The 50,530-nt window shown below is 59.8% G+C and carries 39 protein-coding genes, 1 tRNA gene and 3 pseudogenes; 24 read left to right on the plus strand and 19 right to left on the minus strand.

The window, feature by feature from the left end; all coding sequences use genetic code 11:
• The 4 genes from GWG67_RS35955 to GWG67_RS35970 all read left to right on the plus strand — a co-directional run.
• Window positions 1-241: ATP-binding protein (locus tag GWG67_RS35955; RefSeq protein WP_275174423.1), on the plus strand; the 241-nt coding region annotated here is incomplete at its 5' end.
• A gap of 495 nt (window positions 242-736) precedes the next feature.
• Entirely contained in the window at window positions 737-1,984 is a 1,248-nt protein-coding gene (locus tag GWG67_RS35960) for a right-handed parallel beta-helix repeat-containing protein (protein ID WP_275174424.1), read from the plus strand.
• A gap of 428 nt (window positions 1,985-2,412) precedes the next feature.
• Entirely contained in the window at window positions 2,413-3,342 is a 930-nt protein-coding gene (locus tag GWG67_RS35965; RefSeq protein ID WP_275174454.1) for a TauD/TfdA family dioxygenase, read from the plus strand.
• Between the two features lie 439 nt (window positions 3,343-3,781).
• On the plus strand, window positions 3,782-4,021 hold the full coding sequence (locus GWG67_RS35970; RefSeq protein WP_275174425.1) for a hypothetical protein: 240 nt from the start codon (window positions 3,782-3,784) through the stop codon (window positions 4,019-4,021).
• Window positions 4,022-6,176: 2,155 nt separating this feature from the next.
• Here the strand turns inward: GWG67_RS35970 and GWG67_RS35975 are convergent.
• Complete coding sequence (locus GWG67_RS35975; protein ID WP_275174426.1) at window positions 6,177-6,497, minus strand: transposase domain-containing protein; 321 nt, start codon at window positions 6,495-6,497, stop codon at window positions 6,177-6,179.
• Window positions 6,498-6,933: 436 nt separating this feature from the next.
• Here GWG67_RS35975 and GWG67_RS35980 point away from each other — a divergent pair, with 436 nt between their 5' ends.
• The 6 genes and pseudogenes from GWG67_RS35980 to GWG67_RS36005 all read left to right on the plus strand — a co-directional run bounded on the left by GWG67_RS35980 (window position 6,934) and on the right by GWG67_RS36005 (window position 11,798).
• Entirely contained in the window at window positions 6,934-8,172 is a 1,239-nt protein-coding gene (locus tag GWG67_RS35980) for a cytochrome P450 (protein WP_275174427.1), read from the plus strand.
• 234 nt (window positions 8,173-8,406) lie between these two features.
• Window positions 8,407-8,670, plus strand: a pseudogene (locus GWG67_RS35985) (type 2 isopentenyl-diphosphate Delta-isomerase); the annotation flags it as partial.
• 113 nt (window positions 8,671-8,783) lie between these two features.
• A complete protein-coding gene (locus GWG67_RS35990) occupies window positions 8,784-9,038 on the plus strand; it encodes a hypothetical protein (protein WP_275174458.1) in 255 nt (84 codons plus the stop codon).
• A gap of 1,360 nt (window positions 9,039-10,398) precedes the next feature.
• Entirely contained in the window at window positions 10,399-10,599 is a 201-nt protein-coding gene (locus GWG67_RS35995) for a hypothetical protein (RefSeq protein ID WP_275174428.1), read from the plus strand.
• A gap of 76 nt (window positions 10,600-10,675) precedes the next feature.
• A complete protein-coding gene (locus tag GWG67_RS36000; protein ID WP_275174429.1) occupies window positions 10,676-11,053 on the plus strand; it encodes a hypothetical protein in 378 nt (125 codons plus the stop codon).
• Complete coding sequence (locus GWG67_RS36005; protein ID WP_275174430.1) at window positions 11,046-11,798, plus strand: 4Fe4S-binding leucine-rich repeat protein; 753 nt, start codon at window positions 11,046-11,048, stop codon at window positions 11,796-11,798. The genes GWG67_RS36000 and GWG67_RS36005 overlap by 8 nt, the downstream gene beginning before the upstream one ends.
• A gap of 53 nt (window positions 11,799-11,851) precedes the next feature.
• Here the strand turns inward: GWG67_RS36005 and tnpB are convergent, their stop codons facing one another.
• Both tnpB and hemN read right to left on the minus strand, forming a co-directional pair.
• Window positions 11,852-12,118, minus strand: coding sequence for an IS66 family insertion sequence element accessory protein TnpB (tnpB, locus tag GWG67_RS36010; protein WP_275174431.1), 267 nt, complete (start codon window positions 12,116-12,118; stop codon window positions 11,852-11,854).
• 535 nt (window positions 12,119-12,653) lie between these two features.
• Window positions 12,654-14,008 (minus strand): annotated as a pseudogene (hemN, locus tag GWG67_RS36015) (oxygen-independent coproporphyrinogen III oxidase).
• A 387-nt stretch (window positions 14,009-14,395) separates the two neighbouring features.
• Here hemN and GWG67_RS36020 point away from each other — a divergent pair.
• Window positions 14,396-14,548 carry a hypothetical protein gene (locus GWG67_RS36020; RefSeq protein WP_275174432.1) on the plus strand — a complete coding sequence of 51 codons (153 nt, stop codon included), beginning with the start codon at window positions 14,396-14,398 and terminating at the stop codon, window positions 14,546-14,548.
• Window positions 14,549-14,748: 200 nt separating this feature from the next.
• Here GWG67_RS36020 and GWG67_RS36025 read toward each other — a convergent pair whose 3' ends face one another.
• Together GWG67_RS36025 and GWG67_RS36030 are read right to left on the minus strand one after the other, a co-directional pair.
• Window positions 14,749-16,074, minus strand: a complete 1,326-nt coding sequence (locus GWG67_RS36025; protein ID WP_275174433.1) for a DUF3422 family protein — start codon at window positions 16,072-16,074, stop codon at window positions 14,749-14,751.
• A 1,854-nt stretch (window positions 16,075-17,928) separates the two neighbouring features.
• Window positions 17,929-18,138 carry a response regulator transcription factor gene (locus GWG67_RS36030; protein ID WP_275174434.1) on the minus strand — a complete coding sequence of 70 codons (210 nt, stop codon included), beginning with the start codon at window positions 18,136-18,138 and terminating at the stop codon, window positions 17,929-17,931.
• A gap of 2,308 nt (window positions 18,139-20,446) precedes the next feature.
• On the opposite strand from GWG67_RS36030, the gene GWG67_RS36035 reads away from it, so the two are divergent.
• Window positions 20,447-21,220 carry a polysaccharide deacetylase family protein gene (locus tag GWG67_RS36035; protein ID WP_275174455.1) on the plus strand — a complete coding sequence of 258 codons (774 nt, stop codon included), beginning with the start codon at window positions 20,447-20,449 and terminating at the stop codon, window positions 21,218-21,220.
• A gap of 1,226 nt (window positions 21,221-22,446) precedes the next feature.
• Complete coding sequence (locus GWG67_RS36040; protein ID WP_275174435.1) at window positions 22,447-23,019, plus strand: GNAT family N-acetyltransferase; 573 nt, start codon at window positions 22,447-22,449, stop codon at window positions 23,017-23,019.
• Window positions 23,020-23,269: 250 nt separating this feature from the next.
• Here GWG67_RS36040 and GWG67_RS36045 read toward each other — a convergent pair whose 3' ends face one another.
• From GWG67_RS36045 to GWG67_RS36065, 6 genes and pseudogenes are all read right to left on the minus strand, one after another.
• A complete protein-coding gene (locus tag GWG67_RS36045) occupies window positions 23,270-24,505 on the minus strand; it encodes a diaminopropionate ammonia-lyase (RefSeq protein ID WP_275174436.1) in 1,236 nt (411 codons plus the stop codon).
• Window positions 24,506-24,713: 208 nt separating this feature from the next.
• Window positions 24,714-25,464 (minus strand): annotated as a pseudogene (locus GWG67_RS36050) (aldehyde dehydrogenase family protein); the annotation flags it as partial.
• Window positions 25,465-25,712: 248 nt separating this feature from the next.
• Window positions 25,713-25,976 carry a DUF3551 domain-containing protein gene (locus tag GWG67_RS36055; protein WP_275174456.1) on the minus strand — a complete coding sequence of 88 codons (264 nt, stop codon included), beginning with the start codon at window positions 25,974-25,976 and terminating at the stop codon, window positions 25,713-25,715.
• Between the two features lie 352 nt (window positions 25,977-26,328).
• A complete protein-coding gene (locus tag GWG67_RS36060; RefSeq protein WP_275174437.1) occupies window positions 26,329-26,799 on the minus strand; it encodes a MarR family winged helix-turn-helix transcriptional regulator in 471 nt (156 codons plus the stop codon).
• Between the two features lie 292 nt (window positions 26,800-27,091).
• Window positions 27,092-27,562 carry a DUF1045 domain-containing protein gene (locus tag GWG67_RS39170; protein WP_369335510.1) on the minus strand — a complete coding sequence of 157 codons (471 nt, stop codon included), beginning with the start codon at window positions 27,560-27,562 and terminating at the stop codon, window positions 27,092-27,094.
• Between the two features lie 290 nt (window positions 27,563-27,852).
• Entirely contained in the window at window positions 27,853-29,196 is a 1,344-nt protein-coding gene (locus tag GWG67_RS36065) for an LLM class flavin-dependent oxidoreductase (RefSeq protein WP_275174438.1), read from the minus strand.
• 565 nt (window positions 29,197-29,761) lie between these two features.
• Here GWG67_RS36065 and GWG67_RS36070 point away from each other — a divergent pair.
• From GWG67_RS36070 to GWG67_RS36105, 8 genes are all read left to right on the plus strand, one after another.
• Window positions 29,762-30,691, plus strand: a complete 930-nt coding sequence (locus tag GWG67_RS36070; protein ID WP_275174439.1) for a TauD/TfdA family dioxygenase — start codon at window positions 29,762-29,764, stop codon at window positions 30,689-30,691.
• Window positions 30,692-30,717: 26 nt separating this feature from the next.
• Complete coding sequence (locus GWG67_RS36075; protein ID WP_275174440.1) at window positions 30,718-31,788, plus strand: ABC transporter substrate-binding protein; 1,071 nt, start codon at window positions 30,718-30,720, stop codon at window positions 31,786-31,788.
• The gene (locus tag GWG67_RS36080) at window positions 31,785-32,651 is read left to right on the plus strand and encodes an ABC transporter ATP-binding protein (protein WP_275174441.1); all 867 of its coding nucleotides are present in this window, start codon (window positions 31,785-31,787) and stop codon (window positions 32,649-32,651) included. The genes GWG67_RS36075 and GWG67_RS36080 overlap by 4 nt, the downstream gene beginning before the upstream one ends.
• A 136-nt stretch (window positions 32,652-32,787) precedes the next feature.
• Window positions 32,788-33,519, plus strand: a complete 732-nt coding sequence (locus GWG67_RS36085) for an ABC transporter permease (RefSeq protein WP_275174442.1) — start codon at window positions 32,788-32,790, stop codon at window positions 33,517-33,519.
• A gap of 1,409 nt (window positions 33,520-34,928) precedes the next feature.
• Window positions 34,929-35,225: a PilZ domain-containing protein gene (locus GWG67_RS36090; protein WP_275174457.1), complete on the plus strand. Its 297-nt coding sequence runs from the start codon at window positions 34,929-34,931 to the stop codon at window positions 35,223-35,225.
• 741 nt (window positions 35,226-35,966) lie between these two features.
• Entirely contained in the window at window positions 35,967-36,254 is a 288-nt protein-coding gene (locus GWG67_RS36095; RefSeq protein WP_275174443.1) for a helix-turn-helix domain-containing protein, read from the plus strand.
• Window positions 36,251-37,534, plus strand: coding sequence for a type II toxin-antitoxin system HipA family toxin (locus tag GWG67_RS36100; protein ID WP_275174444.1), 1,284 nt, complete (start codon window positions 36,251-36,253; stop codon window positions 37,532-37,534). The genes GWG67_RS36095 and GWG67_RS36100 overlap by 4 nt, the downstream gene beginning before the upstream one ends.
• Window positions 37,535-37,558: 24 nt before the next feature.
• The gene (locus GWG67_RS36105; RefSeq protein WP_275174445.1) at window positions 37,559-37,717 is read left to right on the plus strand and encodes a hypothetical protein; all 159 of its coding nucleotides are present in this window, start codon (window positions 37,559-37,561) and stop codon (window positions 37,715-37,717) included.
• 457 nt (window positions 37,718-38,174) lie between these two features.
• On the opposite strand, the gene GWG67_RS36110 is transcribed toward GWG67_RS36105, so the two are convergent.
• The 7 genes from GWG67_RS36110 to GWG67_RS36140 form a co-directional block, all read right to left on the minus strand.
• A complete protein-coding gene (locus tag GWG67_RS36110) occupies window positions 38,175-38,810 on the minus strand; it encodes a hypothetical protein (RefSeq protein ID WP_275174446.1) in 636 nt (211 codons plus the stop codon).
• A 23-nt stretch (window positions 38,811-38,833) separates the two neighbouring features.
• A complete protein-coding gene (locus GWG67_RS36115) occupies window positions 38,834-39,316 on the minus strand; it encodes a hypothetical protein (protein WP_275174447.1) in 483 nt (160 codons plus the stop codon).
• A 343-nt stretch (window positions 39,317-39,659) separates the two neighbouring features.
• Complete coding sequence (locus GWG67_RS36120; protein WP_275174448.1) at window positions 39,660-40,169, minus strand: Mov34/MPN/PAD-1 family protein; 510 nt, start codon at window positions 40,167-40,169, stop codon at window positions 39,660-39,662.
• 2 nt (window positions 40,170-40,171) lie between these two features.
• Complete coding sequence (locus GWG67_RS36125; protein ID WP_275174449.1) at window positions 40,172-41,953, minus strand: ThiF family adenylyltransferase; 1,782 nt, start codon at window positions 41,951-41,953, stop codon at window positions 40,172-40,174.
• Window positions 41,954-44,975: 3,022 nt separating this feature from the next.
• Window positions 44,976-45,050 (minus strand) — tRNA-Val (locus tag GWG67_RS36130).
• Between the two features lie 156 nt (window positions 45,051-45,206).
• The gene (locus tag GWG67_RS36135) at window positions 45,207-46,505 is read right to left on the minus strand and encodes a hypothetical protein (RefSeq protein ID WP_275174450.1); all 1,299 of its coding nucleotides are present in this window, start codon (window positions 46,503-46,505) and stop codon (window positions 45,207-45,209) included.
• 119 nt (window positions 46,506-46,624) lie between these two features.
• On the minus strand, window positions 46,625-47,230 hold the full coding sequence (locus GWG67_RS36140; RefSeq protein ID WP_007606270.1) for a DUF1134 domain-containing protein: 606 nt from the start codon (window positions 47,228-47,230) through the stop codon (window positions 46,625-46,627).
• Window positions 47,231-47,369: 139 nt separating this feature from the next.
• On the opposite strand from GWG67_RS36140, the gene GWG67_RS36145 reads away from it, so the two are divergent.
• On the plus strand, window positions 47,370-47,855 hold the full coding sequence (locus GWG67_RS36145; RefSeq protein ID WP_275174451.1) for a YHS domain-containing (seleno)protein: 486 nt from the start codon (window positions 47,370-47,372) through the stop codon (window positions 47,853-47,855).
• 5 nt (window positions 47,856-47,860) lie between these two features.
• On the opposite strand, the gene GWG67_RS36150 is transcribed toward GWG67_RS36145, so the two are convergent.
• On the minus strand, window positions 47,861-48,697 hold the full coding sequence (locus GWG67_RS36150) for a 3'(2'),5'-bisphosphate nucleotidase CysQ (protein ID WP_275174452.1): 837 nt from the start codon (window positions 48,695-48,697) through the stop codon (window positions 47,861-47,863).
• A gap of 170 nt (window positions 48,698-48,867) precedes the next feature.
• Between GWG67_RS36150 and chpT the strand changes: the two genes are divergently transcribed.
• Together chpT and GWG67_RS36160 are read left to right on the plus strand one after the other, a co-directional pair.
• Window positions 48,868-49,521 (plus strand): histidine phosphotransferase ChpT, encoded by a 654-nt coding sequence (chpT, locus tag GWG67_RS36155; RefSeq protein ID WP_018458347.1) that lies wholly within the window; start codon window positions 48,868-48,870, stop codon window positions 49,519-49,521.
• A gap of 195 nt (window positions 49,522-49,716) precedes the next feature.
• Window positions 49,717-50,530, plus strand: an 814-nt coding sequence (locus GWG67_RS36160) for an Hpt domain-containing protein (protein WP_275174453.1), incomplete at its 3' end; no start/stop codon positions are given.

Genomic DNA, 50,530 nt, shown 5'->3' on the forward strand with positions numbered 1-50,530 from the left:
TACCGGCGAGCAGCGTCGCGATCTCCTCGAAGTCGTCGACGATCGACACCAGCGCGGATCGACCATCATCACCAGCCAGGTGCCGATCGAAAATTGGCATGAGGTCATCGCCGACCCGACCATCGCCGACGCCGTCCTGGATCGGCTCGTCCACAATGCTCACCGCCTCACACTCAAGGGAGACAGCATGCGAAAGATCACTGCGCAGCGCGCCAATCTTGACGCAGCCAAGAAAACCTGACCCAACTCCTCATGCCGGCAACGACACTCCGGCCGCCTTCGTCGGAACAGGTGGCCGCCTTCGATCGGAATGCATGGTCGCGTTCAATCGGAATCCCTGGCCGCAATCCCCGGAATCCGCAGATCAGTCGAGGAAGTCGAGAAGATCCACGTCACCGGGTCGTTTACGATGAGCCGTTCGGGTTCGTCATCCTTTCGGATTGAGGTGAGCCGCGCGATGCTCTTGGTCACCGTCGCTGTTGGATAAGCCCTCGATGACGTCGGCGCGATCGGCCGCATTGCGCTTCTGGCTCATCTCCGCGTGCCACTGCGGCTGCACACTTCGGCTGTTGTTTAGCAGCGTTCCAATATCCCGTTCCTGCCTTATTGAGGCCGATGTGATGGCGTTAACGCCGCATGCTGATGGCCCCTTCCAGTTTGGCATTTCAGTTCGAAAGTCCAGTTTCTCGTGCGGATTTCCGCGTAGCAGAGAGAGCATATGTCTAGGAAAGACACGATGGGGCACATCAAGCGTTCGGTGCGCGTGCTCGGCGGATTTGCTGTCGTTCTCGGCATCTCTTCCGTGCTCGGATCGAACAATGTGCGATCGGAAGCCCTCAAAGGCTTTGGCTCTGCAGCGACGGGCGGCCTGGGAGGCGAGATAGTTCAGGTGAGATCAACCGAAGCTCTGAATCATGAGTTATGTCGTTCGTACAGCTTCGGGCACTGCAATGACAATAGTCCGCGCGAGATCCAGGTAATCGGAACCATAGACTTTACAGGTACGGAAGGGCGAGGTGAGGGGCAGGGATGCCAATACGGCCGCGCTTGTTCGGCACCCTACAAGCGTGAGTCCCTTCTCCTTATGGATGGCAACGACGCGCATTGCGATGGCAAGGAGAAGACGTTGGTCGGCTTCGACCGGGCCGGCAGGCGCCCGCTGGAAATTGGCTCAAACAAAACAGTGATCGGCGTTGGTCCGAGCGCTACAATCAAAGGGAAGGGGCTGCGCCTGAATGGGGTCAGCAACGTCGTTATTCGCAATCTGACCATCAGTGATGTCAATCAAGGCGTGATATTTGCCGGCGATGCTATTGCAATTGCACGAGCCGACCTGGTTTGGATCGATCACAACCGATTTCATAATATTGGGCGACAGATGATTGCCGGCGGCTTTGGCCCCACGACGAATATTACGATTTCCTGGAACGACTTCGATGGCAGCGATACCTATTCCTCCTATTGTAACGGGGAGCACTATTGGAATCTCCTGTTTCTCGGCGCCCCGCAGACGATTACCATCGCAAATAATTATTTCCATGAGATCTCGGGGCGGGCGCCGCACATTGACGGTGCGCACGCCGTTATTCATCTCGTCAACAATTATTTCCACAACACGAATGCGCAACAAAGCGGCGGATTCTTCCATGCCGTGGATGCTGGATCATCTGTGCAAGCACTGGTCGAGGGTAATTACTTCGACAACATTGAAACACCTATAAAGACTGGGAGTGGACATATCTTTGGTTTGTTAGGCAAAGCCAGCGGGACCACGCAGAACATCTGCCTCACCGTGCTCGGACGCCCGTGCATCGAGAACATCGCCATCCCCGTGCCGCGGTTCAATGGCTTTCGCCTGGATGAAACCGTAGTTCAATCGTTTGGAGCTCTTCCAAGTTCGTCTATTCCTCTTCCATTTCCAGTGGATGATGTTCCGGCAGTGATTGCGGCCAGGGCAGGTCCCGGACACCTTGAGAGCCGGTGATGGCTCGTTCGCAGACGCGGCTCGGCATTTGGCCGATTGCCGCAAACAGTTGAGAAGACGCCATACTGGACGTCAACGGCACGCTCGGCTGGCGACCCGAAGTTGCACGAGGACCGTATGCCACCTTTCTGTTCCGGTGCCGAGCGGTACATTGTCTATAATGGCCCTATGCCTTTCACCCCGACCGGGCGCTCGGCTGAGAGCGTTTACCTCTGATGCTATTGCGGTTGCGGATTGCAAGAGGATCGGAGGTGCCAGCTAGTTCCTGGCAAACTGTTCGAATCATCATCGGTCGTTCAAAGCTCCGTTTCCGACTGGCATGGTGTTTGCTACGAGAGTACCCATAGGGCGATGTGGGGCGCCTTCGAAACCGAGTGGGATGCGCCCTCATCCGCTTGAAGAATCCGCAAAGTGTGGAAGAATTCGCGATGAAAGAATCGGCTTCGACCGAGCGTGTTATGCCACTGACCGACGTCCTCAAGAGGGCCGCGCGCATCGGTGTTGAAATCCGAAACATTAATCTCTCGGGTGATTTGCCGAGCCCAACCATCGCTGCGATCAACAACCTGTTGCTCGAGCACAAGGTGATCTTCTTCCGCAATCAGGGGCATCTTGATGACGCGGAGCAGGAGCGCTTTGCTGCTTGTTTGGGAAAGCTGGTGCCGCATCCGACACTCGGTGCGATCAATGAAACGACCTCGATCATCGAGCTTGATTCCGCGCGCGGAGGTAGCCGGGCTGATGTTTGGCATGCCGATGGAACCTTTCTCGCGGCCTATCCCAAACTTGCGGTGCTGCGAGCTGTTGTGGTCCCATCGTCCGGTGGCGATACGATTTGGTCGAACGCTGTGTCCGCCTATCTGGATCTGCCGCGCCCCCTCCAACGGCTTGCCGAAGAACTCTGGACCGTTCACAGCAACGCCTTCGATTACGCCGGGACCTGCCGTGTTCGCGAAATCGACCAGAAACATTTTGATGAGGTCTTTACTAAAACGATCTATGAGACCGAGCATCCTGTGGTCCGTGTACATCCCGAGACCGGCGAGCGCGCGCTGGTGCTCGGCGATCTGGTGCAAAGATTTATCGAAATCCCAAAACGCGACGGTCAGAAGCTGTTTGATTTATTTCAGTCCCATATCACGGCGCCCGAAAATACCGTACGCTGGAGCTGGAAAGAAGGCGATGTCGCGATTTGGGATAACCGCGCAACGCAGCATTATGCGGTCAACGATTACGGTGACCAGCATCGCGTCGTCCATCGTGCCACAATCGATGGTGACGCGCCCGTCAGCGTCGACGGTCGGTGCAGTGTAACACGTGTCAAGAGGACAAAGCTCCCGTCGACGAAGGTTGCCTAGCAGAGTGCGGCAAATTCACACGACGCACCGGTCCTATCGCATGTTCGCACGAATAGATGTTTCCGAAGAGCAGTTAAATTGAGCACAACGCCACGCGCAAATAGATGGGAGGGGCTCACGCGCCGCAGAGGCGGGAGGCGACTGCTTGCTGAAAGGTGCTAAAGTGCATCCCGGCCGGCTGAACATGATTCAGGCATCAAGTGGCGTAAGTCATCCGTCCGCGTCCGGCTGAGCGGAAGGGGGGACGTTCGCGGGTCGGACTACAGAGTGTTCCTTAGACCCTGCCCTTGGCCGACGGAAAAAGTCTGACAGCGCTGCGCGCAGGATTGCGTGCGAGCCACATTCTTCCTGGTCGGCAAGTCGTGGCCCAATTCCCGAGCTCGCGCGGCGGCTGGCCGCGCACGGAGACACTATCGCGCACGACGGATGGTCGCATTAGATGGCCTCGAAGATCAGCTCCGAGAAGGCGAAAGAGGACATCGATCGCGGGATTGCGGCTGACGAAATGGCGCTCGATGGCATGTCGACAATTGAGCCCTCGACGCCGTTCCTCCGCTTCCGCAATTGCGACTCGACCCCTAATACGCTCGATCTGCTTCAGGATCTGGGCATTGTCGTGTTGTTGGAACGGACCTGTGGGCGATCGACTGGGGGGAAACGACCTCAGACCAGCAGCTGAAGCTCATCATCAGCCGATTCAACGCTGAGGGGAAGCGCATCATTGTGTTTCACGATGCAAAGGCACATACCGCCGCGATGATGCCCGCCTTCCTACGGTAGCCGCACGACAACGGCCATCACGTCGTTCACATCATCCCGACGCGCTGCCGCAGAGGAATGCTGATACGGATTGATAGCGAGATGTTACGGGGGCGCAGAATGGGGTAACCCCAAATCAACTAAGCTTTCGTTCATGCTACCCGGCGGAATGATGGAGGCGAACCGCGGCTCGGCCGTTTCGGGCCCGCTCTGTCACAGGAAGGCTACGAACCGCAAAGCGACGTAGTCGGTTACTTCAGACGTCTGCCTCATTGTTTGCCGTTTGCGCGCTGGCAGGAGTGCTAAGCGCGCATAGCCCGCATCTCTATCGTGCCGCACTACGGGTTGTGGAACGGGCAGTAGCCCACCGCGTCATCGGTAACTAAGCTTTCTTCTGCTGAAATGTCGCAACGGTCTTACGCTGTATCCGTATCCGCAAACATTAGAACAGTGTTTCAACGAGCAGATTCGAAGGCAACGATAGAGTCGATCTCGAACGATACGGCCTGACGGTACTCTCAGATGGCATTGAACCGCAATGTGATGGTTCGCCGTGAACTCGCTTCATCAGGGCGAATGGGCTATTCAAAGAACACCAGAGAAGCTGGCCTCAATCGCGAGCTCAACGACCAAATTGCACCCGTCATCGGACGTCCGCGATGTTCTATGTTGCGCGGCAACAAATGGCGCGTCCGATGGGAAATTAAAGAAAACTAATTGTCTGAACACAAGAAAAATAGTGTGTCTGGACTCGCGCCTTCGACAAGTTTCTGAGAGCGTTGATCTCGGGCAACGCTGCTGGTCAGCGACGCTCATGATGCTCGCGCGCAGCCGTCGCAATGGGGCCGCTGAACGTCATTGCTCGGAATTGGATCCGGAAAATCGCTGGTCGGCCTACCACTCGAGCTGCTGTAAGATGGGGAAAGTAGATCCAAATCCGTGTTCGCAAGCGGTCAGCCGCACTCCTGGAACGTCTGAGTATGAACATTATGTGGGGCGATACGCAGGTCCAAAGAAGAAGAGAGCGCTCCTTGCGACCATTACGATGTTCGACAAGTTATCTTTCGAATTTCTGAGATATTTGTGGCAGGGAGCGACACGAAGACGCTATCACCTCAGTGCGACCTAAGGCGTCATCTGACCGTCAACCGTGCGGCATATCTTTCTGAACCGGGTGCTCTGGCAGCCCCTCCCCCGATGCGCCGCCGGACGAGGTTGTATGTTGGTTAAACCTGAAAGAGGTGATGACATGGTGACCACGCGTGAAGTTGCTAACGATGACGCCACAACGGTGACCCACATGGTTACTGCCCTACTTGCAGAACTTGAGGGCGGACAAAAGTAGGGCGGACTAGATACCCAGCTTTGTCGATCTACCCGCGTGAAAGAGCGTGTCTATGGGTTTCTGCCTTTCACTGAGGTTCGCCCGGTCGGCCTCATTATGTTGTCGGAAAGCGCCACCCTTTTCGCGGGGAACCTACGGCATTGGCACCGAACCCTACGTGGTGCCGGAACAGCGCTCGTCTGGGGTCGCGATGCGTCTATTGAGGCTGCGGTGGGCCTGGGCACGCTAAAGGGCTGGGGCCAGCTTGAAGTGGGGGCGCCAACCCATATGGACCCGTAGCCCGTCAGCATTGTACTTGAAGGCCGGTTTTGCAGAGATCGACCCACGCCTCAAGTTGCCGTTACGCGGCTTAGCTAGTCATCGTGCGAAACGTATTGCTGTGGGGAGATCGCGGTTAGATTCTCGGCGGCAACGCGCGCCAAGCCGCTGTATCCCGGATTCGTCTTCGACATTTGCGTGAGCGTCGATGTGCCGGCACCCGGTTGACGCGCGATGGAGTTGGTAATGCCGGATTTGAGTCCGGCCGACAAATCGGAGAGCACCGGCGCATCTGAATCCCTCATTCTGAGTGAGCTGATCCGGGTGCCCAGCTCGAAGGGACATGAACCCCTGCGATACGCAGGCGCCAGCCTCTGCGCGGCGATGAGCCATCTGTAAGGCCCGAACGTGGCCAGTCTCCCAGGACGTAGGGATCGGACGGCTTACGAAAGGCTCACGAGCTCGAGCGGGCTCATGACATCGGTCCAGCCACGATCGCGGCGAGGTGACCGTCGAGCATGGGAAGATTTGTGGCGGCAGGATGCTGATCGGCGTGAGCCCGGAGCCATCGTTCGAGCAACGCAATCGGCATCGCGGCGGCGGTCATCGACGATGCTTTATGGTGACGTGGGCTCACGCAGCGGTCTGCGCAGCGCGCTGGCGGGCCGCCTTCCAGTTCCAGGCGAGCAGCTCGTGCAGCTGATGGTTCTTGGTTCCCCCGGAGGCGATTGGACTCCAGCACGTCAGTCAGGTAGACGTGCGGGTCGAGCTCATGGAGCTTTGCTGTGTTCACGATCGACTCCAGGGTCGCCCAGCGCTCGGCGCCACCTCTGCTGCAAAGGGCGTCCCTGCCCGAGAGAATGAGGATGAGCGGCTGCGTGCCATAGCTGCGAGGCTGCGAGGCTGCGAGGCTGCGAGGCTGCGAGTGCTTGCGTCCTGATATTGACTGCCACAAAAACACGCGTTCGTACACCTCCCAAGCCTGATAGGGGAGCTTCGCTCGCTTTGCCATTATTCTTCGTCGACAGAAGCCGAACCAAGGTCGACCCAACGTCGCCCTAACATGATTTCAGATTTCAGAGCTCTCGCGAACCCGAGCCATGGACATGCGACATACATTGTTAGTGCACCGCCCAAGCTCGTTGGTTTCGATCGAGCTTCCCAGCGAACTCTAGGGAACGCACTCAGCTGAGCAAGCAAAATTGCAGGCCAATGTCCGCGAGACAACCATGATAGCATTATCGGCAGAGGACGCTTGCGAGAGGGCTGATATCCCGCTGAGCCGCCTTGATGTAAGCGAGCCCAAGCGCTTTAAGGATGATACCGTTTGGCCTTGTTTCGAGCGGCTGCGAAGGGAAGATCCCGTCCACTATTGCGAAGACAGCCCATACGGACCATATTGGTCGATAACAAAATACCGCGACATCATAGCCGTGGACTCAAATCACACAATATTCTCATCAGAGCGAAGCGTCACAATTGTCGACCCGCCGGAGGAGTATTGGACCCCCAGTTTCATCAAAATGAGTCCTCCTCTCCATGCTCAGCAGCGTAAGACTATCAGTCCCATAGCGGCATCGGAGAGCCTGGCGAATCTTGAAGGCTTGATCCGCTCGCGGGTTCAGAAGATCTTGGACGGTTTGCCGCGCAATGATACCTTCAACTGGGTCGACAGGGTCTCGATCGAGTTGACGACCCAAATGCTGGCCACGCTGTTCGATTTTCCATTTCAGGATCGACGGTTGCTGACCTACTGGTCGGACGTAGCTGCCTTGACGCCACAAATGGGCGACCAGATCGACAGCTGGGAAAAGCGAAAGGTGGTGCTGTCGGAGTGCCTGGACTATTTCACACGGCTTTGGAGCGAGCGGGTCAATCGCGAGCCGCGCGCTGACCTGATCTCGATGATGGCGCATTCGCCGGCGACGCGAAACATGGAGCCGCGCGAGTTCTTGGGCAACCTCATTCTGCTGATTGTTGGAGGCAACGATACTACGCGCAACTCAATCAGCGGTGGCGTCTTGTTCATGAGCCAAAATCCGTCCGAACTGCGAAAACTCCGAGATGATGCTTCACTACTGCCCGGGGCGGTATCCGAGATTATACGATACCAAACGCCTATCGCACACATGCGCCGGACGGCTCTGGACGATTTGGCGATAGGCCACAAGCAAATCAGGCGAGGCGATAAAGTTGTGATGTGGTATATCTCTGGCAACCGAGACGACGAAGTCATTGCGAACCCCAACAGCTTCATCATTGATCGAGAAAATGTACGACAACATCTCTCATTTGGATTTGGGATTCATCGTTGCGTGGGTAGGCATCTCGCAGAGCTGCAGCTGAAAATCCTGTGGGAGGAGATGCTGAACCGGTCTCTGGAGGTAAAGGTGGTCGGCGAACCGGAGCGAGTTGAATCTAATTTTGTGCACGGTTATTCGGCACTGCCGGTGCAGATTCCAGGTTAGTCTCGGTTGCGGGCGACATTCCACACTGCTGGTGCAGAACCGGCGGTCAGGATCACGGCCTGGTGGAGACCAGTTGTCTGGGTAAGTTCACCGGCGTTGCGTTACGGGCTTGTGGTGTTTTCGAAGGGTGCGGACAAGGCCAAGCGTCATTATCCGGTCGAAGACCCTGGTCCGCCGTTTCCGATACGTCAGGCCGCCGCTTGTCGCATCGTTGTTACTGGAGAGCGGGTAAGTCGGGCGCTGCCAACGGTGAAGCTGATCGCGGCGGGCGGGATCCGCGACGGCGTCGACCTGGCCAAGGCCATCCGCCTGGCCGCGGACATCGCCGGGCAGGCGGCCGGCGTGCTGCGCGGCGACGGTGTCCACCGAGGCGGTTGTCGCGCATTTCGAGATCGTCATCGGCCACTTGGCTGTCGCTGCTTCTGCACCGCCTCGGCTGATCCGGCGGCGTTGCGTCAGGCGCGGTTGTTGCCCTTGGCGCATCTGCCCGCCGGTTGATGCCGACGTCGCCCGCACGTGGCGGCAGGCGCAGGCTGCTGAAATATCAACGCCAAAGATAGACTGCTAATCCACCTTGGCGAAACGGTTCGATGCGCGGGAGCGACGTGTTCATGGAGCAGCTGTTCACGATGAAGCGGTTGGAGGAGTTCGTTCCAGCCCATCATCCACCACTGCGCCGGATGTTCGGCTGTCAAGATCCGGGGCCGCTCTTCGAAGATGTTTTCGGCAAAGCGCTCGCACTGGCCTTGCAGATCCAAATGCCGCGAAAAACGGATCCCATATCTCAGATCACCTTCGCCTTGGCGCTTCATCTTGACCAATCTAGCCAGTTGCTGGTTGCCAATAGCTGGATAGTCATTGAGTGAGCAAGGGATCGGGGTCGATACAGTGCAGAAATGTACAAATCGGCAGCGTAAGAAGTTCGCGCCATTCGACGGTACGTCCAATTTCAGGAAGGAAAACCTGTGCTTCGGTGAGCAGTGCCGCGGAGCGTGATAGCAATGCAGCCGGTTGCATGGCGGTGTCTATGGAGAATTAGTCTGTTGCAGGGTGGACGGAAAGCTATTGCCTAGGTGAAGAGGATGAACATAGCGCTTACGCATGGGCAAGTTCGTCGTACCGAAACAGTGCGAAGACCTCGTCTGGCGTGTGACTCAATTCTCCTCAATGATGAGGAGACCGCAGATCTGACACATCGCCGCTGTTGCAGCGCGCCAGGTGTGGCTCTCCCCAGACCACTGTGGAAGGTCAGTCAACGATCGGAGCTGCTGCCGAGAACAGAGTCTGGTTGATGTCGCATGCCGAATACCTGCAAATGACGTTTCAACTATCTCGGCTTGATCGGCTCATCGATCATCAGTCTCATCTTTCCGTCATCTCGATCAATTACCAGCGTTGGTAGTTGACCGGAGCACAGCCATTTTGCATTCCCACACTAGGAGTGAGGACAGACGTCCCGGACAAGGCCTAACAATCAAAAGACCGTCAGCTCAAAGCAGGCAGCTCAACGGCAAAAACCTGCGGAGGATCAAATTGTGGACGCCGGTCCCCGCTCACGCCCAGATCGGCTCCACGGCCGATTCCCGTGTTGTGAGCTCGTTCCGGTGATATTCGCCGACAGAAATATCGCGGCGGCGTAGACACTATAGCTGTTGACCGCCTGGTTCCACATCAGTTTCAGCCTCGGAGAGAAATTCTCGTACGAGGTCGCGCTCTTCCAGAAATGCGCGTGCCACGAGCGCCGCGCCATGGCGATTAGGGGTCCCGCGATGCTGGCTGAAATTCCTGCCGTAGATGCTGGCGAGGGCCGCGACAACTCGCCGCCCAATACCGGCGTCACAAACGTTTAGGTCCATGCGATCAAAATCAGATCAGCACGGCACAACATGCCGAGGGCGGTAGAAGGACTGGCGGCCGCAGCTCGTGCTTAGAACGGATAATTCATTCCAGCGCGCAATGTCTTCAGACGATCTGTGTAGGCGCATCTGTTCAACGTAAGTCCGGTTTCTTATTTGATGCTGATCGAGATCAAGAAGTCCATACGACAACAACTGTAAGGTTGATGAGTTGCAAGCTAGCGTCTGGCCGGTCTTGACGGTTTGCTGTGTGGCGACAAGGAACACTCGATTGTAAGGCAGTCTTCGATGCGATCTAGGAGCTCTTTTGTGGGGACCATAACAATTTCGCTCCTCCCAAGCGGTGCAGTCCATTCGGCAGGAGACAGTCTTGTCTTTCCTGGCTGGTGGGACGCTGGTTCTCTTCGTCGCATTCTTCAACCCTTTTCACGGCGCGCGCGGTCAATCCGGCTGCGCAGGCCGAGGCCGTCCTCGATGCGGCCGGGTATCTGCTGGAATCATCGTTCTCTCCGGTTTTGTTGTTGTCCTCGATGCCATCGTCGACCGCGCCGAAGAGCGGCTCGTGGTCTGACGGCCCGCGCCTGCCCACGAATCCTGGTAACGCTCTCGCACCAGCCACGGAGGTTCGCATGCACGTTTTGACACGAATGATGCTGGTCGTGGCGCTAACCGCTTGCTCGGTCATTTGGGCGCAAGCCGCCGAGCCCCAGACGGCAAAATTGAAGATCGCCGTGGGGGCACAGATCCTCAACTATATGCCTCTCCAGCTTGGCGTAAAGCTTGGGTCGGCTCGGGGTGATGGCCTTGACGTTACCGTCGAGAACTTCCAGGCCGTTGGCCCAAAGACTCTGCAGGTCCTGGTCGGCAGCTCGATGGACGGGACGATCGGCTTCTACGAGCACGCCATTCAGATGCAGGCGCAGGGCCGGCGCTCGGAAAACCTCTGGAGCTCGCTACCTCCGACAAAATTTGGACCCAAGTCGTCGCTGCGCGTGCCTGACCTATGTGGGCAGGACAATGGTTGATGACATCGACAAGACTCTTGACTGGGAGGGCAACCGGCTTGACTGCGCATCGTGCGAGCATCTCGCACTGAGCGGAATCGGCGGATGCCGCCTCAAGCACGCCTGCGTCAACGACCGTTGTCCCCGCGGTATCGAGAGGTTCTTCGAGTGCAATCCGGATCTCGCCGACGGCTATCTCAGCCATCCGCATTGTGAGGTAAGGGCAATCGCGGCGAAGTTTGCCAGTGTCTTTCTGCTGCGGTCGCTGATCGATGATCCCAATGAAAAAGTGCAATGGAATGCGATGCTTCGCCTGCCTACAAACTACGTGTTGCAATTACGGAAGCATCCGAATCCCGAGCTGAGGAAGCGCGTGGCGAGCCTGCTCGACGGTGAAGAATTGCTGCCCATGGCCTCAGACGAATATTACTATGTTCGGCTTGTCGTCGCGAGCCGGATCGTGCCTATGCTGCTCGGCCGAATGGTGGACGACGAGGAAGCCCATGTCCGCCGTGTTGTGGCACAGCGCATTCCAAACGAATGGTTGCTCCGCATGATCGACGATCGTGATGCGTCGGTAAGACTGGAGATAGCCCGACGAGTATCTGTGCAGCTCGTGTCGCTGCTGCTGCATGATCCTGACTGGCGCATCCGCCTCGAGGTCGCAAGCCGTGCGCCAGCGGCTCGGATCCATAGCCTCGTCAATGACCCGTATAGTCTCGTGCGCGAAGTCGCGAGCTCGCGGATTGCAGGAGACCGCCGCTGAGCTCGATACCGTGCCGGCTGACGCCGACGGCCGATCAACCTGCCGCGATATGCCTATTGCATCATGCCGAGGATCTTGACCAGATCGCCGCGTCGTTCTCGGAAGATGTAGAGATCGCCAGCGTGCGGATCGCGCTTCAGAGTCTCCTGAACTGTAAGAGCCAGGCTTCGTGTGGCGGGACGCATGTCGGTGTGGCCAGCGGCGATCAAACCCTGACGCCGCTCGGAATCTGGATCATCGTCGCCGCAGCAGCTCAGGAACTCACTGCAGCGCCTCAACGCCCCTGTCACGGCCAACTCGAACGCGACAGCCGCCGCCAAGCTCGATCTCCATGACTCCAGCCCTTGCACGCTAGCGCAGGTGGGGAAGAGGACGATTGTGGCGCGTCGGTTGAGATCGGACGTGATCTCGACGGGAACGAGAGCTAGCACGGAATCGCCGCAAGCCGACCGTGGCGCGCTTGTCGAATTCAAGTGAACAGCAGGCTGTGAGCCAGCCCGTGCCGGCGCGCGCGACGCCGCAGACCTTGCGACTTCGACAAGGTGGAACTGCGAAAGGGGACATGACGCCCGACTCGAGGGCGAGATCGTGGTTATTGCGGGTATCGAGCCGCAAATTCGCCTGCTCGTTCTTGTTTCTTGAACAAGCCTACGCTGCCTACGCGGCTCCATTAGAGGTCATGCAACGGAAAGCATCCGCCACGCTCAGTGGTCGTTCCGAGACGGTCAAGAAGCTGGACCGGTTAGTCGAGGCCGACGCGTAGCTGATCGACTTCGCCAGCTCACTCAACAACCGCCGTACCTGCGGCAATCTAGCCTAATCTCATCACGCTTTGATGTGGCATCTCCAGGAGCCTCATACTGTGGGGCTGTGAGCCGCCACTGACCGCGCCAGATGAGCATCGAATGCGGACGCTACGGTCCTGACGAGAAACTCGGCGCCTTTCCTGACGAACAGTCGCTCGTCGCCGTCCATGGTCACTGCGCCGTCAGCAATGAGGCTATTGAGCCGCGAGCGATCGACGACGGCCGACTTCGGATCTCGGCCATGCGATCGAGCGATCTTCGACAGGTCGATGGCCATGTCGCACATCAGTCGCTCGATCAGATCGGCTCGGAAGCGATCGTCACCCGTGGAGGCATACCCCTTGAGGGTGGCACGCCGGCCCTCGCCGATGCGCGCCAGGTAATCACGGGTTACCACGACATTCTGTGCAAATCCTTGCGGCATCCTCCCGATGGCGCTTGCCCCTAGGCCGATGAGCGTTTCGGGGGTGTCGTCGGTGTAACCCTGGAAGTTCCGACGCAGCCGCCCCTCGCGCTTCGCCGCGGCAAGATGGTCGCGGGGTATGGCGAAGTGGTCGAAACCAATGCGCACGTAGCCCGCGTCGACCAGGGCTTCTGCAATCAATTCCGACTCAAGATGGCGCTCGACTGTTTGGAGGAGGGCGTGTTCGTCGATGTTACGCTGATGCTTCTTGAACGAGGGCATATGCACGTAACCGAACACCCACAAGCGATCGGGCCGGAGTTCGATGCATTCGGCAACCGTGTCTAGGCCCGATTGCATGGTCTTAAGCGGCAGGCCGCAGATAAGATTAAAGTTGAGCCGGCCGACGCCCGCTCGCCGCAGGCGCTCAACGCACGTGGCGGTCTGCTCGGATGTCTGCACGCGGTTGATGGCGCGCTGCACAACAGGATCGAAGCTCTGTACCCGCAGGCTCGCGCGATTGACTCCGCTCTAGCCTAAACCCGCCGCGATCGGCTCGGTCAGGGTACGCGGCTCGATCTCCACGGCGATTTCGGCGTCGGGCAACACGAAATACGAGAAGCGGAGCGTGCCGACGAGACCGGCGAACGTCTCGGGCGTCATGATCGTCGGCGTGCCGCCGCCGAAATTGATGTGCGAGATAGGAAGGCGGTGGCCGATAGTTTCGGCGATTAGGTGCGCCTCAGTTCGCAACCCCATGTATAGACTGCGATGGGGTTGTCTTTCTTCATGACCGAGGTGTGGCAACCGCAGTACCAGCACATAGACCGGCAGAACGGAACGTGCACATAGATCGAGGCCGGCGGGCGGGGCGGCAGGGATCCGAGCCACATCCGGTAATCAGGTTCGCCGATCGCTGGCGAAAAGTGCGGCGCGGTCGGACAGCTTGTGTAGCGGGGAAGCCTGTCGTGACCGTACGATTGCGTCAGATCCGATCTCATCTCTTTCTCCTTCAACTGCCAAATTGTCGAACGACTTCGCTGAGGAGGCACGTTGCGCTGGCGCAATCCTTTGGTCGTTTCGAGCCTCAATTCCACCCGCAGCAGCTGGCACCACGTTTTGGCCGCTCTGATCCTCTTAAGCGGAAACGCGGCCCGTGGCTTGATTGCGAAAAAAAGGCCGGCCGAAATACGCTCGACAGGCCAGGTCGCGGAGAAGAAACGTCGGCCGGGTTGAAAGGATAAGACTTGTTGCCTTACCTCGTCGGATGGCGCGGGCACTTGGCGTTCTGGCGGACTGCTGGCGTGCTAACAAACCTCGAAGCCTGGATTCGCTGAAGACAGCGAATGTATCTCTGGCGACAATGGCAGAACCGGCACAAGGGATTCATGGAGCTTCGCCGCCTCGGCATCGCGAAGTTCGCCGCATCGATTGCCGCCGGTTCGCCGGCGGCGCTCTGGCGAATGTCCGGGCACCGGCGATCCAGCACGCCCTGCGCGACCACTTCTTCGCTCGCGGCCTCTCGCGAATACTGGTTCTGAGCCAGCATAACTCAGTCGAACCGCCGCGGTACGGACCCGTGTATGCCAACTGGTGTGGGAAGGGTGGCGTCGCGAGACGTCCACCTATCCCGATCAATTAAAGCACAATTACCGGCTAACCCGTCGGGGCTCCGGTGGCAGTGTCGCACCACGACTATGCGAGCTTCGTAGGACGGACGCACTGATTCCCACAGGGAGCATTAGTCACGCGCCGCCGAGGGCGCGTCGTCGTGCTTGAGGTGTCGCTTTCGAATCTTGTAACTCACCAGCCAGATCACGCCGACCGCGATCGGTACGAAAACTGCGGTTAGGAACGAGGGCTCTACTGGCAATCCGGCATCGTGCGCGCCCTCGGCAAGATAGTTAAAAAGACTGACCACGTAATATCCAATCGCCCCGACCGACAAGCCTTCGACCGTGCACTGCAGCCGAAGTTGCTGCCTCGTGCGTTCGTTTATGGCCTGCAACAGGTCATGATTCTGTTGTTCGATTTCGACGTCGACACGGGTTCGCAACAGATCGGCGGCACGCGCGAGCTTGACCGAAAGCGACCCCTGACGATTTTCCACGGTCGCGCAGGTTCGCATCGCCGGCGCCATGCGGCGCGCCAGAAACGACGACCAGGTCGGATAGCCCGAGACATCATTGCCTTCAATGATGGACAGTCGCGATTGGACCAGCTCGTTATAGGCCCTGCTCGCGCCGAAGCGAAACAGGCTACCGGTCGCGCCTCTTTCGAAGGAGGCGGCCAACGCCGTCAGTTCGGCAAGCAGATGGCTGTTGAATTGCAGCCCCTCACCGCTCTGCATTTTTTCGAGAGCCTCAACAAGACGGCGGTCAATGCGATCAACAGACGGTGCAAGCTCAAGGGCCGCCGACAGGCCAAGCAGCGCCAATGGACGGTAGGTCTCGATTTCCAGGAGCCGCTGCACCAGCGCTCCGAGATCGTGCGACGTCAATCCGAGGTCGCAGACGAGGATTTTCGTGAAGCCGTTTTCGTCCACGTGGAAGTCTGAGGCGGCAACGCCTGCACCGCTCTTTGTGGCAACCATGGCCAGACTATTCTTGTCAAAAATCTGTTCGGCGCGCTTGGTCGGCGAGGCGCCGTGCTCCACTTCTAACCTGATCGCGACGAGCAATTGACCCGTCTGCCGCAACGCGCGGATCAGCGATCGGACGGTATCATCAACTTTCTCGAACGTCTGATCAGCAGGACCATTTGCGTTAGTCCAGATCCAGGTGAATGTTGTAAATTCCGAATGCTGCTCCCAGCGTAGCATAGCGGGACCGATGACAATCTGATGATGTTTCGCCGATTGCTCGGGCGGCGAAACATTGCGCTCCAGGCAGAAATCGATAAAACGGCAGCGATCGCTTGCGGCCGCCTCGCCTTGCGCAAGAACAGCGAAGTGGATCACGCTGAATGGCGAAACAAGCTGCGTGAAAGGGCGCGCGTGCACTTCGCCGAGCACGGCGGCGCGCTGCGGATGCAGCTTGAAGGTTCGCAGATCCAGTTCATCGATCATCTATTGACGCCTCGCTTCAGAGTGAGCAAGCAACCGTCAGCCTTCACTCGAGAGGCATTGGCGGTGCTGGAAAACGGGTGCGGGCGTCAAGGCGCCGATCAAGTCATGTCGACGATCGATACCGAGGCCGCCTTCCGATTGGAAAAGAGGTCTTGCGGGAGCAGGATCAGGCCGAGCAGATTGAGGCGGAACAGCCTCGTCCAGGCTTCGACTAACGCCGTCAACGACGTCTGTGGGGTACGATCCGGTGTCTATGGCGAAATTCCGGCATTGTAGATCAATCCGCGTAGCGGTGCGCCAGCAAACCGTTCCGCGACCTCGGCAGTGGTGTGCGGCACCGTCCGACGAATGCCTAGATCGACGTGGACATGGTTGTCTGTCTCCGAATCCGACGAACATCGCACGCCACCAAAGTGGTGCCCCCCCCAAACAAGGATGCGCCGGCCGTCTTCTGAAAACAGGTTTTCGATGACATGACCGATGCCGCGCGAGGTGGTGGCAAGCGGCGGCGCTTCCGTTCTCCCAGCTGGGTGCAGACAGTGCGGCAACCCCATTGTCGATTGACAGATCGAGGCCCAAACACGACTCCCATCCTGTTGCCGCCCCCAAACTTCCTGGCGCGGAGAGCCGCTGCAGGATTTGGGCCAGCGCTGTAGAAGGGGCGCGCTCGCGTCTTTCTTCGCGCAATGTAACTTTCGGTCAGAGTCGGAGGCGGGTTTCAGACATGAAGCGCGCTTGTATTCTGACAAAATGCGTACGTGGCGCAGGCCACAGGAAAATTGCCTGTTTCGGCAAGATGATCGCTTGCCCGGCCGCTGCCATTCTCTGAGCAGCCACGCTGTAGCCGGATTTGTCGATGCAGAGCCGGGAGAGTGACCGCGCCCGGACCCGCGGGGGAAGGCTTGCCGATGGCTGATAACGTCACATCGAGTGAGGATGACTAGATCACGGGCCCAGAGCGCTCGCCGTCCTCTCTTTGACCCCGATACTCAGAGTAGTGCAAGCGTCGCGGCTTGACCGATTATTCCAGGGAGGCCCTTCCATTGAAGAGGCCGTTCGGTGCGCTCGATCCGAACAGAGCTGACGTCAATGAAATCGCGGCGATAGACCGAGAAGCCGGCCCAACGCATTCACTGGTGATTGGCTCTTTGTGCTGACAGGCGCAGATTTCCGCTAGCGATCACTGCCTCGGCCACACGCTCCCCTCACGAGAGTCGCCGGCCGCAGCTGTGGTCTGCCGTTATTTGTCGATCACTCACAACGATCGCCACATATCTGGCCGTTCATGAAAAGCGATTGCGGGCTTTCATGACCGGGCTCGGGGACGATGTCACGGGAGACCGCGGTTTTGAGCTCGTGCCGCCACCAGATTGTCCGACCAAGGGAGCGGCGTTGCGCGATCGGCTGAGCCTAGGCCGGCGCGCAGATCCTGACTATCGGCGCGCCTTCATAAGATGAGCCGCTGGTGCTGCCATCAATACGACATCCCAGCGCGTCGTGTTCAGCATTCCGCGGCGACAATGACGAGGCATAGCAGCGGGCGGAGCGTTTCGTCTCGCAGGAGCTCCGCGACCGGCTGCTTGAAGACAGATCGCAGCAATAGGCGCCGCGCGTCTGCAAGTGGTCAAAGGACTTGTACGGGGCGATTGGTGTCAAGGCTTTTCGTTGTGCGCCATCTCCTTCTTCGGCCGGGCTGCGACTTCTCTTCGTCCCGATCTGCGTTTCGCTGGCTGCTGCGCGCCGCGGCTGTCAAGGGTGGCCGAAGGCCATCGCGGAGCGACTTGCCGGAGGGGTGACGGGCGACATCGCCACGCGCCGTAGCCGTACAAGATGACAGCAGCAGCACTCCACGGTTCAAAGAAGCCCGAGGCGGCGCGCCTTGATAGCACACTGGATTCGGGTGGTCACTTCCAGCTTTCGCATAGCGTTCTTGATGTGAAAATCGACAGTGTTCTGGCTGATTCTCAATATCCGCCCTATTTCCCAGGATGATTTGCCCTCCTCTACCCACCGCAAGCACTCCTTTTCTCGTGCCGACAGCACAACGGCTTGCCCATCGATCATGTGTTTCTCCTGGAGCCGATACGACTGGAACGCGATCAGCAATTGCCGTACCAGCGACGGCGATCGCAAGCTCTCCTGCCAACACCAGCCTTGGAGCACCAATCAGCTGCCGATCCAACTGCGGCACCATCGGCTGTCGAAGCGATTGCGACATACGTCGTAAACGCGACAGCAGTGGTTGCAACAACGGCACACTTGACGTCCGCGACCTAACTAGGCCTGGGAGGTCTCCTCATAGCTGGTAGGCGCCAGCGTTATGTCCTGGGCTTGCTCCAGCGCGGCTTTCTGCGTGACCCCATGGAAGGGGCGGAGCGGACCCAGCTACATTCGTTGCGGCTCCAAGCCAGAGGTTGTGGGCATGGCCGGTAATGGCGTGGAGGACTGGTTCTGTTCGCGTAAATCGCTCGACGGCTCATTGACACTGGATGAGTTGATAACGGACATCGAACAAAACCAAAGTCATTAACGCTATGCGGACCACGGTGCTGGGCGACACTATTGACTCTAATGTCGCCGCGTGATGCTTGATTCATCTCGTGATCCGCACCGATCGCTTGCGTCGCGTGATGTCGGAGGGCGTCAGAAAGGGGTGCGATCCGTCTTATTTGTAGACCACAGCTATCCAGCGGCCATACCTGCGCTCTATGTTTGTTTCTTGCCGGCGAAGCCTACACTCATAGCCTCATACCGACTATCGTTCGGGGCGGAGGCATGAGCGGCAAGGGCGAAAAGACTCCGATCGAGGCATTAGGGCCGCCGAGTAATCGGATAATTCCGCGTACCACGAAGCCCCGTCGCAAGAACCGTGGCATGCCGCCGCCCGCGACGTTGGATATCGATACGCTGCCGGGCAGCTCAAATTTGACGGCATTAGAGGCCGCGACGGTTATCCGGCGCACGCCCGACGCGCTGGAGCAGTGCCGGCGGGATCCAAAACGACGCGCTGAAATGGCGTTACGTCGACGGCCGCCCACTCTATCCTGTCGATGCGGTGCGCGATTACAGAAGACGGTCGACGAGGACAATCGGTCAGGTTGTTTGCTCACCGGCTTGGCAACCGAAGGGATTCGATGCAGGCGCTGATATCTGCCGAACTGCTACCCGAGGAAAGCTCTCGGCTGAAGCACGAACTAGACAGCTACCTGGGCAGGGTTCAAGCGGCTTAAATCGGCGTGTCAACGTCGCAAACTCTCCACGCCTGAAAGTTGACCTTTCTTCCGCAGCCAAGTTGCCCCATCTGCTCTCGGATCGGCCTGTAAATGCTGGGCGTTCTATCAGACCGGGTCTCTTAGAGCTGCAAACGCGGAAGCGCTGAGCACTCCTGCGGTCCCATGCAGGGTTTCTTTATCTCCGCCGCAAGACGGCGGAGCGAGCCGTAACCACGCTGGAAAAATGCTTTCCCTTCCTAACCACAGCAGGAATAGTGCGCCGAATTTGAATATTAATTTGTGTGCTGACCGGTCAACGGCGCAACGCAGCCATTGCTGCTCTCTCTTCTGCGGTGCAATCGAGGGTATTTCCATGCGCAATCATGACCTTGTTTCCGGTAGCTTCCTGGCACTGACCGCGGCTGGCCTCGCGCTGCTCTGCTCGAGCCTGCTCGTCTTTGCCTTCGCTTAGCGGCTGCATCCGAAGACGAGGAACCGATCGATATCGAGCATATGGAATTTTGAGCCGATGGTCCTGCTGCGGTGAAGACGCTAAGCGTCGGCATCCAGTAGGCGTTCTGCAGCATTGGCGGCTCCGCGGCAAAGCCGCCGTTTCTAAGCGGATTGAATAGATATCATGTCCTCTGGAAGGAAGATCGTCGCCTTATGAAGGTGACGGTATCGCCGGTCAGTCGCCGCGATTGCCGATCGCTGGAGCGCCGTCGGCACAAGCCGACAGTCATTGGTGAAATCCGGCGAAAAACGGCATCAGACGCGGAATTCAGGCGTCAGCGCCGCGCCATTGCATTAATCAATATCGCCATATGGCTACTGTGCAAGGGCGAACGTGACCGTTGCACGAGCCGACGTTTGTGGAGACCGGCAAAGTACAATGGCGGCGGCAAACCAATTCCAATTGGACGAAGCAGCAAATGATCTGGCTGCAGACAATCTGATGCGCTCGGGAACGAAGTCGTCCGATCGGCGCGCCGGTCCATTGCGATGGGTCAGCTAGTCCGGAATGGAAAACGAGGCGGCTGAAGCCATCGGCATGCTGATGTAACTCCAGCCAGGACGGCAGGACTAACTTGTTCAAGTCCGCAACCAGACACCTGTTCGGGTACGACCCCGATGGCAGATCTCGGCACGAATGGATCCTGCTGCTTGTGAGCGCCGCGACGGCGGTGCTTGCCGGCATCACGGCTGCGGAGGCGGCCGACTGTCCGCGTAAGGACGCGCTCGGGACCTCGCGCGTGCTCGCCGTTGACGCCAAGAGTCATCCACGGGTCGGACTGAAGAGCTTTCCCCAGACGCTGCCCTTGGCCGACCACGAGGTTGTGCTGACCTTCGACGACGGGCCCCAGCCGCCGTATACAGAAGAGGTGCTGGCGGCGCTCGCGCAGGAGTGCGTCCGAGCCACGTTCTTCCTGGTCGGCAAGTCGTCAGCCCAATATCCCGAGCTCGTGCGGCGCGCGGCCGCGCAAGGCCACACCATCGCGCACCACACTTGGTCGCATTCGATGGCGTCGAAGATCAGCTTCGAGAAGGCAAAAGAGGACATCGACCGGGGGATTGCGGCCGAGGAAATGGCGCTTCATGGCGTATCGACAATGGCGCCCTCGACGCCATTCTTCCGCTTCCCCTATTTCGACTCGACCCCTAAGACGCTCGAGCTACTCCAGTCTCGGGGCATCGTCGTGTTCGGAGCGGACCTGTGGGCCAGCGATTGGGAGGAAATGACGCCAGACCAGGAGCTGAAGCTGATCACCAGTCGGCTCAATGCCGAGGGGAAGGGGATCATTCTGTTTCACGACGCCAAGGCACATACCGCCGCGATGATGGCCGCCTTCCTACGGTACCTGGACGACAACGGCTATCACGTCGTTCACGTCGTTCCGACCGCGCCGCTGCAGAGGAATGCCGATACGCATTAATGGCCGAATGTCACGGCGGCGAAGAGTGGAGCAATCCCGAATCCACTGAGCCGTCGTTCATGCGAGCCGGTGCAAGGATGAAGGCGGAATCGCGCCTGAGCCGTTTCGGGCAGGTAGGAACCGCAAAGTGACGTAGATCACGTCAGACGTCCGCCTCACACTTGCCGTTTACGCGCCGGCAGGAGTGGCAGGGGCGGATAGCCGCTCAATATCTTCGTCCTACTTCCTGATTTTGGAATGGAGAAGCCCACCGCTCGTGACCCGAGCTATCTTCCTCTGAAATGCCGCGACCGTCTCACGCTTTAATGCGGGTCCGCAAGCATTAGAAGAGGTCTCCAAACAAGCAGATCGTAAAGTGATGCACGTGAACGATAAAGACGATCTCGCGCGACACGGGCCCGACTCACAAAGCATTTAACGGCAATGCGATGGCAGTCCGAGAACCCGGCTCATCAGGACGGGACATTGTCTATTCGAGGAACGCGCGAGAAGCCGGCCTCAATCGCGAGCTCAACGACCAAGTTACACGTGTTCTTCGGGCCGTGATGTTCTTCATTGCGCGGCAACAAATGGCGCGTCCGGTGAGAGATTAGAAAAACTGATTATCTAAACACTACCAAAAATAGTGTGCCTTGGACTCGCGCGTTCCACGATTCTTTGAGAGCATTGATCTCAGCCAATGAGGCGGGTCAGGGTCGCTCATGATGCCCAACAATTTCTCCGACAAGGTGAGTAATTCAGTTATTGACGCGAGCCGATGAGCGTTCCTTCCGCGACGCGCGCAGCCCTTGCGATGGGAGCGTCAAATGTGATTGCTCGGGACTGGATCCGGCAAATCGCTGGTCGGCCTGCCGCTCGAAACTTTCTACGAGGGGGAGCGTAGATCCAGATCAGTGAGCCTGTTCGCAAGCGGTCAGCCTCGCTCCTGTAACGTCCGAGCATCAACACGAAGCCCCCGATGTGGGGCGACACGCAAGTCGAAAGAAGAAGAGACTGCTCCGTGCGACCATTACGATGTTCGACAAGTCACTCCTCCGAGTTTCTGAGATATTTTAACTTAGCTGGGAGCGACACAAAGACGCTATCACCTCGGTGTGAACTCGGCCGTCATCTGACCTTCAACCGTGCGGCATATCTGTTTTGGATCGGGTGCTGCGGCAGCCTCCTGCCCCGATGCCGCCGCTGAATCAGGTCGTATGTTAGTTAAACCTGTAAGAGGATATGACATGGTGTCCACGCGTGAAGTCTCTATCGATGACGCCACAACGGTGACTCACATGGTTGCTGCCCTACTTGCCGAACTTGAGGGCGGACAAAAGCAGGGCGGACCAGATACCCAGCTTGTTGTCGACCTCCTGGCCATGAAAGAGCGGGTCTATGGGTTTCTGGCCTACTCGGAGGCACACCCGGTCGGCCTGATTATGTTGTCGGAAAGCGCCGCCCTTTTCGCGGGCGGAACCTACGGTATTATCACCGAACTCTACGTGGTGCCGGATCAGCGATCGTCTGGAGTCGCGATGCGTCTTATTGAGGCTGCGGTGGGCCTGGGGACGGCAAAAGGCTGGGGCCAGCTCGAAGTGGGGGCGCCGAGGCAGCCCACGTGGAGCCGTAGCCCCACCTCAGCATTGTACTTGAAGGCTGGTTTTGCAGAAGTCGGCCCACGCCTCAAGTTGCCGTTACACGGCTTAGCTAGTCAACGCGCGAAACGTAATGCTGCGGAGAGATCGCGGTTAGATCCTCGGCGGCAACGCGCAATAAGCCGCTGTATCCCCGAATCGTCCTCTGCGAGATTTGCGTGAGCGTCGATTTGCGGGCGATCGACCCGCGGTGAAGTTTGTAGTGCCGGGTGTGAGTCCGGCCGACAAGTTAGAGACACCGGCGCATCTCAAACCCCTCATTCTGAGTGGGCCAATCGGCATGCCCAGCTCGAAAGGACATGAACCGCTGCGCCGCGCAGAGGGTCGGCCTCTGCGCGGCAACGAGCCTTCTGTAAGAACGGAACGCTGGCCAGTCTCCCAGGGTGTAGGGATGCGGCGCTTTTCCAAATGCTCACGAGGCCGCCCCATCCGTTGACCTGTTCCTGACCGGCTTAATATTCTTCGCGGTCACTTGCGCTGGCGTCGCACCGACGAACTGTTCGTACAGAAGAGGATCTGTGGCGCCCTCGGTGTTGATCAGGAAGACCCGGGCATTGGGTCCAAGACCAATCTTACCACGCAAGGTCGGGTCGGAAGCAGCCTTCAATAAGGCTGCGAGGCCAACACCACCACTTTCGCCTGCAATGACAGCGGGATCGCTATCCTTCGGATTTGCCAGACATTTCATCACGCTGATTGCGTCCTCGTCGTCCACAGTCATAAAAGCATCCGCTGTGCGCGAAAGGATGCGCCAAGCGACGAGCGAAGGCTCGTAGCATTCGAGCATCGCCATCACGGTCGATTGCCCATGATCTACCTTGACAGAATGCCCGGCCCGCGCGCTTTCGAAGAGGCATGCTGCCCGCGAGGGATCGACAACTGTGAAGAACGGGCGCTCGTCGCCGAACAGAATTGATAGATGTCCAGCAACGGCTGCAGCGATCCCACCGACGCCTGCCTGGATGAAGACGTGTGTCGGCGGCTCCGGTAGCTGGCGGAGTGCTTCGCTCACAAGTGCGGTGTATCCCTGCATTACAAAGCGGGGGATCCGCTCGTAGCCAGGCCAGGACGTGTCAGACACTGTGATCCAACCTTCTTGAGCTGCAACTCGCGATGCTTGGACGACAGAATCGTCATAGTTGCCGTCGACGCGGATCATCTGCGCGCCAAAGCCGGCAATGGCGGCGATGCGCTCGTTGCTCACGCCTGAATGAACGAAGATGGCGCATTTTGCACCAACGAGCTGGGCGCCCTGAGCAACCGATCTGCCATGGTTGCCATCCGTGGCGCAAGAGACCGTCATACCGCTTGCCACGGAATTCACTTCACGTGTGTGCACCTCGGACACGTCAACATCGCGACCGAGCTGCCAAGTTGCTTCCTCGAGCACCAGACGGATCACAGCATAGGAACCTCCCAAGGCTTTGAAACTCCCAAGGCCGAGACGTTGGCCTTCGTCCTTTAGATGGATCGAACCCACTCCAATCTCGCGGGCAACGCCTAGCAAAGAAACAAGAGGGGTTTCCTTGTGGCCATCGCGATGCTTGAGAAACCACTCGACCTCGCGAGCGGCTTCGACGCTCACCGCGTCGGCGTCCGAGGAATCGAGGGGAGCGCGGTGGTCGATGTGTTGGTTGAGGAGAAACATGGTCTGCCTCGTCAGTAGCGCTATGTATGGGATACCTCATTCACGACGATATAAGTGGCTTATTCTGCGTCGATTTTGAAGCAGCGCCCGGGTATTGTACGCGCCTTTGCCACGACCAGGTTTTCGATCGACGATCCTCTTACAACAATCGAGCAAAGTTCACAGAAACCTGCGGCCCGCGCGCTATATCAGCGCGTCTGGAGAGCAGCTATGTGGGAAGGCCGTGGGACCGCCCACGGCCTTCTCCTTCAAAAGGACAGCTCATCGCCGGCATAAGAAATTCGCCGCCGGCGCGGACCCCCTCGGCCACCGGGTCGTGATCGTCTTGCGCTTGGTGTAGAAGCGAACGCCCTCGGGACCATGCACGTGGTGATCGTCGAACCGGGACGCTTTCCAGCCACCGAATGAGGGGAGCGGCATCCGCACGGGGATCGGAGCGTTGATCCCAACCATTCCGACTTGAGTTTGATGGGCAAACTCGCGGGCCGCATCACCATCTCTGGTGAAGAGTGGCGGTGCCGCTGCCAAATTCGTTCTTATTAATCATGTCAGCTGCATCATCATAGGAGTTGGCGCGAGCCAACGCGAGGACGGGACCGAGATCGATCTCTTCGCAGTAAATTGTTCATGTCGGTGGTCACGCTATCAAACAGACTTCCACCGATGAGATATCCCCCTTCATAGCCTTGACGCCGAAGTTCGCGTCGGTCGACGATCAGCTTTGCACCTTCTTGTACGTCCGCGTCGATGTAGCCTCGGACCTTATCGAGATGTGGCTTTGTTGCTAGTGGCGCCATTTCGGCATCGGGACCAGTGCCAGGACCGACGTTCAGGGCGCGGACCTTAGGCGCCAGCTTTTTCAGAGCATCGACCGCGGGGTCCATTTCGGCGTCCGGCATGACAATCATGTGGTTCTTGGCGCCTCCGAGAGCCTGGCAGCGCTTGCTGCGACTGGATGCCTCGAGACCGGCGGTCGGATTTGGTCGAGGATTGAGGCCGGTGCCGGTGCGACAAGATTGCCCAATTGCGCGTGAGGCCGATGAGCCTCCCGTTCCGATCGTTGTGCTTGGCGTCCCGAGGCGACTGAGGACGTGAGCGTACTCGAGCGAGGACGTCCAACCAGGCGGAAGCCCAATGCTTAACCAGCACGGCGGGTCGATTTATAGGAGCAAAGACTGATGTCTCGACCACACTTGGCGATCACCCATCAGCGCAGGTGCCCTTGTTGCTGGAATGCATAGATCGGATTCATCCCGCAATAGGCTAGGGTACCGGAGGCAGTGGCCATGCACTGGTCATAGGTCGAGAACTGGCAATTGCCTGGATATCCCCAGATACGTCCCTGGAGGCAATAAACGTCCTGCCGAGCCGGTGGAATGAAAGAACGACCCCGCGGAGCGGCGGTCAATGGCGATGCAAAGCCGATGAGGATGGAAAGTGCAAGCACACTGATAAAGGGAAGGTTGCGCATGAGACCTTTAACCTCCAAATCTAGAATTGATGTTTTGATCTTGGTCAATGGCAAACAGCTTCGTAGACGGCTTGGCCGACGGACTTCGTCGCGATCTGCAGATTCCACAAAGACTTCGCGGCCGACCGATGTAACAGGTTGGGGACGTCAGAAATCTGAACTCCGCGGAGAACTCTGGCCTCACACTCGCCCAATCGACTAGCGCTCGATCCACAAATGGCAACTTTAGCCTGTCACCGCTGCGACTGGCCGCCGCGAGGAACCCATGTGCTCCTCATGGCGGTAGTGCTTCACATGAGGGCACGCGGCCCAGGCATTCAAGCAACCGTGGATCATCCAAAGCGCCTCCCTTCTAACGTCGGCCCCTCCCTCGGGCTGACTCCGCGCCGGTGTCCAGTAGTTCGGCTTTCAGGCGAGCTCTCTCCAGCCGCTTCCTGAGTGCTGCAAGTCGGCTCGACAGTCTCATCGATTCCTCAATGCCAAGCTCACCGAAAACGAATTGATCCAGTTCCTCCTGTTGTGCAGCGATGTTCGCGAGACGCTTACGGGCTTTGTCCGTTAGCGAGAGCTGGACGACCCGAGCATCCCTGATACCGGTCTTGCGCCGCACAAATCCGACTTTCTCCAGCGCCTTCGAATGTAGCGTGATGAAGGACGGGTCGACTTTCATCAGTTTTGCGACCACTCCGGCCGGCGCACCGCCATCCTTGTCTAAGTCCATCACCGCCATCAAGATCGCCAATTGTGTTCCACTAATGCCGAGTGCCTCGGCTCGAACGTGAAGAAAATCTTCCAGACAGACGTTGAGGGATCTGATCTCCAACGTTAATCGCCGCACCACCTCCTGACTCTCAGCAGAGCCATTTCCCCCTCGCGTTGCTTGCTTAGCCAAATGCGGTGCCGTCGAATGTTAGGACCCTGCTCAAAGCTCGTTCGCGCTGACAAGGTTCAAAGAGGGACAATGTGTTGGGCCTCACGTGCTTACTTCCGTCGATTATTGGAGAATGCCAAGAAGTGGCCCGAAGTACGAGACTCCCGGCGAGACTCCCGGCCTCCATGTCGGCGGCTACTGCTTGCCAACCTATTGGCTTCACCAAAGATAGTAGGCTCGCCGCTCAAAAAGAGACCCTCGATTCGTAGTGTCGCGCACACCGGCGCGACACTACATTTCTTACGCTCCGGCCACAGGTTGCCCCCAATGCGGGAAGAGACCGTACTCGGATCTGGACAACGGCTCGAATATCTCTCGAGAGTGGGGCAGCTCTGCGCTTAACGGAATCGCAACTTTGCACAATCGACACGGTGGAATTCATCAAAAACGGTCGCCGGAACGCCGAATTCAAGCGCGATCGCAGCGTTGCATCTCGTCTATTGCCGCCCACGAGCGCGTGTTGCCGCCCGACGAGGCAGAGGATTTCGTTCGTCGGCTGTCCGACAATCCGGCCCTTAATTGTCGAGGAACAGGGAGCGAAGACCGTATCCAACTCCTGCCGTACCTGGGCTGAGGATCGGCGGGAGCGCGTTCGGGTCATGCGGAAGCGGAAGCGATCGAAAACGTACGGGTAGCCCCATCGGACGAGGCGCATCCAGATCCCGCCTTCCGGCCCCGAGTCATTCTTCCTTGCCGTCGAGACTTGATCACCCGCCGGCTAAACTCGGCGCGACAACTCACTTATAAGATGTCTGGAAGGCACGGCCGCAGAAGGACAGATCTATTCGCCGAATCCGTGCACCGGGAGTGAACCTCGCTCAGATCCCGACTTCTTATGAGGGGCATAGATAAATCTCCCCTCGCTTACGCCTTCGCCGTCCAGCGACCCAATGAAAACAACCCGTTAGGCTTCGCGGCATCGTCAAATCAGTGTTGTCAGGCGAATTATGCTATCGCCTGAATGGCGTTGGAAAAGATGCTGGCCGGCCGGTCCAGGCCGTAATGATCGCGCAGCGTTGTGCCCGTGTAATCGTGACGGAATAGGCCGCGCTTGCGCAGAATGGGCACGACCTGCTCGGCGAAGATGTCGAACCCGCCGGGCAGCCAGGGCGGCATGACGTTGAAACCATCGGCTGCGCCGTTCTCGAACCAGGTCTGAATGTTGTCGGCGATCTTTTCCGGCGGTCCGGCTATCACCCAATGGCCGCGGGCGCCGGCCAGGCGCTGTACGAGCTGACGAATCGTCGGCTTCTCGCGATCAACGATGTCGATCACCAGCTTGAAGCGGCTGGCAGCGCCGTGGGCGCCCTCGGTATCGATCAGATGACGAGGAAAGGGGCCGTCGAAATCAAACCCGGAGAGGTCGAGACCGATCATCTGGCGTAGCTGGCTCAGCGAATACTCGGGCTGGATCAGCTCGTTGAACTCGTCCTGCAGCCGATCGGCCTCGATCTGCGTGCTGGCGATGAAAGGACTGATGCCGGGTAGAATCTTGATCTGATCGGGACTGCGGTCGAAGGCGCGCGCCTGACGCTTGATGTCGGCATAGAATTCCTGGGCGCTCGCCAGTGTCTGATGCGCGGTGAAGATGGCTTCGGCGAAACGCGCCGCAAAGGCGCGTCCGTCGTCGGAAGAGCCGGCCTGGACATAGACCGGTCGTCCCTGCGGCGTCCTTGAGATGTTGAGCGGCCCACGCACGCGGAAGTGCTTTCCGATGTGATTGATTGAGTGGATCTTGCCGGTGTCGGCGAAAACACCCGAGATGGGGTCGTTGACGAGCGCGTCGTCCTCCCAACTGTCCCAAAGCCGCGTGATGACATCGAGATATTCCCGCGCCCGCTCATAGCGTTCGTGATGCGGAGGATGCTCGGGCAAGCCAAAGTTCTGCGCGGCCTGCGGCGTGCTCGTTGTCACGATGTTCCAGCCGGCCCGGCCGCTACTGATGTGATCCAGCGAGGCGAACAGCCGCGCCAAATTGTAGGGCTCGGTATAGGTCGTCGATGCCGTGGCAATCAGGCCGATCCGCTGGGTGGCGGAGGCGATCGCGGTGAGCAGGGTGATCGGCTCGAGCCGAAACCGCTGGGCATAGCGGACATTGTCCGCCAGCGCCGGGCCATCGGCGAAGAAAACCGCGTCGAACTTGTGCGCTTCAGCGCGCTGTGCCAGCTCCTGATAGTAGGTGACGTCGAGGATGCGATTGGCCGCCGAACTCCTGTGGCGCCAGGCAGCCTCGTGATGGCCGTCCGGATAGATGAAGAAGTTGAGGGAAAGCTGCCGTCGTTCGCTCATTTGTGAGATCCGCGTGCATTGGGAGCTGTAGCAAGCGAGACTCTACGTCTGCAGTCCCGCGGATGTCGATGAAATGAATTTGCGTTGTTGAGGTGGATGCAAGCATGAAGCTTGCGACCAGAGCGCCAATCAAAAACCAGGGCAGTCGTCACGATGAGAAACGACGGCGGCTGTAACGATTTTATCGCGTCTCTGGACGAGAAGTGCGTTGCGTCGCGTCAAATTGCGCCGCTCTTGCAGCCGGGCGGGCAGTCATCATTGCAAATCTTTCAGTGTCAGCATTGCTAATGAAGCGTTCGTTGCCTCTCGCCGAAAACAAAGCTGGTTTCATTTCATTGACTGACGATCGATCGCTCGTACCATTCAAGCCCGCAATGCGAGGGCGTTTCATCATGCTCTAATCCGATCGCCGTGACCGATGTGCCGGCTCGGGCCATCTGCCGGAGCACGTTGCGGCCGAGTAGCGCCCCTAGCCTGAAATGATTTCATCTATCTCTGCCGTCGTTTCCGCGACCGGCGCATGGCGGAGCTTTGTCCACGGGATCGCAGTGACGAGAGCACGACCATGAGCAACACGACAACCATCGACAACGTCATTCCGCGCGCCGACATCGTCAAGCGTGCGGCCAGGCTCGGCGCCGAGATCAGGAACGTCAAACTGTCGGGCGACCTTTCGGACGAGACCATCCGTGTCATCAATCAGGTGCTGCTCGAACACAAGGTCATCTTCTTCCGGGACCAGGGAGATCTCGACGATGCCGAACAGGAACGCTTTGCCATCAGGCTCGGCAAGCTGGTGCCCCATCCGACGGTCGGCGCGCTCAAGGGCACGTCGTCGATCCTGGAGCTGGACTCAGGCCGGGGCGGTGGCCGCGCCGACCAATGGCATACCGATGTCACGTTCGTCGACGCCTATCCGAAAATCTCGGTGCTGCGCGGCGTGGTGATTCCACCCTACGGCGGCGATACCGTCTGGTCGAACACGGCAGCCGCCTATCTCGACTTGCCGGCGCCGCTGCGCAAGCTCGCCGACGAACTGTGGGCCGTTCATAGCAACGCCTATGACTATGCCGTGAAGACGCGGGCAACCGAGGCGGACAAGAAGCACTTCGACGAGGTGTTCACCGGAACGATCTTTGAGACCGAGCATCCGGTCGTCCGTGTCCATCCCGAGACTGGCGAGCGCACGCTCGTGCTCGGCAATTTCGTGCAGCGCTTCGTCGGCCTGCCGAAATACGACGGCCAGAAGCTGTTCGAGCTGTTCCAGTCGCATATCACGGCGCCGGAAAACACCGTGCGCTGGAGCTGGGAGGCCGGCGACGTTGCGATCTGGGACAATCGCGCCACGCAACATTACGCGGTCAACGAGTATGGCGACCAGCGCCGCGTTGTGCGCCGCGCCACCATCGATGGCGATGTACCGCTCAGCGTCGACGGTCGCCGCAGCGTGACGCGCGTCGAGACATCCAAGCCCCAGACCGCCAAAGCCGCTTGATCCGGATTCGCTCAGGAGAGTTCGCAATGATGAACGCTATATTTCGATTGCTTCGCGCAAGGCGCGCCCGGTTGGGACGTGCCACCCGCAAGGGGTTGCGGGCTTTGCTGGCCGGCGCCGTGGCGCTCGGCCTCAGGGCCCCGGCATTCGCCGAGCCGCCGCTCGATAAGACCGAGATCCGCTACCAGGGATCGGCCGGGCAGGTGACGTTTATCGAGCTGGCCGAGGACCTCGGTTTTCTTGCGCCGCTCAAGCTCAAATGGGTCGGTAATACCATCAGCGGTCCGCAGGACATCCAGACCGTCGTCGCCGGCGATATCGACATCGGCGGCGCGTTCTATGGGGCGATCCTCAAGTTGATCGCGGCGAAGGCCCCGGTCAAGGCGGTGGTCGGCTACTACGGCTCCGATGTCAACACCAATTATGGCTACTTCGTGAAGGACGACAGCCCGATCAAGACCGCGCGTGACCTGATCGGCAAGAAGGTGGCGGTCAACACGCTGGGCGCACATTTGGAATTCGTGCTGCGCGAGTACCTGGCCAGGTCCGGCCTCAGCGCAAGCGAGGCCAAGCAGGTCACGTTGGTGGCGATCCCGCCAGTCAGCGGCGAGCAAACGTTGCGCCAGGGCCAGGTCGAAGTGAGCGCGTTGAGCGGCGTCTTGCGCGACAAGGCGCTTGAGCGCGGCGGCATCCGGTCTCTCTTCAACGATACCGATCTGTTCGGCCAGTTCACCGGCGGTGCCTATGTGCTGCGAGAGAAGTTCATAAACGACAATCCCAATGCCTCGCGCAAGCTGGTGGAGGGGATTTCGCGGGCGATCGAATGGGCGCAGACCACACCTCCGGAAGAGGTGAGGACCCGGTTCGACAAGATCATCACCGAGCGCAAACGCAACGAGGATGCCTCCTCGATCAAATACTGGAAGAGCACCGGCGTTGCGTCCAAGGGCGGCGTGATCTCGGACAGCGAGATCCAGGTGTGGATCGACTGGCTGGTGAAGGACGGCCTGTTTAAGCCGGGTCAGGTCAAGGCTTCCGACACCTACACCAATGCGTTCAACTATTTCCGTCCCGGAAAGACGGCGGAGGCCCAATGACCACTGTGAAGATCCGCTTCGAGCATGTCCGCAAGGAGTTTGTCGTGCGCGGCGAGGGCGGCGGACCAGGCCGCCACTTCACCGCTCTGGAAGACATCACGCTCGATGTTCGCTCCGGCGAATTCCTCGCCCTGGTTGGCCCAAGCGGCTGCGGGAAATCCACCTTGCTCGATCTGCTGGGCGGGCTCACGCTGCCGACCAGCGGTCGGATTTTGCTCGATGGCCGGCCGATTGCAGGACCCGGTCGCGACCGCGGCATCGTGTTCCAGCAGTATGCGCTGTTTCCCTGGCGTACCGCCGAACAGAATGTCGAGTTCGGTCTCGATATCGCCGGGCTCAAGGCCAAGCAGCGGAGCGACATCGCGCGGCATTTCCTCGACCTGGTCGGGCTGTCCGGCTTTGCCGACCGCTATCCGCATGAGCTCTCCGGCGGCATGAAGCAGCGTGTCGCGATCGCGCGAAGCCTCGCCTATGATCCCGAGGTGCTGTTGATGGACGAGCCGTTCGCCGCGCTCGACGCCCAGACGCGCGAGACGCTGCAGGGTGAGCTGCTGCGGATCTGGCGCGCGACCGGCAAGACGATCGTCTTCATCACCCACGGTATCGACGAGGCCATCGTGCTCGGCCAGCGGGTGGCAGTGATGACGTCGCGCCCGGGCCGGATCAAGCAGGTGTTCGACATTCCGGATGTGCTCCGCAGCGACGATGACGACGTACGTTCGCTGCCCGAGTTCGGCCGCGTGCGTCACGAGGTCTGGAGTCTGTTGCGCGAGGAAGTGTTGAAAGCCCAGGAGGGACAGTTGGCCGGCGCCATTGGTACGCAGCGTGCCGCCCGCAAAGTGGAAGAGGTTGCCCATGTCTAGTCTCGAAATGTTGACATTGCTGGAGGTTGCTCACAGGCGCCGAGAGCCGCTCACCAGCGTGGAAAAATCCGCATCGCCAGCGGCGGACCGGATCCGCGCCACGGCTCGCGGGCTGGCTGCCTTCGGACACCGCTCATTGCTGTTGATTTCCCTGCTGGCGGCGTGGGAGGCGGCTCCGAGGCTTGGGCTGATCGATCCCGTGTTCCTGCCACCCTTCTCGGAGGTCATCGCTGCGGGCTGGCAGCTTGCGCAAACCGGCGAGCTCTATGATGACGTCGCCGCCAGCCTGCTGCGCGCCTTGAGCGGATTTCTCATTTCGGTCGCCTTGATCGTCCCGCTTGGCGTGGCTGTGGGTTGGTATGCGGGACTTGGCAATCTCGTGAACCAGTTCATCGAGGTCTGCCGCAACACTGCGCCGCTTGCGCTGCTGCCGGTCTTCATCCTGTTGCTCGGAATCGGCGAGCTGTCGAAGATCACGATGGTAATCTATAGCTGCGCCTGGCCACTCCTGCTCAACACCGTTGCCGCGGTGAAGCAGGTCGACCCGTTGCTGATCAAGTCGGCGCGGACCATGGGTGCAACCCCGCAGCAGCTGTTTCGCAAGGTGATCGTTCCGGCGGCGCTTCCCACTATCTTCGTCGGGATTCGCCTCGCCAGTGCGTCGGCCATGCTGGTGCTGGTGGCCTCCGAAATGGTCGGCGCCAAGGCCGGCCTCGGCTATCTCATCATCAACAGCCAGTACAGCTTCCTGATTCCGCAGATGTATTTCGGCATCCTCAGCATCACCGTCATCGGGCTGGCGTTCAATGCCATTCTGGAGGCACTGGAGCGGCGCTTCATGCGGTGGAAAGCGCCAGTGACCGCATGATATGGGGCAGGCGCCGCTCGCAGGTCCCGCGCCGGCAGCCTGCGTAACCATGTTCGGCGGATCAGCCAGATTGCCGCCGATCATCGACATGTCGTTTTCGGCGCAAACAGCAGCACCAGCATCAACACCCCTGCGATCGGCATGCGGATATCGATGTCGATTGGTCGTGGCTCGCGATGCGTGGCAGCCGTGTAGTCGCTGCTGCTGGCATCACCTCACGTTAGAGGTGTTCTTTCGAGGCTCCGGCAGAAGACGATTTCTCCTCCATTTCCAATTCCGCGGGGCGCTTGTGGATCCTCTTGCCCAGCCCTATCCACCCGGCACTCCCCTGGACACCGCTGCGCAATCACGACGGTTAGCCGTCTCGCCCCATGTAAGGGGCGCCGGATCAGTCAGGGCTGAAGATCAAACAGAGTAGGATCGCGGCCACGACCACTGTCCAACCGATTGACGCGGCGAGAGCCCATACTTGGATTGGCATCGGACGAACTCTCCCGATGAACCTAAGACACGCTGGCGCTGGACAGCCGGACTCTTGAAGCTACCTCAAACCCTGTTTGAGATAAAAGCCCTTACTTGGGGACCGCCAGAATCGAAGCCGGACTCGCCACTTGTGAAGTCAAAAACGATCTCAGACCTATGTTTTTCACTCGTGCCCAGGCCACTGTAGAGAGCCGTCATTGCGCCCAGAGGGCGGTCGTAAGTGAGGAGTAGCTAACGGCGCTCAAATCGGGCGGCATCAGCCTAGTTGTTTACGAAGCCCAATAGGCTTCGCGTCGCGATTGCGCCACGCCGGAGACGTTTCCCGCGTTCAACAGCCCTGCTCTGCATCTGAGCGCAGATGCTGTGCTCTATTCTACTGCGGACTAGTGATCGCGTCCCTTTACGCGCCACAGGGTTGAACGGTGTGTGAATGCGGCGCAATGCCAGCTGATCGTGCTGGAAAAGAGCGAACCCTTGGGAGACCAGCAGGAATTATGCGCCGTATTTGACTAATCTTTCATGATGAACCGGCGAACCGAGCGGAGATTACCTGATCTCTACTCCTCGCCAAAATTGAGTTCCTCATAGGCATTGTTGATCTTGTCAGCAGCAGCTTCTGGTGCTGTCGGCAGCTGAAGTTGCGCTCCTCTGCTCAACCTCTGCTTCTGGTCGGCCGTGTTGCCGTCTTTGTAGACCTTAATCGCTGTTGTCCCGGAGCGTCTCCAACTACGTCGCCTGAGCCCCCCACGAACCATCTTCGGAAAGTGGCCGCGAGAGCCGCGCCCGCGTTCAGTATCTTTGTTTTCGTATCAAGCCGACAGATATTTTGCCTCTTGGTAGTTGTCATTTCCTCTTAATTGCAGATGCAAGGCCAGATGAGGAGCAATTTGACTCCGCTTCGCCCGATCTGGACTGAAGGCCATTGGATGTATGGATGGGATAAGCGAAAATCAAAGCGCGTTCGCTTCGAGCACGAGTACCGGGCAACGCTTTTAGGGTTGGACGGCACGTGGCGGCGCGATTGCATTCTCATCGACGTTTCCGACACCGGAGCACGTCTTCGAATTGATGGATCGACTGACGTGCTCAAAGCTCGCCAGTTCTTCCTGCTGCTTTCAACCGTCGGATTAGCTTACCGGCGATGCAAGCTGATTCGACTGGACGGCTCGGAAATCGGAGTCCAATTTGTAACCAGCCGGCGGTGCGACGGTCTCAGGACGTAGTGCTCCCGTAGCGTCGCACCGGTATAGCCGTTCCGGAATACGCCATATCGCCGCAACGAGCAGCACCTGCTTCGAAAACTGGTCGAAACCGCTAGATAGGAAAAGGCGGCATGACGTTGATCTCGTCGGCGGCACCAGCCTCGAACCGGGTCTGGATTTTTTCGTGATCTTTTCCGACGGACCGGCCATCACCCGATTGCCGCGTGCTTCAGCCAGGCGCTCCACCAGCTGACGTATTGTCGGCCTCTCGCGCTCGATAATGTCTACGACGAGCTTGGATCGGCTTGCAGCCTAACGCGACCTCGGTCGTGTCGATTAGATCACGTGGGAAGGGGCTGTCGTTTGAACCCGGTGAGGTCTAGCCCTGTCATCTGGCGAAGCCGTCAGTGAGAATTTCGGCTGGATCAGCGCGTTGAATTGCCGCCGACGGCGGGTCGCCCTCTGATCAGATTGCCCTTGTGATCCGTCGGAAAGTGCCGCGCCTCGACGCGCGACGGCCTGATAGATGCTGAGGTTTGTCGCCTATCATGGCCGAGCACGACCCGTCCGTAATCGATCAAGAAGCCGGAGCGGATGTAGAGGGCCGGGGTGAATATCGACGCCGATTCGGCTCGATTCACACGTGAATACGAATGTCGGCATTCGGTGACATGCGTGGATGTCATCGAGCGATGACATTTTAGGTTGTCAGCGAACGTCGACATATGCTAAAGTAAGCGAACGTTGACATTTGGGAATCCCATGCTCATACGCACTCCGGCCGAACTCGGCGCCGTCCTTCGCGACCGGCGCAAGAAGCTCAAACTCGATCAATCGACCTTTGCCAAACGCATTGGCGTCAGCCGCCAGTGGGTGATCGAGGTTGAGCACGGTCACGCGCGCGCTGAGCTCGGGCTGATCCTTCGCGCCCTTGATGCCCTGGACATTCGCCTGGATGCGGGCACCGAACAAGCGCCCGCCCGCGAGGCCGCCAGGCCAGCCGTCGATATCAACGCCATCGTGGCCAAGGCCAGGAAGAAAAAGGCATGACCAGCGAACTTGTTGCTCTGCTGGATGCTCAGGAAATCGGCTGCGTGCGCAATGACGCTCGTGGCCGGCTCACCTTCGTCTATGACAAGTACTGGCGCCAGGCCGAAGGAGCCTATCCGCTGTCGCTGTCCATGCCGCTCGCGGCTGAAGAGCACGGCCCTTCCGCCGTGCAGGCTTTCCTCTGGGGACTCCTACCCGACAACGAACGCGTGCTCGAACGGTGGGCTCGAAGATTTCAGGTGTCCGCGCGCAACGTGTTTGCTCTTATTTCCCATGTCGGCGAGGACTGCGCGGGTGCCGTTCAGTTCGTCACGCCCGATCGGCTGGAGGCCTTGCGAGGCGGCGCCGAAGACAAGGTCGAATGGCTCGACGAAACGGCGATCGCTAAACGCCTGCAGACCCTACGTGAGGATCACGCCGCCTGGCGGCTGCCGCGCGATACCGGACAATTCAGCCTTGCAGGCGCCCAACCCAAAACCGCCTTGCTTCTGCAAAAGGGCAAATGGGGAATTCCCTCCGGGCGGATTCCGACGACGCATATCCTCAAACCGCCGACTGGCCATTTCGATGGACACGCGGAAAATGAACATATCTGCCTCATGCTTGCGCGCCATCTCGGTCTGCCCGTCGCCGACACCCAGGTGATGCATTTCGGAAAGGAAATCGCCATCGTCATCGAGCGCTACGACCGGCAGTTCAGTGGGAACGAGATCGTCCGTGTCCACCAGGAAGACATCTGCCAGGCGCTCGGCATCCTGCCGACTATGAAGTATCAAAACGATGGCGGACCAAGCCCTGCCGATGTGATCGGGCTTTTGCGCACCTACTCCACGGATCGGGTCGCCGACGTTGACACGTTTGTCGACGCGCTAGGCTTCAATTGGCTGATTGCGGGTACGGATGCGCATGCCAAGAACTATTCGCTGCTGCTGGCCGGAGGCCCTCACGTACGGCTCGCGCCGCTCTACGACATCGCCAGCATTCTTCCTTACGATGACGTCGATCTGCAGAAGATCAAGCTCGCGATGAAAATCGGCGGTGATTACAAGCTCAGCCAGATTAGTTTACGCGATTGGCAGAAATTCGCGCGCGAAACGCGCCTCGATCCTGACAAGGTGATCGCCGGACTGATTGCCATGGCCGAGCAGCTTCCGGACATTGTAGCCGCCGTGCGGGAGCAAGCGCGGAAAGACGGATTGGACAATGCCATCATCGGGCGCCTCGCCGAGCACCTGATCGCAAGAGCCGGGCAATGCCGTCGACTGCTCGGTGGGGCATAGTTTCCGGTGACGGCCGCCAGCAGGATGATGATGGTCAGCAGCAAGGCTGCCGATCATCATCGACATGTCGCTGTCGACGTCAACGGCAGCACCAGCATCAACGTCACCGCGATCGGCATGCCGATATCGATGTCGATGTCGAGCGTGATCGGTGGTTGCTCGCGATCCGTTGCACCCGTGTAGTCACTGCGGCTGCCATCACCTCACATTAGACGTGTCCCTTCAAGGCTCCGGCAGATAAGCGCCGGATTAGCCGGGGGCGAAGATCAAATAGAGCAGGATCGCGGCCACGATGACTGTCCAGCCGACTGACGTTGCGAGAGCCCATATTTGCGTCGGCATCGGACGAACTCTCTCGATGAAGCTAACGAAGAGACCGCTGGCGCTAGACAGCGGCCTCTTGAACCCGCCTCAAAGCCTCTTCGAGATAAAAGCTCTTACCCCGGGGGTCCGCCATAATCAAACGCCGGGCTCGCCACCCTGTGAAGTCAAAAACGATTCGAAGGCCAATGGAACAATTGTGACGTTGCGAGAGCGACACACCTGACAAGCTAGGCCAGCACTGGTGGAGCGCTCTTCCTCGAGACCAGCGAGCGGTAGGCAGCGCCAAGCAACCAGATCAGCCGCGCCTTCGTGCTCATCAATGCGTGGAACAGCTAGCCCAGCGATACCGAACCGCGATCGCTCTCCTCGTCCTGGTCGGCTTAGCTCCTACGCTTCCCGCGGCAGCAATCGTGGTCTGAAGAAGATGGTTCAGCTGCAGCGTTTCGGATTCGGGGTCTTCGCTCTGCAGTCCGTCGTAGAATGTCTTCGCAGACAGCATATTGCCAAGGACCAAGCAAACTTCGCGTGTTGTGAGCGGGTTTTGGAGCAGAGCGGATAGCCGACCCCAAACATCGAGGGGATCTCCAGCGATCGGCTTGCGAATGCGATGTTGGACCGAGAGAGAAACATTACCGTCGCCCTTGAATCTGTGCGCACCTCCCCACCGCTTAAAATTCTCGGGTCTTCGGAGGGAGTAGGTAGAAAACAAAGCCATGTTTTTTTGAGCTTGCGCGCACACCTCCTGTACCGCGGAGGCGGAATACCTTCGAAACGACTTCGACGCCTTCGCGTGCTCCAAAACGACACGTCGGATCGAAAGATCAGCTAGGATATCCCGGCTGAACGTCAGCGCCTTTGTGCAGGGCTCCCGGAACATGTCCCTGAGCTCGTCATGGGCGTCGCCATCGAGGCGCCGGACGAAGTAGGTCGGCAGGAAGACCTCGGCCAGCATGCGCCTCTCGCGTTTCGTCCGGATCAGATACCGGTGGTCGTTGTATTTGTAGGTGGCACCCTCCTGATCGACGTCGCAGGCCTCGCGATCTCGTCCAGGTTGAGGGTCTCGAGGTCCTCGGTCCGCGCCACGAACTGCAGGTGCTGGTCCTTGACGAGCGCCGTCGGCGCCAGGATACCGGAAGCGCTTTCGTAGCTGAGGAGGGCGGTCCCGCCGAACAGCGAGAGCCGGCTGCTGGCGCCCGTGTACCAGAGCCAGTCGAGGGTCTCGGCCAGACGCCCACGAAGCCGGGCGACGCCGTGAGCCTTCGCCAGCTTGCAGGACAGCAGGACGTCTTCCCGCAGCTCCCGCCGGACGCGGCGGGCCTTCAGCACGGTGCTCTCGAACTGCTCGAAAATGGCTTCGGTCTCCGGGCTGCGCCGTCCGCGGGATTTGACCTTCTGCTTGCCGTCTTGGCGCGTGTAGCGGGTCAGATATTCGACGCCGTCGACAGTCCGCCAGGCCATCCCGCCGCCGTCGGAGGCGGCCAGGACCTGCAGCGAGTGCCCGAACTCGGGCCACAGCTGCTCGATCCGGGCGAATTGTGGCGAAGAAAAGCGGGCCAGCGAAGCGGAAGAGCCGAAGCGGGCCTCGCGCGCTCGAAGGCAAGACTGCGCTGCAGGTCTTGATCGATGAGCACACGATCGACGAGGCCAAGATCAAGGCCATCAGAGAAAAGACTAAGGTCTCTCGGGTGGTCGAGAAGCTGCTTCAAGGGTGGCTAGACGGGACCTACAAGCTGAGGCCGTATGGCCGGCTAAGCGCGTCCCGAAGTTGACCAAGCCGAAATTGAACTGCCGTGTGCGCTGCTTACGGTTTCGATGAAGCTGCAGGTCGCCGCGGCCAGACTGAAGAAGAATCAAAGATCTTGATCTCCTGCTGAGTGGCCGATAGTCGCCGTCGGAGCAGCGAGCGCACTATCTGGCCCTTCCAGCACCGTGGAAACCATTCCGAGCCGCTTCCAGCCACGATGAGCATAAGGGGTGAGTTCACCTTGCGGGCTATTCGCAGCAGGGTGGCTGAATCGAGATCGCTCATCTCCGCGATGCCGTCAGGATGCGAATGCCAATCGCCCAGGTAGTCTAGGTCGCCAGCGCTTGTTTTGAAGGCTCTATCGAGTTCGGCTACCTGCCATTTATGGTCCGGCACAAAGCAATGGCGACCGTGGAGGGCGAGGGGGCCAGGGCCGCGGAGGTCGACGACGATGCGGTCCTCACCTGACCGCCACCCAAGTAGTATGCCCCCGTTCTCGAGCGGCGAGAGATCTTGCGCGTCCTCACTCATCGACTGCATGACGCGTGAGGAGAGCCATACCGTCATCGTCAGGCTCCGCAGCATTGAGGGTGAGGAGGGCAGGGATGCGCCTCCCAGCAAGGCAGGGTCCTCGAACCATCTTCGTTTCTGAGCGTCAACACGGCTACCGCCCAGGCGCCCGGATCGTAATTGCCGTCCGACAACAATCCCACCGTCGTCCGCACGATTTCGAGCGAGACCTCCTGCAGGTCGAAGCCGCCACCAGTGAAGGTCGGAGAATTGCAGCCGACCGGAAGCACTATGCCCGCGTTATCGACTCGCGGCTGGGGTATCCGACCGTCCTTCCAGTGGTGGTTGAGGCAAATGAAGCAGCCTTCGCCGTCCGGTAAGAAACGTGCGACCAAGCCGCCTGCAACGCCGTGGGTCGCGTAGCCGACCACATACGGTACGCCCAGGCGTTTGCAATGATGCGCCAATGCAAGCTGCACTTCTTCCGACGCCGAAGCGTCGACAACAACGTCTGCGCCGCGGAGCAAATCGAACACCGGCGCAAGCGCATTTTGAGGGGGAAGCGCTGTAACGTCCGTGAACGCCGCTCCGAGACGGCCCTCGGCGAAACCAGCGCTCGTCCACGGGTAATTCTCGACGATGAAGTTTGCGAGGGCCTGAGACTTGCTTCTTCCCCAAGCAGACCGACCGAGCGGCCAGCGAAGACTGTTGCCCGGCTGGATCGTGTCGAAGTCAAGAAACGTAACTTCTCCAACCCCGGCCCGCGCCAATTCGAGACCGGCAAAACTTCCGATGGCGCCAGCCCCGACCACAACGACCTTCTTTGTCAGAAGCGACTTTGCTATAGGCAGGCGGGAGAAGATGTCGTCTCTCCCGGCCCGTTCTCCGCGAATCAGCTGGGGCACATCTACCGTTGCTCCGTCACCGAGCGCAGGTCGCGCAGCGAGGAACAACCATCCCGAACCATTCTTTTTGGAGCCGTAGGTGGCCTCATCCGGAAACACGATGCCGGTGATCGAGAGAGGGCCACGTCCAGCCTGGTTAACTTTGCGCACGCTCGCCGGCTGCATTACAGCTTGCCGAGAGAGCTCCTCTTCGGCAAGTCGGAGCAACTCGCGTGCGTCCGCGGTTGCAGGGGGAGTGAACTTGACCCAGCGACCGATAACAACTTGGAAGCCTTGTGGCTGCGCCGCGAATCCGAATCGCTTTCCGAGGCCGGCACCGTTGCTGGCTTTCACTTGCCTTAGCACGCCTTCGAACGCGGCCCCATTGGTCCGACTAGAGCGAGGCGAACAAACAATTTCCAAAAGGCCATGTTGCGCTGGCGGAAGCGGTGCCTGACCGTCGAACAGGATCACCGAGTCGTCCTCGGAGGCGCCTGCGAAGTAGGGCATCAAGGGATCGGCGGTCTGCTCCTCGAGCTTAGCTGCATCATCCCAGCGGCTCTCCCTTCTCGCAGCGAGGGCGAGCAGGAGGTGGTCCAACCGTTCTTGAACGAAATCGGCGACAAGTTGGTAGGAATCCCATTGCCCAGCTTCCTGCGTGAGCAGGCAAAGCTCGCGACTGTGCGGGTTCTGATGCCGCTCAAAAGTCTCGTTCGGCGCAGAGACCGCCGGGCGAAAGAACGGGTGTAGCGGCGAATATCCGATACGCAACAGCATCGAAGCGGACTGCCCCTCTACCGGCCAGTCCGCTTCGAGAATCAGAATCCCATTGCCCTTGTGGATAGTCCGAGGCGAAATGCCCAACTTGGCGTACGCCGCCAGTTCGGCATCAAACACCTCGGGCCAGATCGCCCACCAATCCTGGTCGGCACCACCGAGCCTATTGCGCCCAGCCAAGCTTAGCCCACTGGACGGTGGTCGGGCGGCGAACTGGGACGCGGTGGTCCCTTGCCGGGCGTATCACTGGGCGGGCCCGGCGGCACGTCAGGATGCTCTGGATGAGACGGGTGAGGCGGCTTAGACATTCTTGAACTCCTTCTCTTTCTCTGCTCTCTTAGGCCACGGGACCGACGTACGCACGCTGCAAATGCACAGATCCACACCTTGGTCGTCGGCACCGCCGCTTCGTTCCCTTTCCAGCGAATCTCGAGATCGTTATTCAAATGAGGCGCACAATTCCTGCTGGTCCCGCAAGGGGGCGCACGTTTCCAGCAAAATCGATGGACAGTTCGCCGCGTTCCGGCGCTATGGCGTCTGCAAACGGATCGCGCTCCCTCTGACGCTGAGCGAACATTTGCGCGGAAATTCAAAGCTGTGCATTCAAACGCGCCGATGTGAGCCGCTCGACAATCGCGATACAGCTTCTGGACAAGGTGTGCCGTATGCGTCGGTCTCCCTCTATCGCCTCCGAAACGATCTTGACGGAACGTTCGATCATGCTGTCGAACTGATATGAAGAGGGATGAATCGCCGTCGCAAAGGCGCTTGTGAGTCCGCCCAGCTCGATGGCGCTGACGATCTCTATTTAGCGCTTCACCAGCTCGAATCCGGATATGCCGATTGCCTCTTCTTGGTCAGAAGGTCCAGGACCTGGCCATTCCACCACTCGAGGAGCTGCCTGGCAACTCGCGCTCGTTTATCCGAAGAAGCACTTGTATCGACCCGGCTCCGTTACCCGGCCGATTTTGTCCCAATTGATCTTGTTAACGCGCATCGCTAGCTCCACTCGTTCTCAGGCAGCGAACCGGGCGGAGCTTTGAGTTCTTCGAGGCCGGCTTCGATCATGGCCAATTCCTCTTGGATTGCTTTGGCCGCGTTCTGGGTTGATGCCCGACACGGCTTCCAGCTGGGCGAGCAGCTTGCGTCGATGCGCCAGCAAGTCGAGTAGAGCGCGTCGGTCCCGCACCCTCACGTAGCCAGCTACGATCAATTCCATGGCCTTTGACACGTTCGTCGTTTTCCCACCGGCTGCGGATTATCGGGGGCGGCTAAGTTCTGTCAGACCGGCTTCGGTCATACGATATTCGGCACCTTCGCCGGTTGAGCGTCGCTCCATCCATCCGTTTCGTAAAAGAGCGAGCGTTGTTCCGGGGTGATCGGGGAGCTTCGAAGAAGACACCCAATGGCAGTCACGAAGGGGATCGAGCATTTGCCGGTGATACTGATTAAAAAGCGGCCTCCGCTTTTTCTGCCTACGGATGCCTTGAGGTATCGTTTCAAGCGGGCGTTCGGTTTCCATGGCCGTTTGTTGCCATCGCACAGTTTACGATCAGTTACGGATCGGGAACGGCCGGCAATCTTTTCTAAATGGTTCATGGATATTGTTTGGCGGCATGGATGATCGAGGACGCATCTGTTTGGTTCGGGCTGGCCCTTAGGCGAAGCGATGCTCCCTACCGGCGTGGATGGTGCGCGATAATCGACCTGAGCCCTGCCGCTTGCCGGCACCGCCGCGCGCGCGAGCCGCGGGCGGTTCAACGCAGGCGAGAGCACAGGCCGCCGCGTTGTTGCCCGCGAAATAGCCAGAGCCGGAATTGCAGCGCGGCCGGACCCAAGCTGATCGAGCAGAAAGACGGCTCATCACAAGGGTCAAACGCTGCCAATCGCCGTGGTTGCAATGGTAAAAGTTCCTCGCCGACTGACTGGGGGGCACATGGTTAAGGCATTTCGCAATGTGATCATGGCACTTACTTTTGTAGGAGTTGCCGGCTGCAACATTTTTTGGAATTTCATGAATGACTATATGGCCTGTGGCCTTGCGCTGGCGGCTTCAGTTGCAGCCGGCTTTTGCGTTGAGCGCATCTTCATCGAGCGGTCCCGTCGGGAGATGATCCGCCTCCACGGCGCGGACTGGCATTCGGCGGAGAACCGACAGCTCGACTCACGAGCGTCACCCGTCGCGCGCTCGTCGCTTTCATCATCCGACTGTTCGCATTCGACCCGAGGGGCCTAGCCCGATGATCAAACCGGTCCATCCATTCCGGTTCGCTCGCATCGAGCGCCTGCGAGAGCTGCTTGAACGAGACTTCGAAATGGCAGTTGATCCGAATGCGGGCCTGAGCACCACGAAGCTGGTGAGACCCGATCCGCCAATGCCTGATGCAGGTTTGATACTCGGTCGTGATCCAGGAGGGTGCGAACTGGGTCCTTCGTTGCGAGCCATGCGAGCGCTACGGCACCGCAACCGGTCAATACGCCCGAGTAGCATCACGATCTGGAAGGGCGATGACCATAAGCCGACCCCGAGGTAGGGGGGATGCCGAAAGCGAACTCCCGGCTCCCTTGGTCCTTACCGCTTTACAATGTTGCCACAGAGGTCTCGTCGTAGTCGGCACCATCGCCGCCAGGAAGGTAGGCAATAGGAGCGATCCGAACCAAGTCGGGCGCGAGGCTCAACGGCAACAGCTGGCGGAGAAGCAGTGCATGAGCTGGCAACCTGATGATTGAAGGCGGCCCTATGTGGTGTCCCTCACCGGACGGCAGGTCGTCACTGGAAACCAGCACTGTCTGCTCTGGTGACGTGGTCTCGAGAACCATTTCGAGCTCGCCATTGCCGAGCTGACGCGGCGGCAACTCATGGCGGCAGTGGACAACACAGCCAAGACCGGCAAGCGCGGAGCATCAAAGGACCCGCGCGAGCACGATACCTTCCTCGAGTGGTACCTCAGCGAAGGTTGCCTCGAGCACAACGTGCTCGCGCCTATCGAGCGCCCAACGAAACTCGTGCCCAAAGGTCACGCGCCGACGCGGATCTCGTGTTGAAAGATCCACGAGCTTTCTTGATTTGCCGTCGGGATCGGAGCGGCGGGCGCAGGTAGAGCAATGATCTTTTTTGCAACGTGCCCGGGTTGTGCCCCAGACTTTTTGGGGCACAATGTGGGGGAAGCAAGTCACTAAGTTATTGTAAATTCTGGAGGAATGGTGGGCGCACAAGGGATCGAACCTTGGACCTCTCCCGTGTGAAGGGAACGCTCTCCCGCTGAGCTATGCACCCGAAACCATCATGCAGGCGACCCGAGTTTCGGCCGCCGGCGCTTTGGAGCCCGCGATTTAGAAGTGCGGGCCGAAGGTGTCAAGTTTCGAGGCGCTGCCGGGCCGGAAAACCTTCCGCCGCCCCCGCAATGCGGCCGTGAGACCGTTTTACGGCCGCTTACGCGCCCTGCTGCCGGGCGCGGGAGGCGTGGGCCTGGAGCGCGCGGATGCGTTCGGCCAGTGTTCCGCCGCCTTCGGGCAGGGTGCCTGCGGTCGTGCCGTTGGTCGCGGCGTCATTGGCCGGGCGCGGCGCCGGCCTCGGCGGCTGGCCGGCCTCGGCCGCAAGCAGGGCCTCGATCGGCGAGTTCGGGCCTTCGAGCTGCATCGCGAGCTTGGCCACCTCGGCGGCGATGTCGTTGATGCGCTCGCGCAGCAGCGCGTTCTCCATCCGCTCGGTCGCCCAGGAGCTCTCGGCCTGTTGCTGGATCGCGTTGATGTCGCGCTGCAGCTTGGCGCGCTCGTCGCGGGCGGTACGGAGCTGCTCCTCCAGCGCGGTCTTTTCCGCGCGGATCGATTCCATTGCGGCCGACGACTTGCCGCCGCTCAAGGCCGCGATCTCGACGCGCAGCTCCTTGATGGTGCGCTCGTTGCCCTCGTTGGCCTGGCGGAGCTGGTTGTTCTCGTAGTCGCGCTCCGCGAGCAGCTTGCCCTGCGTGGCAAGGCGTCCCTCGAGATCGCCGACGCGGCCCGACAGCATCTCGGCCTCTTTCACCTGCACGATGAGCTGGCGATCTAGGTCGGTGACGCGCTGGCTCAGATTCTCGACGCGGCCGCGGGCGTCGCCGAGCTCGCGGGAGGCGGTCTCGGACTCGGTACGCTCCTGCGCCAGCCGCGCCTGCGTCGCGGCAAATTCCTTTTCGGCGTCGCCGACGCGGTTCTTCAGCTCCTCGATCTGCGCACGTACCACAACCAGCTCGACCTGGCGGCTCTCCGCCATCATCGAGCGGTCGGACAGTTCGGAATTGATCTTTGCGAGCTCGCCCTGCTTGTCCGTCAGCGCGAGCTCGGCGGCGCGCAGGGCGGCGGTCTTGGTGTTGAATTCCTCTTCGGTGGCGCGGAGCTGCTCCTTCACCGCCTTCTCGCGCGCTTCGAGCGCGAAGATCGTGGCGTTCTTCTCGCCGAGCTCGATCTTCATGCGGTTGATGGCGTCGCTCTTCTTGCCGAGCTCGGCGAGCTGGCTCGTGGTCTTGTTCTTGAGCTGGTCGACGCTCATCTCCAGCCGTCGCGCCGACATGGCGAACTCGGCGCGGAGCTGGTCCTTGTCGGCCTGGATCTCGGCCATCGATAGGGGCGTGGCGGCCTCGAGCCGGCGCGTGGTCAGGCGCACGGCGCGGTTATGCACCAGCGGCACGATCGCGAGACCGCACAGCATCGAGAGCAGGAAACCGATCGCCAGGTACATGATCGGTTCGACCATGGGCCAGAACTCCCAAAGCTAAGGAAAAATTTACCAAGGACATTGCATGCGGGGCCGGCAAAAAGCCAGCCCCGACACGTCGTTAACCTTGATCCGTCGCCGGAGGGGAAAGCGGGACGCTAGAACGGGTTCCAGGTCGCGCGCGGGGTGAATTTCAAATAGCCGATATTGGCTCCCAGCCGCAGACCGAGACCCGAGCGGATCGGCACCAGCACGATGTTGTTGGCGGTGAGCGCCGTCATGCCGAAGCCGCCGATGATGTAGGCCGAGCCGTCGAGGCCGGCGAAGCGCTGGTAGATCGCGTTGGTGGCGGGCAGATTATAGACCAGCGTCATGGTACGCGCGCCGTCGCCACCCCAGTCGAAGCCGAGCGAGGGACCCTGCCAGTAGACTCTGAGGTCACCGGCGTTCTTGGTGTAGAGCGTGCCTTCGCCGTAGCGCAGGCCGGCGACGAAAGCGCCGGACCCTTCCTCACCGAGGATATAGCCGTTGGGCAGGCCCCATTGGCTGACCGCCTTCTCGATGATCGAGGCGAGACCGCGCGAGACGTTGCCGAAGAAACGGTGGCCGGCGTTCACGAGTTCGTCCGGCCCATAGGTGCTGGGCGTCGGGGTCCGCTGCGGCGGCGGCAAATCGGGCGGCGGCGGCTGCTGGGCGGAAGCCGGAATGATCCACCCGACCATCGCGGCAAGCGCGACTGCGGCAAGGCGTGATGCGAAAGTCATAAAAGAACCCCTGGTATCGAATCCGGTCGCTTCCTTAACCTGGCGCCAACAGGCGCGGCTCTAGGTTGCGCCGGATGTCCCCTCGACTCGGATGTTATCCGCAGCAACTATGACGGCACAACGGCAGGAAGCCAGCCCTTTGCGCCCCGGAATTGCCTTGATCGGCCTTCTGGTCTGCATGCTGTCGGGCATTTGGATCCTCTGCGCGGGGGTGCCGGTGCAGGCGGCCACCACCGAGCGGATCGTCGTCAACCGTTTCAGCGGCGTGGCCATCGAGGGCTTCGACCCCGTGGCCTATTTCGTCGATGGCGCGGCCGTGCAGGGGACGGCCGAGTTCGAGGCGAACCTGTGGGCCGCAGTCTGGCGCTTTCGGAACGAGGGCAACCGGGCCTCTTTCCTGGCCCATCCCGAAGTCTACGGGCCGCAGTTCGGCGGCTACGATCCGGTCGATATCGCCCGCGGCGTCACCATCGCGGCCAACCCCCGTTTCTTCACGATCGCGGCGCAGCGGCTCTATCTGTTCAGCCGGGAAGCCAATCGCGACGCCTTCGCCGCCAATCCCGAGCGCTTCCTCTATGAGGTGGGCAAGCGCTGGCCGGCCCTCCAGGACAAGCTCAGCCAGTAGCGTCTTTACGATTTCAGAGTCTTGCCGCCTGCCGGGTCACCCCAGGCGATGAACTCCGGGATGATGAAGCCGACTTCGTGCCGCTCGCCGAAGCGGAGTACGCCGCCCTTGCCGTCGGTCACGCTGCCGCCGGCGGCGGTCACGACCGCGTAGCCGGCCCCGACGTCCCATTCACAGGTGGGCCCGAAGCGGGGATAGATGTCGGCACTGCCTTCCGCGATCCGGCCGAATTTCACGGCCGAGCCGACCGTCTTCCTGACTGCGTTGGCGCGGTGATCGATGAACGCCTCGGTTCTGGGATCCCCATGCGAACGGCTCACCGCGGCGATCCAGGGTTCGCCCAGGGGCGGCAGCTTGCGGGTATGGATCGGCTCGGCAGCGCCGATGGTCGCGCCGTCAAACCTGACCCGCTCGGCGCCGCGGCCGACGATGCCGCGCCAGAGCAGCCCGAGTGCGGGCGCGCTGACAATGCCCAGCAGCGGCACGCCCGATGTCACGAGGGCAAGGTTGACGGTGAACTCGTCGCGCCCGGCGACGAACTCCTTGGTGCCGTCGAGCGGGTCGATCAGGAAGAAGCTGTCGCGGAACGGCGGCGAGGCGAGCTGGGTCCGCTCTTCCGAGAGCGTCGGGATGTCGCCCGCAAGCTCCGCCAGCCCGTCCGCGATGATGCGGTCGGCGGCAAGGTCGGCCTCGGTCACCGGCGAGCCGTCCTGCTTGCCGTCGACCCGCATCGCCGTGCGGTTGACCGCGAGGATGGCTTCGCCGGCCTCCACCACCAGCGCGGTGAGCGGCCCCATCAGGTGGGAGGCGGCCGCGCCGTCGATGATCCGCTTCACCTGCATGCCTCATTCATCGGCAATTCCATCCCTACTCAGTGATTCGCCGCGGCATTAGGGCCGCTTCGAACCGATCGCAAGCTAGCTGCCACGGGCTTGCGAATGTTAGAACCAGCAGCATTCGTCAAGCATGCTTGATTCGCCGCGTCCGCGCCGTGCAATTCCAGGAACCCTTTATGTCTGACGCTTCGTCACCCGCTACCGCCACCGCTCCAGATGCGCTCGAACTCGCTGCGCTGCTGTGCTCGCGGGTCTGCCACGATCTCATCAGCCCTGTCGGCGCCATCGTCAATGGGCTCGAAGTGCTCGACGACGATCCCAAGCCCGACGACCGCGAGTTCGCACTCGACCTGATTCGCAAGAGCGCGAAGACCGCCTCCGCCCGCCTCCAGTTCTGCCGCCTCGCCTTTGGTGCGGCCGGCTCGTCCGGCGCGCAGATCGATCTCGGCGACGCCCAGACCATGGCGCGCGGCCACATCGAGGACGGCAAGTGCTCGATCACCTGGAATCTGCCGCGGATCTTGCTGCCGAAGAATCGCGTCAAGCTGTTGCTCAACATGTTGGTCGTTTCGCAGCACACGATCCCGCGCGGCGGCACGCTGACGATCGATCCGATCGGCGAGGGCGAGACGATGAGTTTCCGCATCACCGCGACTGGACACAATGCGCGCCTGCCGCAGAACATCTCCGAGCTCCTGAGCGGCGAGCGCGGCCCGGCCGCGGATGCGCATGCGATCCAGCCTTATTATACGCGGCTGTTGGCAGAGGCTTGCGGGCTGACGGTGCGGCTCGCGCACGAAGGCGAGGCCATCACCATTATCGCGTCGTAGACACGAAGCCGCTCTCAAACGTTAATCGAATCTTTACAAGGCGCTTCGGCTTGTCCGGAGCGCCTTATCTCTTTGTTGATTCCGTTCTTTTCCACATACTCAACCAATATTAAACGCTTTGCGGTGAAGCTGGCCCCATTCCGAATTGGCGCATCACGTCTTGTGCGCGCCCTCCCTGTATGAAGGCCTGTTTTCATGGATGATCTGTTGCGGGAGTTTTTGACGGAAACCAGCGAGAGCCTGGACACCGTGGACAATCAGCTGGTGAAGTTCGAGCAGGAGCCGAACAACGCCAAGATCCTGGATAACATCTTCCGGCTGGTCCACACCATCAAGGGCACGTGCGGCTTCCTCGGATTGCCGCGACTTGAAGCGCTGGCGCATGCCGGCGAGACGCTGATGGGCAAATTCCGTGACGGCATGCCGGTGACCGGGCAGGCGGTGACGGTGATCCTGTCCTCGATCGACCGCATCAAGGAAATTCTGGCCGGGCTGGAGGCGACCGAAGCCGAGCCCGAGGGCACCGACCGCGATCTCATCGACAAGCTGGAAGCCATGGTCGAGCAGGGCATGGCGGCTATGGCGGCCGGCGTGGCTGCTCCCGTGGCTGAAGCGCCGCCGCTGGTGCCGGACGCGCCTGTCGCCGTGGAAGCCGCGCCGACCTCCGGCGTGCTGGCCGACCAGAGCCTGGAGCGTCCGCTGCGTCCGGGCGAAGTCTCGCTCGACGAGCTCGAGCGCGCCTTCCGCGAGACCGCGATCGAAGTCCCGGCCCCGGTTGCCAAAGCTGAAGTCAAGGCCGAGCCTGAGCCTGCCGCTGAAGCCCCGGTGCCTGTTGCCAAGGAAGCAGCGAAGGAGACCAAGGCACCCAAGGACAAGGCCGCACCGAAGAAGTCGATCGCCGACGAGGGCGCCGGCGAGGGCGCCAGCATCGCCAACCAGTCGATCCGCGTCAACGTGGATACGCTGGAGCATCTGATGACCATGGTCTCCGAGCTGGTGCTGACCCGCA

This window comes from Bradyrhizobium sp. CSS354, assembly GCF_029051725.1.
Classification (GTDB): Bacteria; Pseudomonadota; Alphaproteobacteria; order Rhizobiales; family Xanthobacteraceae; genus Bradyrhizobium.

Bases quoted from the DNA above. Each gene is read 5' to 3' on its own strand.
- GWG67_RS35960 (WP_275174424.1), top strand. From the start codon at position 737: ATGGGGCACATCAAGCGTTCGGTGCGCGTGCTCGGCGGATTTGCTGTC.
- GWG67_RS35965 (WP_275174454.1), top strand. From the start codon at position 2,413: ATGAAAGAATCGGCTTCGACCGAGCGTGTTATGCCACTGACCGACGTC.
- GWG67_RS35970 (WP_275174425.1), top strand. From the start codon at position 3,782: ATGGCCTCGAAGATCAGCTCCGAGAAGGCGAAAGAGGACATCGATCGC.
- GWG67_RS35980 (WP_275174427.1), top strand. From the start codon at position 6,934: ATGATAGCATTATCGGCAGAGGACGCTTGCGAGAGGGCTGATATCCCG.
- GWG67_RS35990 (WP_275174458.1), top strand. From the start codon at position 8,784: ATGGAGCAGCTGTTCACGATGAAGCGGTTGGAGGAGTTCGTTCCAGCC.
- GWG67_RS36000 (WP_275174429.1), top strand. From the start codon at position 10,676: ATGATGCTGGTCGTGGCGCTAACCGCTTGCTCGGTCATTTGGGCGCAA.
- GWG67_RS36005 (WP_275174430.1), top strand. From the start codon at position 11,046: ATGGTTGATGACATCGACAAGACTCTTGACTGGGAGGGCAACCGGCTT.
- GWG67_RS36020 (WP_275174432.1), top strand. From the start codon at position 14,396: ATGGAGCTTCGCCGCCTCGGCATCGCGAAGTTCGCCGCATCGATTGCC.
- GWG67_RS36025 (WP_275174433.1), bottom strand. From the start codon at position 16,074: ATGATCGATGAACTGGATCTGCGAACCTTCAAGCTGCATCCGCAGCGC.
- GWG67_RS36030 (WP_275174434.1), bottom strand. From the start codon at position 18,138: ATGATCGATGGGCAAGCCGTTGTGCTGTCGGCACGAGAAAAGGAGTGC.
- GWG67_RS36040 (WP_275174435.1), top strand. From the start codon at position 22,447: ATGGTGTCCACGCGTGAAGTCTCTATCGATGACGCCACAACGGTGACT.
- GWG67_RS36045 (WP_275174436.1), bottom strand. From the start codon at position 24,505: ATGTTTCTCCTCAACCAACACATCGACCACCGCGCTCCCCTCGATTCC.
- GWG67_RS36055 (WP_275174456.1), bottom strand. From the start codon at position 25,976: ATGCGCAACCTTCCCTTTATCAGTGTGCTTGCACTTTCCATCCTCATC.
- GWG67_RS39170 (WP_369335510.1), bottom strand. From the start codon at position 27,562: ATGCGCCTCGTCCGATGGGGCTACCCGTACGTTTTCGATCGCTTCCGC.
- GWG67_RS36065 (WP_275174438.1), bottom strand. From the start codon at position 29,196: ATGAGCGAACGACGGCAGCTTTCCCTCAACTTCTTCATCTATCCGGAC.
- GWG67_RS36070 (WP_275174439.1), top strand. From the start codon at position 29,762: ATGAGCAACACGACAACCATCGACAACGTCATTCCGCGCGCCGACATC.
- GWG67_RS36075 (WP_275174440.1), top strand. From the start codon at position 30,718: ATGATGAACGCTATATTTCGATTGCTTCGCGCAAGGCGCGCCCGGTTG.
- GWG67_RS36080 (WP_275174441.1), top strand. From the start codon at position 31,785: ATGACCACTGTGAAGATCCGCTTCGAGCATGTCCGCAAGGAGTTTGTC.
- GWG67_RS36090 (WP_275174457.1), top strand. From the start codon at position 34,929: ATGTATGGATGGGATAAGCGAAAATCAAAGCGCGTTCGCTTCGAGCAC.
- GWG67_RS36095 (WP_275174443.1), top strand. From the start codon at position 35,967: ATGCTCATACGCACTCCGGCCGAACTCGGCGCCGTCCTTCGCGACCGG.
- GWG67_RS36100 (WP_275174444.1), top strand. From the start codon at position 36,251: ATGACCAGCGAACTTGTTGCTCTGCTGGATGCTCAGGAAATCGGCTGC.
- GWG67_RS36105 (WP_275174445.1), top strand. From the start codon at position 37,559: ATGATGATGGTCAGCAGCAAGGCTGCCGATCATCATCGACATGTCGCT.
- GWG67_RS36110 (WP_275174446.1), bottom strand. From the start codon at position 38,810: ATGCTGGCCGAGGTCTTCCTGCCGACCTACTTCGTCCGGCGCCTCGAT.
- GWG67_RS36115 (WP_275174447.1), bottom strand. From the start codon at position 39,316: ATGGCCTGGCGGACTGTCGACGGCGTCGAATATCTGACCCGCTACACG.
- GWG67_RS36120 (WP_275174448.1), bottom strand. From the start codon at position 40,169: ATGACGGTATGGCTCTCCTCACGCGTCATGCAGTCGATGAGTGAGGAC.
- GWG67_RS36135 (WP_275174450.1), bottom strand. From the start codon at position 46,505: ATGGTCGAACCGATCATGTACCTGGCGATCGGTTTCCTGCTCTCGATG.
- GWG67_RS36140 (WP_007606270.1), bottom strand. From the start codon at position 47,230: ATGACTTTCGCATCACGCCTTGCCGCAGTCGCGCTTGCCGCGATGGTC.
- GWG67_RS36150 (WP_275174452.1), bottom strand. From the start codon at position 48,697: ATGCAGGTGAAGCGGATCATCGACGGCGCGGCCGCCTCCCACCTGATG.
- chpT (WP_018458347.1), top strand. From the start codon at position 48,868: ATGTCTGACGCTTCGTCACCCGCTACCGCCACCGCTCCAGATGCGCTC.